Here is a 55,678-nt window from a genome sequence, read left to right on the forward strand (position 1 = left end):
CCTTGCCTCCCCCTTGTTCTATGGCAAACTTCTTCTTGAGGCCGTGCCAAACGCGTCTGACAAGGTTTTAGTTGTAGAGGGCGGTACGGGTTATCTTTCTGAACTCACTCGCCCGCTGGTATCTGAATTGACCGCTATATCTGCAGATGATGCAGCCAAGGGCAAAGGGATCGATGGATCCTATTCCTTGATCCTGATTGATGGAGCGATAGAGACTTTGCCTTCTGGCCTTGCGGACGCCTTGGAAGAGGAGGGGCGGGTTGTCTCTGGTCTGATTCTTCGCGGTGTGACCCGCCTTGCTTCGGGTCGCAAAGTCGTTGGCCACTTGTCGCTAGAGCCCGTCGAAGACATTGGCATTCCTGTATTGCATGCGTTTGACCAGCCCAAAGGATGGACATTTTCGTGAAAAAACTCCCCCGCCCCATGTTGGCAATCAAGGCTGTCACCTGCGCCAGCGTCGCAGCTTTAGCCCTTGGAGCGGGTAGCGCGCAGGCTGAGACCCTTCGAGAGGCATTGGCCGCCGTTTACAACAGCAATCCCACCCTCGAAGCGGCGCGCGCAAATCAACGCGCCAACGATGAAAATGTCCCAATCCAGCGGGCTCCAGGGCTGCCAAGCCTCAATGCGACCGCCACGCATATCGAGTTCGTGCGGCAATCGGCAAACCAATTTACAGCGCCAACGCGCAACCTTGGTGTGAATGCTCAGTTGCAAGTGCCACTTTATTCCGGCGGTGCGGTGCGCAACGGGGTGCGAGCAGCGCGCGAGCGGGTGTCGGCTGGACAGGCGGATCTGCGCGGCACTGAAAGCGAAATTTTCAACCGCACGGTTGCCGCTTATATGGACGTGCTTCGCACAGAGGCGCTGACACAGCTTGCTGCCAATCAAGTCGAAGTGCTCGAGGTAACATTCCAGTCAACCAGCGATCGGTTCGAGATCGGCGATCTTACACGCACTGATGTCGCCCAAGCAGGCTCGCGGCTGGCGGTCGCCCAAGGTGATCTGCGCACCGCTTACTCAAATCAGGTGGGTGCAAGGGAAACCTTCATAGAACTGGTGGGCCGCGCACCCATGAACCTTCAGGCACCGCCGCCTCTTCCCGGCCTTCCTGAAACAGTTGGCATGGCGGTGGTCACGGCGCTTGAGAGCAATCCCGACCTTATCGCTGCAAAGGAACGCGCTGAAGCTGCGGGCTATGATACCGAGGTCGCTGGCGCTGGGCGACTTCCCACTATTGGTGTGTTCGCAAACGGCGACTACAGCGATTTTTATGGCACTCTTGGCGGACCGGTCGCCGCGCAGTTTGCGCAAAGCGAGACCACAGCAAACGCCGGTGTTCGCTTGACCATCCCTATCTTCCAGGGCGGGTTGACCGCTGCTCGCCAACGCCAGGCAGGTGCACGCGAAACGGCGGCTCTGGAACAAGTAATCGCCGCAGAGCGCAGCGTTATCCAACAAACCCGCGCTGCATACGCCAGTTGGCAAGCCTCTAATGAGGTCATCAAGAGTTCGAAGGCCGCCGTTGAAGCTGCTGAAGTCAGCCTGGAAGGGGTGCGCGCGGAAAACTCTATCGGAAATCGTACGATCATCGATGTTCTAAACGCCGAACAGGAATTGCTCTCAGCCAGAGCAAACCTGGTGACTGCGCGTCGTAACGCCTATGTCGCGGGCTTTTCGTTGCTCGCGGCTATGGGCCGGGCAGAGGCGCGCGATTTGAACCTCGATACAGGCGGGCCGCTCTATGACCCTGAGGTCAATGCCAAGCGAGTGCGTGGCAAGATCTGGGACTGGGACCGCGATCCAGAACCCGAGCCAAAATCGACGAGAACCGTTGACATTGAAGCTGCCGAGGCTTTCATAGGACCAGTTTTGGACGCCAACGAAACGCCGTGATCGGTGATTCGTAATGGTTAACGGTTATTTGAGGAAAAACCTTGGGCAAAAGTGGCGAACCTTCGGTCGAAGAGATCCTTGAATCGATCAAGCACGTGATGGAACGCGATAGCCGTGCGTCTGCCGCTGGCGTAAAGCGTCGCAAGATGGCTGAGACGCAAGAGCTAGCCGCTGACACATCCAGATCTAAACTAAGCCAGTCTGAACTGGGCCAATCTGAGCTGGGCCAGTCTGACGAAAGCGACGTGCAGAATGAGGAAGTTCTTGATCTGGCTGATCTGGAACTCGCCGACGTGATCGAGAGCGAGGACGACGGATCGCTCATCACTGAAGAATCGCGCGGCGCCATGCAAGAGAACCTTGCCGCTCTCGCGATGCTTTCTGAACCCGGCGCCAAGCCGCAGATTGTGCGTTCTGGTGAAACCTCTCTTGAGGGTCTGACCCGCGAATTGATGCGCCCGATGCTTGCGCAATGGCTTGATAAGAACCTGCCGGGCATGGTTGAGAAGATGGTACAGGCTGAAATCGCCCGTATTGCAGGAAAGCGCGGGTAAGCCTTGCAGCTTAGGCCGGTTTCTCTGGAAAGCAGCCGATAACACCGTTAGTCATTGGTCCCATGGGACTCATTAAATGTGCGGGCGCTTTTGGCGCTGCTTCGCTTTTTGCAACCACACCTCTTTTTGCCGACGATCATACACCACCGGCAAACGACACCGCCATTGTCGGCTTGAAAAAGCCACCTATGACGGCGCACGACTTGATAACGATGCCGCGCCTTGGCTCGCCCGTGGCTACTCTCGATGGCCGTTATGCAATATATTCTGTTACTTACACCAATCCGGACACCCTTGAGAGAGCCCCAAAACACTATGTGTTGGACCTTAGTGCAAAAGGAAGTGCACCAGTAGAATTCGACCTTGGACTGGCAGGGCATTCAATCGTCTTTGGCCCTGACGGTTTCGTCTATTTCATCAGCAGCGAGCATCTGGACCCGGAGGAAGAACCGCGGTCGAGGGTTTGGCGGGCCGCCCTTGATAAAAATGGTAGTATGACCAGCCCGATAGCAGTGGCCGACATCCCGGGCTCTGACATAGCAGGGTTTAAGATCGCACCGTCCGGCGACAAAATCGCACTATGGGCAGACATCGGCCGAAATTGTCAGACTTTTGGCTGCGTTCCCGAAGACACACGGACCGGGTCAGGCCGCCTTTATGAAGGCGATGCTGGATTTTACCGCCACTGGGATCAATGGACCGAGCCTGACCTTTTAAGCCGTGTCTTCGTCTTTGAGCTTGAGGACGGCGAAGTGGCCGGTGATGGCGTTCCAGCCGACGGCGGTATCGGTATCGGTAACACACCCACCAGGCCGTTTGGTGGCGGTGAGGACATAGCTTGGGCACCCGATGGATCAGGCCTTTACTTCGTTGCCCGGCGCTCTGACGCGCACGAGCCAACTTCGACCAACCTCGACATTTTCTATTCTGATCTTTCTGGCAATGAGCCAGCAGGGTTGACCACCGCGAACTTGGCTCATGATTCCAGCCCAGCACCTTCGCCTGATGGAGCAACCCTCGCCTACCTTGCCATGGAACGCGCTGGTTATGAATCTGATCGCATGGTCGTGCATCTTCGCGATCTTGAAAGTGGCGAGACAAGGGCGCTTACCCAAACTACCGATCTGTCTTTTGGTGGCTTGATGTGGAGCGAGAACGGCAGTTACCTCCTTGCTACAGCAACCGACGTGTTGGATGTTCCTGCATTCCGCATTGACCCTGAAACCGGCGCGGTGAGTGAATTAAACCTTATCGCAGGCCATGAAGCTCATATTGGCGGCCTTGTATCATTGCCCGGCGACCGCCTCTTATTTACGCGCGATTCCATCGGCGCCGCCAAAGAACTGTTTCTCGCAGACGCCGGCGCTAAGGGCATGCCGCTTACAGATGTGGTAACCTCGCGCACCGGCGAATTGGCCTCAACCGTCACAACCCGGTTCACCTTCGAAGGCGCAGACGGCGATACCGTATGGGGACAGATTACCCGCTTAGAAGACCAAGAGGGGCCAATTCCCGCAATCCTCTATATCCACGGCGGACCACAAGGGTCATTCCTTGATGGCTGGTCCTCGCGTTGGAACCCTCGCGTTTTGGCATCACAGGGGTATGCAGTCATTTCTGTCGATTTCCACGGCAGCGCAGGATACGGGCAGGCCTTCAAGGACTCGATCAATCAGGATTGGGGCGGCAAGCCGTTAGAAGACCTACAAAAAGGCCTGGCCGCAGCGCTTGAGCTGGACACTCAGATTGACGGCACACGCGCTTGCGCAATGGGGGCTAGCTATGGTGGCTATATGGTCAATTGGATCGCGGGCAATTGGCCCGGCCGCTTTGATTGCTTGGTCCAACATGATGGCCTGTTTGACATGCGAAGCTTCTATTATTCAACCGAGGAACTGTGGTTCCCGCGCTGGGACTTCGGTGGCTCCTATGCCGAAGCTTCTGAAGTTTACGAGAAGTGGAACCCTGTAAACCATGTCGACAAATGGCAAACCCCGATGTTGGTGATCGCAGGCGAGAGGGACTTTCGTGTCCCGTACACTCAAGGCCTACAAAGCTTCACCGCTCTGCAAGAACGCGGCATTCCTTCACAATTGCTTGTCTATCCGGACGAAAACCATTGGGTGCTGGGCGCTGCCAATTCTTTGCAATGGCATGAGACGGTGTTTGCTTGGCTGGACTGGTGGCTGAAACAGCCTGAGCCAGCAGAAAACGACTAGTCCTCGTCTTTTGGTGACCAAAGCTCATCGCGACTGGGCAGTCGATTATCGACCGATTCGTCGTGACCCGTCCCGTTTGAGAGGAAGGCAAGGCCCATCAGAGCGCCGCCCAGCAGCATGGTGAAGCTGATACCAAGCGCAACAGCGATATAGAAATGAACTGAAATCGCACCATTATAAGCGTACAAAAGCCCAACCGCGATCAGCACTGTCGCAATCGTCACACAAAGCAAAAGCCGCATGATCTGCCGGTAGCGCGCCCAGGCGTGAGCTGCGTTTTCGGGATCATCTAATGGGGACTTCTTGACCATAAGGGGCTCCATGCGGTGCACTCCGTAACAATGCAATGGGCAAGTTACGTGAGGAGCAGGCAATAGGCTTAAACCCGTAGCAGACTCGCTATTTTGGGCAATTGATGGCACCTTCTGGATTGAGAGGAGTTGGCCATGACTATTGCGAAGATCATTGGAGATCGGAATTCGTCGGACATAATCTCTTGCGATGTGACGACCCCGGTTAATCAAGTCATTGGAATGCTTGCTGGAAAGCGGATTGGCGCGTTGCCAGTTCTGCGAGATGGCAGGGTTGCTGGCATCGTATCAGAGCGCGACATCATCTACAGGCTAGCAAGCGAAGGGCCCGGTTGTCTGGCGGGACCGGTGGAGGCGATCATGACCTCACCGGCGGTAACTGTTGAACCGACAACGCGCATTGATGATGCGCTTGCCCTGATGACGAAACGCCGTTTTCGCCATTTCCCGGTTGTAGAGGGAGAGGCCTTGGTTGCCTTTGTTTCAATCGGCGACCTGGTCAAAGACAAGATCGATGAGGTTGAACACGAAGCGGCGGCACTGCGTGATTACATCCAAACCGTCTGAGAGAATGTTTCTCACTCTTGAGGATTGGCTGAGCCAGACCTAAGTAGTGGATATGGCTGAGACCCTTACACTTACGCCCGCTGCTGCAAAGCGTATCGCGTGGATCGCTGAAAAGCAGACAAAGCCTGCAATCTTGCGGCTTTCGGTCGAAGGTGGGGGCTGTTCTGGATTTCAATACAAGTTTGATCTTGCAGAGGGCGCAGATGGCGAGGATTCTGTCAGTGAGACAGATGGCGTAAAGCTGGTCGTGGACCCGATCAGCCTCGACCTTGTTGGTGGGAGCGTGGTTGACTTCGTAGAGTCGCTTGGCGGCGCTGCGTTCAGAGTTGAAAACCCCAATGCGGCCGCTGGCTGCGGTTGCGGCTCGAGCTTCGGAATATAACCCTCTTCTGGCGATAGACGCGCGCAAGACTATCCTGCATGGATAGCCCCATGAAGATCGCCACTTACAACATCAATGGTGTCAAAGCGCGCCTGCCTCGTTTGAAGGAATGGCTCGAAGAAACACGGCCCAGCGTCGCATGCCTTCAGGAGATCAAAAGCCAGGACAAGGATTTCCCTGCGCACGAATTTGAGGCGCTAGGATACTCGCTCATCTGGCATGGACAAAAAAGCTTCAACGGGGTTGCGATCCTCGTCGATGAAAAGGCTGGATATCGTGTGAGTGAGATACAGCGCGGGCTTGGGATAGATGGACCCAAAGAGGGTGAGGGCGAGCAATCCCGATACCTTGAGGCAGATGTGATCAAGGACGGCCACGCAACCCGCATTGTGTGCATTTATCTTCCCAACGGAAACCCGCAGCCAGGACCCAAGTTCGACTATAAGATTGCTTGGATGGAGAAACTGCGCGCACGCATGGCGCAGATTTGGGCAGATGAGGTGCCTGCTGCGGTACTGGGTGACTATAATGTCATTCCCCATGATGACGATGTCTATGCTGTGAAAGCGATGGCGTCTGATGCCTTGATGCAGCCCGAAAGTCGGGCAGCCTATTCGCGTTTGCTGGCGGATGGTTGGACCGATGCTGTGCGCACCCTCAACCCAAGGGGCGGTGTCTGGACCTATTGGGATTATCAGGCTGGCGCGTGGCAGCGCGACCATGGGTTTCGGATCGATCATATCCTGCTTTCACCCGAATTGGCCGACCGGCTTGAGGCGGTGGGTGTTGATCGCGATCACCGCGGGCGTGAGAAGGCGAGCGACCACGCGCCAACCTGGGCAGTCTTACGCGATTAACGCAAAAGAACCCCGCCTTCGGGGGAGAAGGCGGGGTCTTAAGCCATCAGCTGAAGCCCGAAACGGGCTCAGCGATAGAAAACGTGGGTGTCGATGCGAGCGACGGGTGTTTTACGCCGGCTCCATTTTGGCCGAACATAGTTCGCATGAAAGTAGACAGCGTCACTTGCGTCTGACTTCCAAAGATTTTCATGGGCAATACGGGCGACCGCTTTCGCACGGCGCCAGGTTGCCTTTGATGTATTGATCGCAGGCATTTTACCGCCGCGTACAAACGAGAACTGGGCGCGCTGATAGACAACACCGCAATAACTCGCCGGCCAACGCGCATCCTGCGCGCGGTTGATCACAACCTCTGCGACTGCAAGCTGGCCATAAAGTGGCTCACCGCGCGCCTCGAAGTAAACAGCGCCTGCAAGGCAACGAAGCTGCTCACCCAGAGCAGCCTCTTGGTCAATATTCGACACAAGCTCACGCAAAGACGAAGCCTCGGCGACCTGCATCTCAGCGGGCTCAGGGAGAGGCTGAACCACTTCGTTTGAAACGAATGCGATGTCGGGTGAAGACGGCTCAAGAGGCATGATCTCCACAGCAGGTTCTTCGCTTTGTGAGGCTTGATCTGACTCGGCGCTGTCCTGAATGCCATTATCTTGAGCAATCAGGTCCTGTGCAAAGGCGGCAGCGCCATCGGCGCTGGAGAAACTCAATCCGGCAACTGCTGCAATTGCAGCTGCACTATATGAATAAGTCTTACGACTCATCGAAATCTACTTTTTGTGCGGTGAGCGAGCTCCGACGCAGGCATGAACCTTGAAGAGTGCGATTGTGTCGCGGGGTTTAGGGGTGGTTCAAAAAGCCTACCGGCTGCCCCCCGTCTGCGTGCCAGAAATCGAACCGTATTGTCCAATCCATGGCCTCCGCGTCTGGAAGCGAGGCCCAAATAGGCGTTCTTACGTTTGCGTCAAGTTAACGAGTGGCTCACTTGGGCAAAAGCGCGATGAACCGTTCCGGATCATCGATATCCACCTCCAACACCCATATATCAGGGTCCTGAGAGCGACGACGCAAGATATAATCATCAAATTTACGCGGTTTTTCAGTGTCTTGAGTTTTTGAAAGAACGAAAGGACGTGTTCCGTCCAGTTGCGGCATTCTTTCGTAAAGCTGTGTATCTTTCCCGCGAAACATAGTTACGATGAGGATCGTTCCGGCGTCGCGCTCACCTTTATGAAGGACCATGGCAAAGCCTCCGTTTGATTCGGCGAGGCGAATCAAACTGGAAGTTTCAACGTGTGCGGGGAGCCTTTCGCTCATCGCCAGGGCTAGCCTGAGTAACCCGGCAGGCTCGAAAGCGGGATGCGAGAGCGCATAAATGTGCCGGTGCCCCTGCCAATTTCTTCACCCTCGCTATCAACCAGCCGCGATTCAGCGACCATCACGCGCCTCTTGCCGCTCACCCATTTGCCTTCTGCAACCACTTCGCCTTCCTTCACGGGTTTTGTGAAGTGCAGGTTGAAACTGGTGGTCAATAAGAAGGTGTCAGTGGCAAGAGTGTTGGCTGCGTAGAAGGCGGCATCGTCCAACATTTTGAAATAGATCGTACCATGGGCAGCGCCCGCTGCGTGGTAGACATCTTGAGTGATATCAAATGTCAGCCGCGAGAGGCCTTCGCCGATAATTGCAAGTTTAGATTGGAACAGCGCGTTTACCGGCGCCGAGGCATAAAGCCTTTCAAGCGCGCGATAGTGCCCTTGCGCTCCGATTTGCTCAGGCGGCATCACGGCTTAAGAATTGATTGGTCAAAAGCGCATAGATCGCCTCTGCATCGGGCGCCTCTGTAAGCGCGTTGAGCATAGCCTCATCCCTCATCAGCCGTGAGATCGCTGCAAGGGCATGCAGATGCGTTGCGCCGGCATTCTCTGGTGAAACAAGTCCGAAGGCGATCCCGACAGGAACGGCATCCGCAGCTTTGAAGTCCACCGGTTGTTCGAGCTTAAGAACAGCCAAAGTGGGACGAACAACACCTGGCAAGCGGCAATGCGGGATTGCTGCACCCCGGCCAAAACCGGTGCTGCCCAGCGCTTCTCGCTGCTCGAGACCTTCGAGTACGTCACTGGCATCAACGCCGTAAACGGAGGCAAAAAGATCAGATAGCTGGCTTAAAACGTGTTGGCTCGAAGACGCGCGACCGATCGCGACCGCCTCGGGTAATACTGCAATGTTAACGTCCATGATAATCCCGAAATTTGAATCCCTCTCCCAAAGGAATGTCAGCGCAGGCCACTATCGAAAGAAAATGCCATAAATATGGCGCGGGGGTTTTTCTTTCATTTGAGGCTCGGATACGTCCCGGTTCAAAGCGCGGTTCCCTACCGCCTCCGGGTTTCCATCATCCTAATTTGGCTCAACCCATCCGATCGAACCATCAGGGCGCGCGTAGACCATATTATGGCGGCCAGTTCCAGCATTTTTGAAAAATAATGCCGTCGTGTTGCGAAGATCGAGCATCATGACGGCATCGGCAACACTGCATTCCGGAACATCAACGCTTGTTTCAGCGATAATCGGCGGAGCGTCGGCGACAACCTCCTCTTCTGGCTCTGGCGACGCAAAAATCGTGTAAGCTGCCTCTTCTTGTGCCCTTGCGTGCATCGCTTGTTCGTGATGATCTTTGAGCCGACGCTTGTATCGACGCAGCTGCTTTTCAATCTTCGTTGATGCCTCATCCAGCGCCTGATGCGCATCATGCGCCTGCCCTTGCGCCTTGAGGATCAGGCCCTGCATCACATGCATCACGATATCACAGGTGAATGAGCCCGCAGGACCCTTGCCAAGGGTGACATGCGATGAGAGGGCACGGTCAAAATGCTTCTCGACAATCGCGCCAAGCCGTTCAGACGCGTGTTCCTGAAGCGCGGCTCCAGTTTCGACCTGATGGCCGGAAATACGCATGTCCATTTTGCTAATTCTCCCTTTGAAGCGGGCTTAGGGTCATGAGAGAAATTCTATTTCACCCAGAGAGCCTCTTTGATCCCGCCGATGAATTCCTTGTGGGTCGCAAGTTCGGCGGCGCTAGCGCAATGGGGGCGCGGCTCCCTGCGTGTTTTTTGGGGCAGCGAAGGTTTGGTTTCCTGAGAATGGGTTGGCCTGGCGCTCGCTTTTCCAATTCCCTCATCGGTAAGTTCAAGACCAATCTGGCGCCCGCCTTTAAGCTCGACATAAACCTGTGCGAGCAATTCTGCATCGAGAAGCGCGCCGTGTTTAACCCTGTGACTGCGATCCACGCCGTAACGGGTGCACAGCGCATCGAGAGAGAGTTTTGCCCCGGGATGTTTCTTGCGGGCAATAGCAACCGTATCGATCATGCGATCCATCGAGATCGGCTCACGGCCAATGCGTTCGAGTTCTGCATTCAAAAACCCGAAATCGAACCCTGCATTGTGCGCGACCAAGGGGGCATCACCCAGAAACGCAAGAAGGTCATCGACTGTCTCTGCAAACAGCGGCTTTCCCGAAAGAAAGTCGGCAGAAAGACCGTGCACAGCCTCCGCTGCAGCGGGCATATCACGCTCTGGGTTGTAGTAAGCATGATAAGAATTGCCCGTTTCCACCCGGTCAATCATTTCAACACAGCCGATCTCGACCATCCGATCGCCTGTCTTAGGGTCTAAGCCGGTGGTCTCTGTATCGAATATCACTTCACGCATGGTCGGAGTATCAACCCATGTGCAGCCAAGCGCAAGAGGCTAAGCGGTGGCTCTTAGCGTCTCGATAAGTTCGCGAACTTTTTCTTCTGTTTCCTCAAGGGTTAGGCCTGTATCGATGACAAAATCGGCTTGCTTGCGCTTCTGAGCATCAGGGGTTTGAAGGCCAAGAATGTGCTCGAATTTCTCAGTTGTCATGCCCGGACGGGACAGCACGCGTGCGCGCTGAATGTTGGCCGGGGCAGAAACAACCACAATGTGATCCACCATCGCATGGCCGCCACCTTCGAAAAGCAATGGAATGTCGAACACAATCAAAGGCTGATCGGCGTTGTCTTCGAGAAACTTCGCGCGCTTGAGGCCCACCGCAGGGTGCACAATGCCCTCAAGCCGGGCGAGTTTTTCCTTGTCGGCAAAAACGAGCTTGCCAAGTTTATCGCGATCAACGCCGTCTCGACCGGTCGATCCAGGGAATGCTTCTTCGATAATTGGGACAAGTTCTGCGCCCGGACCCTGCATAGCGCGCACCTCGGCATCGGCGTCAAAAACGGGAATTCCGGCGCGTTCAAACATTTGTGCGACGGTTGATTTGCCCATGCCGATTGAACCGGTAAGGCCAATCACTTTTGCGCGTGTCATGAGATGAGAAGCTCCACCAATTCGTCATCAAATTCGCGGGGAGGGGGGCACCAAAAAAGCGTTCAAAGGCGCTCGCAGCTTGTCCGATTAACATGGCAAACCCGCCAATCGTATCGTGTCCTGCAGCACCGGCATTCTGGAGAAAAGCTGTGTCGATAGGGCTTGTCACAATGTCATAGGCAATAGCGCCAGGGGGCGCGTGGCTCCAATCAAAAGCAAGAGAAGGGTTGCCCTTCATGCCAAGCGGTGAGGCGTTGACGACCAGATCAAGACATCCTTCGCGGTCATCGAAAGCAAAATCAGTTGGCTGCGCAAAGTGATCGAGATGGATCGCATGATGCTCACCTTTGGGCGCAAGTTCTTCGAGCAAAGAGCGGGCCTTCTGCGGATTTCGGCCTGCGACCACCAGTGTAAAGCCATGGTTTGCAAGACCTGCGATGATAGCGCGGGCAGCACCGCCTGTTCCAAGAATGCGTGCCATCCGGAACAGGTGTTGCTGAGCCAATACGTCTTTGAGAGGTTCAAGAAACCCTTCAACATCAGTATTATAACCTTTGAGTGTGCCGTCATCTTGGCGAACGACGGTGTTTACTGCAGCCAATTTTTGAGCGAGCGGATCGAGTGTGTCGAGGAATGGAATGATGGCCTGCTTATGAGGCATGGTGACATTGCAACCGGCCCAACGGTCAATGCGTTTTGACTGTTCCAGATAATCAGACAGATTATCGCTCGTGACGTGCGCCTGCTCATAACTGCCCGCAAGGCCTGACTTTTCGAGCCAAAACCCGTGGATGACCGGCGACTTTGAATGGGCAATTGGATCGCCGATTACGTGAGCTAACCGGGTCATGACACGAGCACACCATGTTCACGCAGGGCCCCTAAAACCGGCAAAAGCGGCATGCCTAGAACGGTAAACTGGTCACCAGTAATGCGCTCGAATAACTGCACCCCCATAGCCTCGATACGAAAACAGCCCACGGTGTATCCAATTTCGGGCCATTCGGCTTCCAAATAATGCTCGATGAATTCGGGGGAAAGATCGCGCACTTTTAGCCGCGCACAATCCTGATGGCTCCATACACAGCCACCATCGCGAACCAGTGCAGCAGCGCTGTGTAATTCGATAGTTTTGCCAGAAAAATAGACCAAGTGCTCGCGAGCATTTTCTCGCGATGTCGGCTTATCAAAGCGCTTTCCATCAGCGACAACCAATGAATCGCTTCCTAAAACAAGCGAACCGGCGTGCAATCTGGCGATCTCGGCAGCTTTAGCAACGCTAAGTGCTTCGGCAATTTCACCGGGTTCGCTTCCACTTAAACTTGCCTCAATTGCACGCTCATCAACGTCGGCAGGCAACGCTTCGTAGATTACACCTGCTGCATCAAGCATGGTTCGGCGCGAGGCCGATTTGGAGGCGAGAATGAGTTTGGTCATATTGGTTTGCTGATTCCATCAACCTGACGATCTTTACGCTGCCTTTCTTGGGCGAGCCGTATAATCGCAGCGGCGCTTTCCTCGATAGACCGGCGCGTGACATCAATGACCGGCCAGCCATTGTCGGCAAACATACGCCGCGCGAATTGGATCTCGTCCTTCACCTTGTCATTATCGACATAAGAGGTCTCTGTGCCCTCGTTCAAAGATAAAAGCCGGTTGCGGCGGATCTGTATGAGGCGATCTGGTGCCGTGGTAAGCCCAACAACGAGCGGGCGGCGCAAGCCGAAAAGCGCTTTGGGGGAGGGCTTTCAGGCACCAGCGGTATATTCGCTGTCTTAAAGCCGCGGTTCGCCAAATATATGCTCGTTGGCGTCTTCGAGGTGCGCGACACTCCTGCAAGCACGATATCGGCTTCCTCCCAGTCAGCATGAGCAATGCCATCATCGTGAGCAATAGTGTATTGGATTGCATCCACGCGCTTGAAGTAGTCGTCATCCATGAGGTGCTGGCGACCGGGACGACCGTGGGCTTCTTGGCCAAGTTGCGCTTCGAGCGCTGCGGTTACTTGATCCAGGACCGGGACTGCCGGAAGGCCCAAATGTCGGCAATGATCCTCCAGCCGCGCCCGCGTTTCAGGATTGACGAGGGTGAAGAGCACAAGACCAGGGTTATCCGCCAAATCCGGTACAATTCGGTCAAGATGCTGACGCGAGCGAACCATAGGCCAAAAGTGGCGGCTCACATCTGGATCATCGAACTGAGCAAGCGCTGCCTTAGCGATCATTTCCAGTGTTTCGCCAGTGGAGTCAGAGACAAGATGCAGATTGAGGCGGTTCATTGATCGATTCGCGTAATGCTCTTTGATGCTTGTGGACAGACATGCGCATAAACCACGGGAGGAAAGCGTCGACAAGCATGGGAAGAAGTTTCCTACCCAATGCCAGCTTTTTCCTCTCAATTCTTCTCTACACGGGACAAGTGATGCCCACAGGCTGGGAACTTTGGGGATATCTTAGCCTTGACTCAGACCGCTTGCGGATTCGCATGGTGTAAATCTTGCTGGACCTTTACCTGCGTATAAGGGATATGACGGTAATTCCCGATATCCACAGGGCCAACAGACTCCATCAATCCTTTTATAATTATAATTTATTTGCTTAGAGGTACTCCATGCCTGGTCCATTGCTCGAAACCCTGAAGGGTAACCGTCAAGAAATCGCCCCTGTCTGGCTTATGCGTCAGGCCGGGCGTTATCTGCCTGAATATCGTGAGCTTCGCGCTGAAAAGGGGGGCTTTCTCGAGCTGGTCTATGATAGCGAAGCGGCAGCTGAAATAACGGTTCAGCCAATCAGGCGCTTTAGTTTCGATGGCGCGATCTTGTTCTCCGATATCCTTATTGTCCCGCACGCTATGGGACAGGGGTTAGAATTTTTGGCGGGCGAAGGGCCAAAGCTCTCTCCAACGCTTTTGGAGACAGAGCTTGAGAGTTTCACCTCAACTTTTGAACGCTTCGATCCGATTTATGAAACCGTCCGCCAGACTAGGGCGCAGATTTCTGATCAAGTGACGATGCTCGGCTTTGCAGGCTCCCCGTGGACAGTCGCGACCTACATGGTCGCAGGTGAGGGTTCGAAAGATCAGGGCAAGACCCGTCTTTTTGCCTATCAACATCCGGAAAAGTTTCAGGCGATCTGTGATGCAATCGCCTCTGTATCGATCACCTATCTTCGAGGGCAAATCGATGCTGGGGCCGAAGCGGTGCAACTGTTTGACAGCTGGGCAGGGACCCTTGCACCTGATGAGTTTGAGCGCTGGGTCATTGCTCCTAACGCCAAGATCACGGCAGCGATCAAAGAAAGTCACCCTGAGACGCCCGTGATCGGGTTTCCAAAAGGCGCAAACGAAAAGCTTCCTGCATATGCTCGCGAAACGGGTGTGGATGCAGTTGGCATCGACGAATCGCTCGATCCAAATTGGGCGCACGCACATTTGCCTGAAGGCATGCCAGTGCAAGGCAATCTCGATCCGCTTTTGGTTGAGGCAGGCGGTGATGCCTTACCAAAACGTGCGCAGTACATCCTCAAAGCGTTTGAAGATCGCCCGCACGTATTCAATCTGGGGCATGGGATTGGTCAGTTCACTCCAATTGAACATGTTGAGACCTTGTTAAAAGCGGTTCGGGGCTGACCAGGTAGGACTGATAGGGCAATGCAAGAGGTGCTTCTCACAATCTATCCGTGGCTCACCATTGGGCACGTGATATTTATGGTCTTCTGGCTCGCTGGCCTGTTCATGTTGCCGCGCCAGTGCATCTACATGCATGATGCCGCACCCGGTTCGCCGGAAGAAACCTTGTGGGCGCACCGTATGGGCCTTTTGCGCAAGATCATTTTGACGCCCAGCCTGATTATCGTTTGGGTGCTTGGTTTGACACAGGCCTACGCGATGGAGCTGTTCACGGCAGGGTGGTTGCATATCAAAATCACGCTGGTGTTACTCCTGTCGGGTTATCATGGGTGGCTTGTTGCACAGACTAAAAAGATGGCGCGCGGTGAACGTCCGCTAACTGAAAAGGCGCTGCGTCTAGCCGGTGAAATTCCAGGGATTTTGCTGATTTTGATTATCGTGGTGCTCTATCTTGGGCGGATTTACCTCGCCTGAAATCGCTCCATCGCTTCTTGGCGCGATTGGTGGATTGACCGCTAGGTTTTCAAACTCTATTTCGCTTACTTCTAAATCGATAGGCTATGCGCTCCGACGCGTTTGGCCAGTCTGCTTTCTCCAAGCCCCGCCTTTGTCTGTTCAGTCAGACAGGCACCTCTGCAACACAGAGGCACTGACAATCGGTTCCCCCTCGCGCCAGAATGACAGGCGCTGATTGAATGGAATATAATTTCACATGCATCTCAAAGATTTAAAAGAACGCACTCCGGCTGATCTTGTCGCGATGGCAGAGGAACTTGGTGTCGAGGGCGCGTCCACTATGCGCCGGCAAGACCTTATGTTCTCAATCCTTCGCGAGCTGGCGGAGGATGAGGAATATGAAGAGAAAATCATGGGCATCGGCACAATTGAAGTGCTGCAAGATGGCTTTGGTTTCTTGCGCTCGCCAGAAGCGAACTATCTTGCTGGACCCGACGATATCTATGTCTCGCCCAACCAGATCCGCAAATGGGGTCTTCGCACAGGCGATACAGTCGAGGGCGAGATCCGTGCACCCAAGGATGGTGAGCGCTATTTTGCGCTAACGAGTTTGAGCACTGTGAACTTCGAAGACCCTGACGCGGTTCGCATGCGGACCAACTTCGATAACCTTACCGCGCTCTATCCGACGGAAAAACTGAGTCTTGATACGCTTGATCCGACTGTCAAAGACAAATCGGCACGCGTCATCGACATCATCTCGCCGCAAGGTAAAGGCCAGCGTGCTCTTATCGTGGCCCCGCCGCGCACGGGTAAGACGGTTCTTCTCCAAAACATTGCGAAGGCCATCACCGACAATCACCCAGAGGTGTTTTTGCTGGTGCTTTTGGTCGATGAGCGTCCGGAGGAAGTCACCGATATGCAGCGCAGCGTGAAGGGTGAGGTGATCTCCTCAACCTTTGACGAACCTGCGACGCGCCACGTTCAAGTGGCTGAAATGGTTATTGAAAAAGCCAAACGCTTGGTCGAGCATAAGAACGATGTGGTCATCCTGCTCGATTCGATCACACGTCTTGGCCGTGCCTACAACACGGTTGTCCCATCCTCGGGTAAGGTTCTCACCGGCGGTGTGGACGCAAATGCGCTCCAACGACCCAAGCGGTTCTTTGGTGCGGCGCGCAATATTGAGGAGGGCGGCTCGCTCTCCATCATTGCAACCGCGCTGATCGACACCGGCAGCCGTATGGATGAGGTGATCTTTGAAGAGTTCAAAGGCACCGGCAACTCTGAAATCGTCCTTGATCGCAAGGTCTCTGACAAACGCATCTTCCCTGCGCTTGATGTGGGTAAATCAGGCACGCGCAAGGAAGAGCTCCTGGTTGAGAAGGATAAGCTTTCCAAGATGTGGGTCTTGCGCCGTATTCTCATGCAAATGGGCACGGTCGATGCAATGGAGTTCCTCCTTGATAAGATGAAGGATTCCAAGACAAATGAAGACTTCTTCGATACGATGAACCAATAACATGACCCTCAAAAGTCAGGTGGCCCAAGGAGGGGTCGAAGCTTGATTAGCCAGTATGTTTATATCAGCACCGCGCAGGGGCTTTCACGCGACGAGGTGGATAGGATCCTCACTACCTGTGCGCGCAATAATGACGCGCATAATGTGACCGGCCTTTTGCTTTATAACGGGCGCAACTTTCTTCAATTGCTCGAAGGGGAGGGGGCACGCTTGATCGCTTAATGGCGACAATCGAGTCTGATCCGCGTCATGCGGGCGTTGCCATATTGCACAAGGGTGATGTTCAAGAGCGGGTGTGTCCAGATTGGGCGATGAAACGCATCGCTATCGCTGAGGCGTTTGAGATGCGTCAACAGCGTTTGGAGGAGGAATTGCCGAGCGCGATCGATCCCGCTCTTCGCAAGATTGTCCTAAATTTCGCGATGTTGAATTAGGGGCCTTGTGATGCGGCTGAGGAGGCTCATGAGGGGCGTCGCTTGACCGATCTTGTGACAGTATCAATCGCTGTTTCACGTGCAGAAGCGGTGGTTGTTGCCTCTATGCTGCAGGGTTACGGCATCCCGGTGCACATCGGCGGTTATGCGCAAGGGACGACAGAGTATTGGTCGCATGCTCTTGGTGGGTACCGGCTTTGGATTTCCCAAGAAGATCACGAGGTCGCTTCTCAGATCATTCGTCAATCTGGCGCCTTGGAAGATATCACAGAACGCAAGGAGCCCACTAAAGCCCTCATCCGGTTTCTAGGGGCTTGGGCAGGATTAAAGGCGGCAATTGCAATCGCTGCCTCGATGGGAGCATTGACCCCTATGCCACCTCTTTATGTTGTAGGCTTCATCATATCAGAAAGCCTGACCGCACCGGTCAATCCACAAGGCAAGGCAGATTTCTTCCTCACAGACCCTTTTTGAGCTGGGCACCCATCATTTCCCAAACCTTGTTGACCGCCTGCAAGGGTCTTACCATAACCTTGAAATCGATGATTTTTCCATCCTGATCAAAAGTGATGATGTCCACTCCATTCACAAGGATACCATCCATCTCAGTCTTGAATTCAAGGATAGCAGTTTGGTCAGCCACAACTTCGCGCACATACTCAAAACTTCCATTGCCAAGAGTTTTGGCCGCTGCTGATAGATAAGCGGTTGTGATAGGACGCCCTTCTTGCGGCGTGTGGACCACTGGGGAGTGGAAAACGACGTTTTCATGAAGGATTTCGGTCAGGTCCTCGACCTTGCTGCCTGAAGAGCTCACCTTATGCCAATGCTCGACGCCGGCATGTGCGCTTGAAGTATTTCTCATGCTTCTCTTCCCTCACGCTGATTTGGGCAATACACAAACCTAGCGATTGTGGTGAGTGTGATGCAAACCTGAATTCACAAGAGTTGTGAGAGGAAGACGGCTATGAAGATAAATGTTGAGTTCGATTGCACACCGCAAGAAGCGCGCGAATTCCTAGGGCTGCCTGATGTGAGCGAGGCCAACAACCTCTATGTAGAGAATATCTCGAACGCGATGAAGGGTGTGCAAAACCCTGCGCAGCTCCAAGAATATGCCCAAGCGCTTGCACCGATGGGTCAGATGGGCCTCAAGATGTTCCAGAGCTTTGTGGAAGGCGGTATGCGAGCAGGCTCTTCTGGCAAGAAACCAAAGTCGCAAGATTAGGCCTTTTTTTGGGTTGGCTCGGTGATGCCTGGTTCAGATACCATATTTGCAGTTTCAAGCGGCTCCCCCCAGCAGCTATTGGGGTCATCAGGGTAACCGGCCCCAAAGCTGGTGATGCATTAACGGCGCTCGCAGGGCGGGCTGTGTCAGCCCGCAGAGCATCTCTTGCCCGGTTGCGCAAAGCTTGCGGCGAGCTCCTTGATGAAGCGCTGGTGCTTTGGTTTCCTGGACCTCAAACGGCGACCGGGGAAGATCTTGCCGAGTTTCATTGTCATGGCGGGCGCGCTGTTCTTGCCGCCGTTTGCAATGAGCTTGGCGTTATGGACGGTGTGCGCCCGGCTGAAGAGGGTGAATTTACTCGGCGCAGTTTTGCGAACGGCAGAATTGATTTGTCGCAGGCAGAGGGCTTGGCAGACCTTCTGGAAGCAGAAACAGAATTGCAGCGGTCGGCCGCAATTCGGAACGTAAGCGGCAAGCTTTCAGGCCTAGTCGAAGGCTGGCGCGACGATGTGCTTCGTCTTTCGGCAAAAGTGGAAGCGGCATTGGATTTCTCGGATGAGGATGACGTGGGTGAATTGCCACCGGGTCTGTCATCTGAACTTGGCACTCTCGCTGACACTTTGGCCGAATGGCTGGACCGCCCGCGGTCAGAGCGCCTTAAAGATGGCTTTAGGGTGGTTCTTGCGGGACCACCAAACGCGGGCAAATCGACCTTATTCAACGCGCTTGTTGAGAGTGAGGCCGCAATCACGTCCCCAATTGCAGGAACTACGCGCGACGTTATTGAGCGCAGCGTGGCAATTTTGGGCGTCCCGTTTGTCTTCGTTGATACGGCGGGGCTTCGCAAGGAGGGTGCTGAAGAAATAGAAGCGATTGGTATCGATCGTGCACATCAGCAGCTGGAGCGTGCAGACTGCGTGCTTTGGCTCGGAGGCGAGGGGGAAGGGCCCGATGGTGCTCTTGAAATCGCTGCACGAGAGGATGCGCCAGACTTTGTGCCAAAGCCGGGAGCAGCTCATACGCTATCTGCCGAAACCGGCGATGGTGTAAGTGAGCTTAAGAACGCGCTGGTGGCTCTGGCAAAAGAGGCGCTACCCAAGGCTGGGGAAGCGGTTTTAAATACGCGGCAGCACGACAGGGTGAGTGAAGCCCATACTGCTTTGGTATCGGCAATTGCGCTTGATGACCTCCTTTTGATCGGGGAAGAGCTACGACGGTCTCGGCTTGCTTTCGACAGGCTGATCGGACGTGCGACCACGGAAGATATGCTCGACGCTCTGTTCGGACGGTTTTGTATTGGTAAATAGTTGGCAGTGTTAAAGCCGTTTGAGTGTTTCACGTGAAACAGCTTTGACGAGGCGAGGGTGACCCCCTATCTGGCAGCGATGCAAACTTTCGACGTCTTGGTTATTGGTGGCGGTCATGCCGGTGTGGAAGCTGCGTGCGCATCTGCGCGCATGGGAGCAAACACGGCGCTCGTAAGCTTTGATCTTGAAGCTGTGGGTGCGATGAGTTGCAACCCTGCTATCGGCGGTCTTGGCAAAGGTCACCTGGTTTGTGAGGTCGATGCTCTCGATGGCGTGATCGGACGAGCAGCAGATGCTGGGGCGATCCATTATCGGATGCTTAATCGCTCAAAAGGAAGCGCGGTCTGGGGCCCAAGGGTTCAAGCTGATCGCAAATTGTTCAAAGCCGAAGTGCAGAGCATAGTCCGGGCTCAAGAGAACCTGACCCTTGTAGAAGGTGAGGCCGCAGCGTTAGAGTTGTCCGGCGGAAGAGTGAGCGGTCTGGAATTAGCAGATGGGACAAAGCTTTCGTGTGCGCATGTAATCTTGTGCACGGGCACATTCCTGGGTGGCATCCTCTTTCGCGGTGAAGAGCGATTTGAAGGTGGGCGCATAGGAGAAAATGCGGCCACGCGCTTAGCACAGCAGCTCAGGGCCGCAGATTTGCCGATGGCTCGCTTGAAAACCGGCACGCCTCCGCGTCTTGATGGTCGTACGATTGACTGGTCGCAGCTTGCCGAACAACACTCGGATGATGATGCGTGGACCATGTCCGCACTCACAAAGACTCGGCGCAATGCTCAAGTGTTTTGTGCAATCACACGCACCACCCCAGAGGCGCACGACATCATCCGAAAGAATCTAGACCGGTCGCCGCTCTTTTCAGGGGCAATCGGGGCTGCGGGCCCGCGCTATTGCCCCTCGATCGAGGATAAGATCCATCGGTTTGGCGATAGGGATGGGCACCAGATTTTCTTGGAGCCTGAAGGTCTAGACACACATCTTATCTATCCAAACGGGATCAGCACATCGCTCCCTGTGGATGTTCAGCACGATATGCTTCGGGTGATGCCGGGTTTGGAACGAGTGGAAATGGTCGTTCCAGGCTATGCCGTCGAATACGACCACATCGATCCGCGCGCCTTGACGCCGGACCTTCAACTGCGGGCAATTCCAGGCTTGTATTGCGCCGGGCAGATCAACGGCACAACCGGATATGAGGAGGCCGCGGCCCAGGGCTTGGTTGCAGGGCTCGAGGCGGCTGCGTCGGTTCTAGGAAAGTCTTCTCCAACGCTCGATAGAGCCAATTCCTACATCGCCGTTATGATTGATGACCTCACCTTGCAGGGTGTGAGCGAACCTTATCGGATGCTGACGTCGAGGGCGGAATATCGTCTCCGGTTGCGGGCAAACAACGCGTCCACGCGCTTAACACAGCTTGGCATCGACGCTGGTTGTATAGGCCAAGAGCGCAAGGCGTGGTTTGAGGAACGCAGCGTTTCACGTGAAACAGTGGGCGCGTTGTTCGCCAGGAAAGTGCATTCAAGAGAGCTTGACGATGCAGGGCTCAAGGTACGCCGAGATATCGGCGAAAAGAGCATCGCTGAGTGGTTGCAACATGGCAGTGTGACACTTGCTAGCTTGGCCCCTTGGTTGGATGGTCTGCGCGATGAAGACAGGCTTGTGGCTGACGAAATGGCTGAGGATGCCGCTTATGCGCCCTATCTGGCACGGCAGGAATCTGAACTGAGGGATTTGAGGGCGAGTGAGCAATTGTCGCTGCCGTCAGACTTCCCGTATAATCAGGTCCCAGGTCTTTCGAACGAAATGATTGAGCGTCTGTCAAAGGCTTCCCCAGCGAGCCTCGCTGCTGCAGGGCGTGTGCCCGGAATTACACCGGCTGCTCTTTCTGCCTTGCTTGTTCATGCGCGCCGCCAGCAGGCTCAGGCAGCTGCGTGACCGATCGCGCCCATCTTACTAACGAGGAACAGGCCAAGGCGTATGTCGAAAGGCTTTGCGATCGGCAGGCGTTTGATCGCATCAATGCGTTCAATGCCTTGTTGCTCGAAGAGAACCAACACCAGAACCTTATCAGCAGGCCGAGTGAAGAGCACCTTTGGGTGCGCCATATCGCTGACAGCGCTCAGCTAGTTGAACTGGTTGATGACGCCGTCCTTAAACAACCCATTGCTGCTCCATGGTTGGACCTTGGTAGTGGGCCGGGTCTTCCTGGACTGATCATATCTATCTTGTGCCCAAATATGCCCGTTGCACTTGTGGAGTCGCGAGCGCGGCGAGTTGAGTTCCTCGAACGCTGTGTCTCTGAGCTTGGCCTGACCAAATGCCGGGTTTTTGGTCAACGATTGGAGCTGGTTGAACCATTCCCAGCACGTGTCATTTCAGCACGGGCTTTTGCACCATTGGAAAAACTCCTCCGCTTATCCGCACCCTTCTCCACAAAGCAGACGCGCTACCTCTTGCCCAAGGGGCGGTCAGCGGCGCACGAATTGGACAACGCCAAACCATCGATTCGGAGCATGTTTCACGTGAAACACTCATTGACCGATGAAGATGCAGGGATCATCGTGAGCAAATAGACCGCGCCGCCAGTTTCTGGCTGTTTGGAAAAAGCGAGAAAGGGAGTTTCGGTGCTGACAATTGCCATAGCAAACCAGAAGGGCGGGGTGGGGAAAACCACAACAGCCATCAATATGGCCACCGCAATGGCGGCGACGGGGTGGCGCACATTGCTCATCGATCTTGATCCTCAGGGTAACGCATCGACAGGTCTGGGGGTTGAGGCCGCGACTCGCGAACTTTCAAGCTACGATCTGCTTGTTGAAGGGCTCACCATCGCAGAGGCTGCAGTTGAGACAAGCATTCCCGGCCTCGATATCGTCCCGGCCACCGTCGATTTAAGCGGGGCAGAGGTGGAACTGGTTTCGGTTAACGAGCGGACCGAGCGTTTGCGCGCAGCGCTTCATAATCATGTTGATCACGATATCTGCTTTATTGATTGCCCGCCATCGCTTGGTCTTTTGACGTTGAATGCGCTTTGTGCCGCCGATTCAATCCTTGTCCCACTGCAATGTGAATTCTTCGCGCTCGAAGGTCTGAGCCAGCTGCTTCAGACCGTCGAACAGGTACAACAGCGCTTTAATCCTACGCTCAATATTATCGGTGTGGCGCTCACCATGTATGATCGTCGCAATCGCTTGACTGATCAGGTTTCAGACGACGTGCGCGATTGCCTCGGGGATTTGGTGTTTGAGACCGTCATTCCTCGCAATGTACGTCTATCAGAGGCTCCCAGCCACGGGCTTCCGGCTTTGGTTTATGATCATAGCTGCGTGGGTAGCCGTGCCTATATTGGGCTTGCACGTGAACTTATTGGGCGTTTTCCTCCTGAAAGGCAGGCTGCAGCATGAGCGACAAAACAACAGACCCCATTCGCTTTTCCGTGCCGCAAAGGGCTCCTGGCGATCGAAAGAAGAAGCTGGGGAAGGGCCTTGGCGCTTTGCTTGGCGAAACCAAGCGAGAAGAGCCACTCGTTTCCAAGAAAACGTCTGATAATCATAATCTTACGCCTGAGCTGCACAAGGAATCGGTGGCGACTTCTGCTTCGTCTCTTAAATCTCTCCCGATTGCTACGATTGATCCCTTGCCCGGAAACCCGCGTAAGCATTTCGACGAGGCGGCCTTGGAAGAGCTCGCCGCCTCGATTGCTGCTCGCGGAGTTATTCAACCCATCATTGTTCGCCCTGCTGCGAAAGGACGCTATCAGCTTGTAGCTGGTGAGCGGCGCTGGCGGGCGGCTCAAAAGGCGCGACTTCACGAGATGCCCGCGCTTGTTCGCGATCTCAGTGAGCGTGAGGTGATGGCGCTTGCCCTTATCGAGAATCTTCAACGCGAGGATCTCAACCCCGTCGAAGAGGCGAGGGCGTATCAGCGTCTCTCTGATCAGGAAGGCATGACACAGGCCGAGATCGCCCGCATGGTTGAAAAGTCACGTAGCCATGTGGCCAATATTCAGCGTCTGCTGGGTCTTCCTGAGAAGGTCCTTGATCTGGTCGAGGGGGAAGCTCTCCATGGGCCACGCGAGAGCGCTTATCGGTCAGGAGGATGCCGCAGCGCTCGCCAAGAAGGCGGTAAACGATAATCTCTCGGTTCGAGAAATCGAAAAGCTTGTGCGCAAAGTTGCAAAAGCTGTGAAGGGTGAGGCACCGAGCGATAAGCCTGTAGCTGCACCAAGTGAGAACGCTGATATTGTCGCTGTTGAACGCCACCTTGAGGAGTTCCTGGGCTTGAAGGTGAAGATTCAAGCGGATGCCGATCCGAAATCCGGGGCCATCACGATCAAATATGGGTCACTTGATCAGCTTGATTTGGTCTGTCAGCGGCTAACGGGCGGCGATTTTTAAGAAGAAACATTGCGGGTGAGAATGCCGAAAAACCCACGTTTTCAGCCGCCTGCGCGGTCGCAAGCGTAATTCCTACCGCGCTGTTAACCACAACTAAAAACGAAAGCGGAACCTGCGTAGTTCTACCTATCAACGTCGAACGGGGGCGAAACCCGTTCGGTTAGGATGACTGGGTGCAGTGATTCGCGACGGGTTGCGAAAGTGCTTTTTTGGTCATCCTGACAATGGGAATACAAGACACTTTCGGAAGGACCAACCAATGACCAAGATTTTCCGCACAGCCGCAGCCGGTGTTGCACTCTTTGCCGCTGTAGGCATGGGCTCTGCTGCTCAAGCGCAGGTTTCAGACAACGCCGATGCAACGGCTGAGATCCTTGCAGCGCTTCAGCTCACCAATGATGAGGGCCTCGACTTCGGCTCACTCATCCTCAACGCCAACTCAACCGGTGGCACTGTGACTGTCGCAGCCAATGGCACGCGCAACTGTAACTCTGACGTGATCTGCGGCCCAGCTGGCACAGAGCAGCCAGCAGAATTCACTGTCACCGGCGCAGCAAACAGCAGCATCGACGTGACTGTTCAGGACCTTGTTGCAAACCCTGTTTCACTCACGCACACTGCAAACGCAGGGTCGACGCTTGCTGAGCACAACATTGAGCTCACCTCGCTCGACGATGGTTCACTTGGTGGCTTCACCACGTTCAGCGGCAACGAAACATTCAACATCGGCGGCGAAATCACTCTCGACGGCAGCGAAATCGCTGGCACATATCAAGGTGAGTTCACTGTGACTGTTTCTTATCAGTAAAACCTGAGCTGGCGGCGCGGACAATGTCGGTGCCGCCAAAATAAGAACCGCAAAAAGCCGTAGCCTTCGAAAAAGGCTGCGGCTTTTTACGTATAACTTGGCGTTATAAGCCTCACGCTTCTTTAGCCATTCTTAACCCTGTTTGCTTACCAAACCTAGGTGAAAACACTAGGAGGCCCAGATGCGACTGGGCAGATACGCCAGGGAGCGACCAGAACTATGTTCCGCAATTCATTGATAAAAACCATTAGGGCGGCTGCAACAATCGTTTCTGTCGGGGCCGCCGTTGTGGCCGCTCCGATTTATGCGCAGGGCGACCTTTTGGTCGCGCCGACCCGGGTTATCCTTGATGGGTCGCGTGGTACGCAAGTGATCTTGAGCAATATCGGCTCCGAAGAAGCAACGTATCGCATCGGGCTAGAGCTTCGCCGGATGACCGAGGACGGGCAGCTTGTACCGGTCGAGAAGGTTGATGCGAACAATGTCGAAGAAGCATCTCTTGGCATGATCCGTTACGCGCCGCGCCGTATTGCTTTACCTCCAGGGCAACCACAGGCGGTTCGGCTTGCCGCGCGTCCTGGTGCTGAGCTGCCTGACGGCGAATACCGTGTGCACATGTCTTTCAAAGCGATCCCGCGCCCGCGCGAGGTTACGCAAGAAGAAGCGCAGACCAATGAGGTGAAATTTAAGCTCGTCCCGATTTATGGCATCACGATCCCGATTATTGTGCGCCATGGCCGCGTCGAAGCACAGGTGGCATTGACCCAACCGAGCATCATCCAAGGCGAGGATGGACCAGAGCTTGCGATGACGATCGAGCGTTCAGGTGATAGCTCAACCTATGGGGCGCTTAGCGTCGTGAAGCCGGGTATGGAAAAGCCCATCCTGCTTGCAGGAGGCATCGCAGTTTATCCTGAGATCGGCACGCGCCAAGTGCGAGTGAAGCTGACCCCTGAACAGGCCGCGGTTATTCGTGGACCGGGGCGGATTGAATACCGCGACCTGCCTGAAAATGGCGGCGGGCTTATCGCATCCGTCGATGGAATGATCAGCTAAGGCTCAGCCTTTAGCAACCGGGTTCATGCCCGGGCATTATCCGATGACAATACGACGCAAACCAATTCTTAGCGCCGCTGCGGGTCTCGCAGTGGCGCTTAGTGCGTTTGCGCAGGCAGACGGGGTGGCGGCGCAAGATGCGAGTGGCAACCCTGGTGGTTGGCAAGCCAATGAGGACGATGCCCTCCTGCTCCAGCTCAACATTAAGAACTTCAAGCTTACCTATGATGTCCGCGGATATCAGACCGATCGCGGCGTTTGCCTTGATCTGGCTGATGTCGTGCAGTCACTTGACCTGCCGATCCGCATCGACAAAAAGTCGCGCCGCGCAACTGGCTGGCTCTTTGCAGAGGATCAGGAAATCACAATTGATCGCTCCTCAAATACAGTACAAAACGTGAACAATAAAGGGGGCGGCGCAGGTCCCGTGCCGCTCGCTAACGAAATTTACGACACGCCAGAGGGTTGGTGCGTTGATACCGATGCGCTTTCAACGTGGTTTGGCATCGACTTCAAGCCCGATCTATTCAACGCCAGCGTCAGGTTAGAGTCCGAGACAGACCTGCCCTTTATGGCCGCAATTGAACGCCGAAAGCGCGCAGAACGCATTCGTCCAAAGCGCGTAGGGTTTGACTTATCGCAATATCCCGAATCGAAGATGGAATATCGCACTTGGCGCACCCCTTCTGTGGATGTGGTTGCCGATGTAGAGGTCCGGGACAACTCCGGCTTGGGCGGGCGCATAGAGCTTTTTGCCGCCGGTGAGGCCCTTGGCGCGAGTTACACCGCGCGCGTTAGCACCGATAACAATCTCAACCCTCAAACTGTGCGCGTTCGTGCGTACCGCAGCGACGCTTCAGGGGGCCTTCTTGGCCCACTTGGCGCGACCGACGTGGCGATTGGCGATGTTGAGACGGTGCCGGGCCGGCTGGTCGGACAAACAGGTGTGGGACGTGGTGCATTCATCACCAATCGCCCGCTTAATCAAACATCTCGTTTCTCAACGACCGTCCTACGCGGGACCTTGCCTTCAGGCTGGGACGCAGAGCTTTATCGCAATGGCCAATTGCTGGCGTTTCAGGGTTCTCGCGATGACGGCCGATATGAGTTTATCGATGTCGATCTCTTCTTTGGCCGAAATGATTTTGAAGTCGTGCTTTATGGACCGCAGGGCCAAATAAGGCGCGAACGCTCATCCGTTCCTGTTGGAACCAGCCAGATTGAACCAGGCCAAACACTGTATTGGGCCGGGGTGGTTCAGGAAAACCGCGACCTTATCCAGTTGCGATCTCTTGGGAACCTGCCCAACCAGCAACCACGCGAATGGCGATGGGGCACTGGTGTTGAGCGTGGATTGAGTAAGCGCACCAGCGTTGGTCTGGGTGTTCACAATTTGTTCCGAAATGGATCGCGGCGCACCTACACAGAGGCGACGCTTACCCATTCCTTTTCCTTTGCCCAAGCTGAGATTGCGGCGGCCCATGAGTTTGGCGGCGGGGTGGTTGCCGACTTCAACACGCTTGGCCGCGTGGGCAAGGTGAATTTCGGCACCAATGCGAGAGTTTTCTTAGGCGAGTTTCGTGGAGAATTCTCGCAAAACGACATTGATTATCAAGGGTCGGTGAATTTCTCGACTGCGTTACAGATGGGCAGGCTTTCACTCCCAGTGCAGGGCGCAGTTAGCCATTCCAAGCGCCCAAATGGCGAATCTGTGAATGCTTTCAGCTTGATCACTTCGGTAAACGCGGGTCGGACGTCGATTTCTGCGCAAATTTTGCATGAGAAAGACAGTGGACGACCGCAAAACGACCGAACTGATGTGACGATCATTGCCAACAGACGCTGGCGCGACTTTCGGGTCAGGGGCAATGCTGTGTTTAGCGCGGCAGGACCCAATAAGGGCTTGGATTCTGCAACGGTCCGGGTCGAAGCCGACATTCAAGAAGAAGGAACTTTGCAGGGCGACCTTGATTACACCTCTGCCAATGATGAATTCCGCTTAACTGCTGGATACACTCATCGCTTCAAGGAGTTCTCTTTGCGCGGGGACGCATTTATCACCTCCAGCGGTGGGATCGGCGCAGGGATTCAGGCGGCCTTTAGCTTAGGACCTGATCCGACCTCTGGCGGAGTGCGTGTAACCCATTCAAAACTTGCAAAAAATGGTGCTGCAGCGGTTACTGTCTTTCGCGATGACAACGGCAATGCTCGCCGCGATGAAGGAGAAGCGGTGCTCAAAAATGTTCTTGTTGAGGCTGGGTTGCGCAGCACCGATGCCATAACCGGCGAGAATGGAACTGCGATTGTGGACGAACTTCGGCCCTTCCAGCCTGTGCTCGTCGGAATTGACGAAAGCACACTTGAAGATCCATTTCTTGCGCCAGCCTCAAAGGGGATTGTTGTAACCCCTCGCCCAGGCGTTGCCGCCCGGGTCGAACTGGCAGTTTCACCCACAGGCGAAGTTGAGGGGTCACTCCTGAGTGTGACAGGAACCCCGCAATCAGGGGTTCGGTTACAGTTGATCGACAAAAGAGGCGCAATCGCAGCTCAAACGATCAGCGAGTTTGATGGATTCTTCCTCTTCCAACGCGTTCCTTATGGTGAGTATCGCCTGCGGGTTTCTGATGAGGCAGTGAAAGCGCTCAACGTGCGTGCGGCCCTTCCGCTCAAAGATGGAGGGGATGTCTTCAGGATTGGTAGGGGTGAAGACATCATCCGCTTTGGCACTGTCAAACTCACCCATGCAAAAGACGAGGACCCGCCAGACTTACGCCCGGCAGGTCCCGTAATCGCTGCTGCTAGCGCTGATTAGCGCCAATACGTCTGCCCTCAAAAGTCTGGGCAGAAATCAATTGCCTTTGATGTAGCGCGGCTGCGTTTTGATTTGACGCGGTGCGGGCAGAGTTTTGATCGGTTGCGGCGCCGGCCGCGCAATGGGTTGCGGAGCTGGGCGCGGCGCAGGCACCGTCCGAGACGCGCCTGGCACTACCTCTTCGCGGACCGTTTCACGCACAATCACGCGCTGACGCTGCTGATACTCGACTGGAACATAGGTGATTTGTTGCGGTGGCTGGTAGTAATATTGCGGCGCTGCGTAGGTGTAGCTTGGTGCTGCGTAGACGGGCGCTGCGTGAACAGGCGCTGCATAAACGGGCGCGGGTGCAGGGATGGTGCGTGCAGCCACTCGGTGACCACCATGCACATACTGCGAAAGATACGCATCGAGTGCTGCTTTACAGTCATACTCACCGCGATCATTGCGACCACCGCCAATCAGGCTGCCAAGAAGCGCGCCGCCAAGACCGCCAACACCTGCGCCAAGCAGAGTGCCACCCAGGCGCTCGCTATCAAATGCACGGTTGCCGATGATCCCACCGGCGACAGCACCAAGCAGACCGCCGATGATGCCGCCTTTCTTGCGGCCGCGGTATCCATCGGTCCGGTTTTCACACTCTGCGATCCACTGTTCACGCTGAAAGACTTGCGCGCCTGGGGTGTATGCAGGTGCATAATGGCCAGCATAGCCCGGAGCATACCCTTGCGCATATCCATGGCCTGCATGCTGAGCGCCATTTGGAAGCGCCGGAAGTTGAACCTCGTACTCTTCCTCGGTCACATAACTCGCTGGGCCCTGAGCAACAGGAGTGCGGCGGGTGATGCGCCGGGTGCGTGTGATTGTCTCGACACCGTCTGGACCAATGGTTGTCTCACCGCGCGGTTGAACGCTTGTTGTGGCAACGCGCTCTGAAACGCGAGGCGCAGTTTGCAGTTCGGGTGGCAGATCACGCGCTTGCGCATCGCTAAGGACGCCTACCTCTGGAAGGTCGGGCATGAAATCTTGCGCAGCGGCAGCTGTCGGAAGAGCAAAGGCAGCGCCTGCAAGACCAATGCCTGCAAAAGCGGTGCGTGTAAGAGCGGTGCGTGTCATCTTAAATCCCCTTTTGCGCCCGAGAACTGCAGGGATTGAACCCCTGCGAATCGCGTTCAGCGCGTCAGAAAAATGCTTGCTAAATCATTAGCATCACGCTGGTCAGTGATCCAAACCGCCAGTCTCACCGTGTCTCGAAACGGGGCGAAAGCATGTGCAATGGTAATGACCTGTCTCGCACCGCGAGATGCGCGTTTAATCCGCGTCAGAACCGTGATGTGAGCATTTGCGCAAGGGCTTCGATGCCATCGATATCTTCTTGGGTGAACCGCGCTTTTTCCGGGCTATCGAGATCGATAACTGCCACGACTTTCGCATTCTTCATTACAGGGACAACCAGCTCTGAGCGACTGGCCGCATCACAGGCGATGTGTCCGGGAAAAGCATGAACATCTTCCACACATTGGGTTTTCGCGGTTTGCGCCGCAGTTCCGCAGACCCCTTGCCCAAGCGGGATGCGGATGCAGGCGGGTCGCCCGTTGAACGGTCCCAGCACCAGCTCTTCAGCCCCTGAAGCGTTTGGTCCCATACGGTAAAATCCCGCCCAATTGAGGCCTGGCACAAATTCCCAGATCAAAGCTGCTACGTTGGCCATATTGGCAACCGCGTCCTCCTCGCCGGTTGTCAAAGCGTCGGCCGCCTCGAGCAACTGCCTGTAAAGCTCAGGCTTTCCCATGGCCGGATCGGGTTTGAAATCAAACATAGTGCTTTGTCCTTAAAGACGCATCCGAGGTGAGATCACCACTTGCCTGTTGAGCATCGCTGCGCCCTGCCTTATCGGGCATCACATGGGTATTTTTCGAAAAGTCGCAATCGCTCTCCTCGTTTTTGTAGTCGTCGCAGGGGCAGGACTGTTCTATCTGTCGCTTGGCCAGACCGCTGAGCTAACCGTTGAAGAGGTCACCGGCACTGATCCGGTATTGGCAGAAGCCTCGCCCGAGAATTTTCCAACTGTTCAAATCGCTGAGCCTGTGGGTTGGGAAGAGGGGCAAGTGCCAACAGCTGCGCAGGGCTTTACGGTCAACCGCTTTGCTGAGGGGCTTGATCATCCAAGGGTTCTTTATGCGCTTCCCAATGGCGATGTTTTAGTGACATTGACCAGAGCGCCTTCACGCCCATCCGATGATGAGGGCCCGGGTTTCTTTGCGTCAATATACAATGCCATTGCGGACATGCTTTTTGCTAAAGCCGGCGCAGCGGGAGCGTCTGCGGATCAGGTGGTGCTCCTTCGCGATGCGGATGGCGACGGCGTGGCCGAAGTAAAAGACGTTCTGCTGAGTGCAGAGAATGGCCTCACATCTCCCTCTGGCATGAGTTGGCGTGATGGCACGCTTTATGTCGCCAATCACAACGCTGTTTTGGCATTCGATTATGAGCTTGGTGCAAAAAGCGTCAGCAGCGAGGCGCGTAAGCTCATGGACCTCCCGCCCGGTGGTGGGCACTGGATGCGGAACATCGAAATCCATCCCGATGGTGACAACCTCTACGTCGCAGTAGGCTCTGTCTCGAATATTGGCGAGCAAGGCATGGCTGTCGAAGAAGGACGCGCTATGATCTGGGAGCTCGACCTCGAAAAAGGCGGCGCGCGGCACTACGCAGTGGGTCTTCGCAACCCCAATGGCCTTGATTTCAGCCCTTGGTCTGGCGAACTTTGGACCACCGTGAATGAACGCGATATGCTCGGTTCAGATCTGGTGCCTGATTATCTGACAAATGCCCCTGTGGGAGCGAATTACGGTTGGCCTTGGGTTTACTACAAGAACAATGTCGACCGCCGCGTTGAAACCCGCATGCCTCGGTTCATGACGGAATACACCCGCTATCCTGAATTCGCCTTGGGCCCTCATGTGGCCGCCTTGGGTCTGGTCTTCACTGCAGAGGGCCACCGCATGGGAGACGAATTTGCCAGCGGAGCGTTCATCGCGCGGCACGGTTCTTGGAACCGTAAACCGGCTTCAGGTTACGATGTGGTCTATGTCGCTTTTGACGAGCTTGGCAATCCAACAGGCAAGCCAGTACCTCTGCTCACCGACTTCCTAAACGAAGACGGCACCACCAAAGGCAGGCCAACTTGGGTGGAGTGGGCGGGAGATGGATCTTTGCTCGTGTCGGACGATACTGCTGGCATTATTTGGCGCACTTTTGCACCTGAAAGTGAACCGGGCGCAGCTATCAAAGAGGTGACAGGTGAGCCCCTGCCTCCGGCGCGTGAATTGGTTGATCCGCGGGTGCAATTTGAAGAGGAATACCTCCGCCAGCAAGCCGCGGAAGCATCAGAGTAAGCAATCCTATGAGAGCTTAAGTCCCGCTCGTCCTGCAAGTTCACAGGCGAATTGAAAAGCTGTGCGTCCGGAGCGATTGCCCCGTGCAAGCGCCCAGCTTTGCGCCTCCACTTCATCAAGCGACAGGCCAAGCGGTTCGGTGTAAGAGCGCACAATCTCAATATAAGTCGTCTGATCACATGGGTGGAAGGCAAGCGTTAGTCCAAAACGGTCCGCCAAGGCGAGCGCATTGTCTCGCTCGTCGCGTTCGTGCAGATCACCCGGATTTTCTGCTTCTCGGTGTACGATGTTTCGCCGGTTCGAGGTCACAACAAGCTTGATGTTATCAGGGCGGCCTAACGCGCCTCCGTCTAACAAGCTGCGTAAAGCAAAATTGGCTTGGCTATTACCTTCGTCAAAACCAAGGTCATCGAGGAACAGCACAAAGGCACGAGGATTGTTTGCAAGGGCCCCTATGAGCTGCGGTATAGTGCTAAGGCCTGTTGGTGTAACTTGAACGAGGGCAATTGCCTCACCTGATTGCTGCAAATCGTGCACGCCTGCACGAACAAGCGCCGACTTACCCATCCCGCGCGCACCCCAGAGCAAGGTGTCGTGTGCAGCCGCTCCGGTTGCGAGCCTTCGAAGGTTCTCGCAAACCGCCGCTTTGTGCGCGTCGATCCCGCGAAGTCGCTCCAAGGGGAGGGCATCGAGCGCCTCAATACGAAGCGGTTCACCGCCATTCCAAAGATAGGCAGCATGCGCAGACCAATCCACCGGGGCAGGGGGCTCTGGTGCCAATCGCTCAAGTGCAGCAGCAATCCTATCCAAGGCCTGATCGCGCTGTGTCATGATCTGCGCTTAGCTCGCCAAGGCCTCTGGTGCGAGCGTGTAGAGGTCGGCCGCACCGGCAGTCGCGCTTGCTTTAAGGCCCATGGCCTCTGGCACAATCCGATCGAGGAAGAAGCGAGCCGTTACCGGTTTGGTCTTAGCCAAAGCTGGGCTTGCGCCGCCCGCCACAGCATTCGCCTGCTGCATCAATTGCCAACCTGCAACAGCGACAGCAAGCATCGTGCAGAATGGAACACTGCCAGCAAGTTTGTCATCGAGACTGGCCTCATCGCGCATCCAATGAGCGATATGCAGGCAATCCTTTGCAAGCGCTGAAAGGTTCGGCTCGCTATCAGCGAAGCGGATGATATCCTCGATCAACGTGGTCATCGCCTCGCCCCCATCGAGCCCAAGCTTGCGGGTCACAAGGTCAGCGGCCTGGATGCCGTTGGTGCCCTCATAAATCGGAGCAATTCGCGAATCGCGCCAGTGTTGGGCTGCGCCGGTTTCTTCGACAAAGCCCATGCCGCCGTGGATTTGAACGCCGATACCGGTGACCTCCACGCCAATGTCTGTGCCCCATGCTTTGAGCAGCGGCACCAGGATTTCAGCGCGGTTTGATGCATCCGCATCACCCAGTGTGCTGCGATCCACTTGTCCAGCGCAATAGTATAGAAGCGCGCGCGCGCCTTCGGTTAGAGCCTTCATACGAAGGATCATGCGGCGCACATCAGGGTGCTCAATAATAGCAACCGGGTTCTTGTCTGGCGAACCAGCGCGGGCGGACTGAACGCGGTCCATTGCGTAAGCAATTGCTTGCTGCGTTGCCCGCTCACCGATTTGTACGCCTTGGTTTCCGACATTGATCCGCGCATTGTTCATCATCGTGAACATGCAAGCCAGACCCTTGTTTTCTGCTCCCACCAGCTCGCCGATGCAATTGTCATTGTCGCCATAGGACATAACGCAAGTGGGCGAGGCGTTGATGCCAAGCTTGTGCTCTAGGCTCACCGGGCGGCAATCGTTGTGAGGCCCGAGGGAGCCATCCGCGTTCACATGGTACTTTGGCACCACAAACAGTGATATCCCGCGCGAGCCTTCTGGCGCACCAGGAAGGCGTGCAAGCACAAGGTGAATGATGTTATCCGCCAGAGTGTGATCACCCCAAGTGATATAAATCTTCTGGCCTTTGATCTTGTATTTGCCAGCATGTTCACCGTCTGTGATCAGCTCAGCGGTAGAGCGAAGCGCGCCCACATCGCTGCCTGCGGCAGGTTCGGTCAGGTTCATCGTGCCTGACCATTTCCCACTTACGAGATCGGGCAGGTAAAGCGATTTTTGCGCATCATTGCCGTGATGTTCCAACGCTTCAATCGCGCCAACCGAAAGCATCGGGAGCAGACAGAACGCCATGTTCGCTGCGCCCAAGTTTTCAAGCACATTGCAAGACAGCGTGAAGGGGAGACCCTGGCCCCCAAAGTCGGTTGAGCTGCCAATCGAATTCCAGCCCTGTTCGACATATCCTTCGTAAGCTTCTTTGAAGCCATCGGGCAGGCGCACTACGCCATTTTCGAGTTTTGCCCCTTCGAGATCACCGACACGATTGAGCGGTGCAAACTCACCGGCTGCAAACTGACCTACGCCTTCAACAATGGCCTCGACCAGATCGCTTTCGGCGTGGGCGAACTTTTCCGAGCCAGCGAGCTCTTCGATGCCCGCGTTCACACGGATGGCGAGCAATTGGTCCTGAGTGGGCGGTGTAAACGGGGTCACTGGGGTTGATCCTCTCAAACTGGGGCACAGCACGAGATCTGCGAAAGCGTGCTTGGCAATTTTGCCTATCAGATATAGCGCGAAGGCATGGCTCGCAAGAACGTTACGGAACAGCTGTTGCCCACGGATGATGGTTTGGCCCGTGCGGCTGATATTCTCGAAAGTGGGGGGCTTGTCGCTGTGCCGACGGAGACGGTCTATGGTCTTGCTGCGCGCGCTGATAGTGCTGATGCAGTGGCGGGGATTTACGCCGCCAAGGGTAGGGCCGAGTTTTAATCCTCTCATCGTTCACGTGAATAGTGTCGAGCAGGCAGAAACACTCGCCCATTTTGAAAACCGCGCCCGCGATTTGGTTGAACACTTCTGGCCTGGCCCTTTGACCCTTGTGCTACCGATCAAGGAAGATGCAGGGCTCGCCGCAGCCGTTAGCGCGGGCCTTCCAACGATAGCCCTTCGTCAGCCTGCTCATCCCACAATGCGCGCTCTGCTGAACAAGCTGGATTTCCCGCTAGCCGCTCCATCCGCCAATCGCAGCGAGGAAGTGAGCCCCACGCGGCCTGAGCATGTCATGGCGTCTTTGGGTGATGCCTGTCCGGCGGTGATCTGCGATGGTGCAACCGATGCGGGACTTGAGTCCACTATTGTGGCGCTTCGCGGCGATGGTGGTTGGAGCCTTTTACGCCCCGGTCCCATCACCAAGGAAGTGCTCGAGCGGATCCTCGGCCCTGAGGCATCACAGCAATTGGACAAAATCGAAGCGCCCGGACAAATGGCCCGTCATTATTCCCCCGGCAAACCCCTTAGGCTTGGTGCAAGGAAAGTTGCGCAAGACGAGTTCTGGATTGGCTTTGGAGAATTGGACGGGGATTGCAATTTATCGCCGTCCGAGGATCTCAACCAGGCTGCAGCAAATCTTTACGAGTGCCTGCACGTGGCCCGAGCTTCAGACAAGCCGCGCATCGCGGTCGCGCCTGTTCCGCAGGAAGGCGTTGGTCAAGCAATCAATGACCGCCTCAAAAGGGCGGCCAGCAAATAAGCTAGCGCGGTTCCAGCGGCACTTGAGGAAGAAGTTCCTCTATTTCTTCGCGCGTCTTTGCTGCGTCTTTGCACGCGCCGCGATCGCCATCAGCGCAATCCGCGCTTTCCTCTTCAAATTGCCGCTCCAGCTTAGCAAGGCGAGCTTCGCGACGGCGGATTTCGCGGCCACGGTTTTCGTCAGCCTCCGATTGGCTGGTAGTGGCAACATCAACGGCTTTGCTCGCAACGCGCACAGGCGCTGTCACCACATTGGCGGCGGTGCGGACGAGACATCCGGAAAGAGTGAGTGAGCACGTCGCCAAAGCGATTGCGAGGGTGGGGGTGATGCGCATGGGCAAGACTGTGCGTCTGAGCATAAAAGAAAGCAAGCTAGGGATTGCCCGTGCTGGCGTGTGGAGTGCTCAATTTATCCCGAACACACGAGCGAGCCTGACCCCATCGCGTTCTCGGTGCATTTGGCCGTTCCTTCGACGCGCACACTTCCGGAACCCATGATGCTTGCATTGACGCTTCCGTCAGATTGCAGACTTACGCTGCCTGAACCGCCAACAGAGATATCGGCCTCATCCGCTTTGAGGCGTGCCAAATTGGCCCCGCCTGATCCTGTAAGGCTAAGGTCGAGGCGATTGGCACTCCCCGCAGCCGATAAGCTGCCAGAACCGGTAAGCGCAAGATCGAGCGTGTTTGCGGTGATATTGCTGAACTTTGCGCTTCCTGAACCTGTGACGCTAACCTCAAGCGAATTCACCTCAGCCTCGCCCCCGGTAAAGCTCCCGGAACCTGTCAAAGACACTTCTGCACTTTCTGCCAAGGCATCGGCTTTCACACTTCCGCTTCCGGTAACTGCAATATCGCTTGGTGCGGGCATCGTGATGCGGATTGTTGCTGCATCTGAATAGTCCCAGCCATCTTGTTCGCGGGTGATCCCAAGAACGCCGTCTTCAAGGACAAATCGAATTGCTGCGACCGCTTCATCATCGCCTTCGATATCAATTGTCAGCGTGTCACCTTGCGTAAGCACTACGTTATCAGGCCCCTGTACGATCAACTCCAAGGGTGCAGATCCGCCCGTGTCGAGGTCAGCCAGAGGCACGCCGGTCTCCCCATTAATTGAGCCATCGAAGTTGAAACAACCCGAAAGCCCAAAGGTCAATGGGAGCGCTGCGAAAGCGTAGAGGGTTTTACGAGCGGTGAATGACATGGGGGAACTCCAAATTGCAAGTGCGTATTACAAAGGTAATACACCCAGCTCACATCCGCAAGGTATCTTGCCAGGGTGCAGTATCGACCAACGAAAAAGGGCCACCCGTACTGGGCAGCCCTTTTTTGTCGAACATAGATGAGGAGCCGCTCAGCTCTCTTCGGTGTTCTCGTAATATTGCGGAGCGTGCTCGCGAAGAACCTCAAGGATCTTCTCAAGCGCGGTCGCCTCATCGGTTTCTTCCATCGCACCCAATTCACGGGCAAGACGGCTGGAGGCTGCTTCGAAAATTTGACGCTCTGAATAGCTTTGCTCTGGCTGATCATCAGGGCGGAAGAGGTCGCGGGTGACTTCTGCGATTAGAACGATTTCGCCTGAGTTGATCTTCGCTTCATACTCTTGCGCACGGCGTGACCACATGGTGCGCTTCACTTTGGGCTTGCCTTTGAGCGTTTCCATCGCCTCTTTGAGCGTCTTGTCGCTGGAGAGCTTGCGCATCCCGATCGATTCAACTTTGTTGGTCGGCACGCGGAGCGTCATGCGCTCTTTTTCGAAACGCAGGACATACAGCTCAAGCTGCATTCCTGCGATTTCTTGATTTTCGAGTTCAATTACACGGCCAACGCCGTGCTTAGGGTAAACAACATAATCGCCAACAGTGAAGGCGGGCGCATTGCTTGCCATGCGAATTCCTTTCTAGTGGCCTCCAGCGATAAACCTAACCGACGAGGATTTGAGCCGAATTTCGCGCAAGGCCACCGCACTTCGAAGGTGAAGTGGGAACCGGGCGAAAACCCTTTTCAAATTGTCGTTGCTGGTACTTGGCCTTTCTGATTCTGACTGCCGCGGTTGGGACCAACCAACCCGGTTGATGTATTATATAGCACATCTGCAATAAAATTGCGAGTCGCAGTCACGTAAGTCCCAAAACGGGGCTCAATCCATCAGATTTGATTAGAGCTCTTAATCACCTTCACCCTAATCACCCTCACCGGGCGCCTCGGAGAAATACTTCTCAAACTTGCCCTCTTCGCCCTTGTGCTCATCAGCATCTTCGGGCGGGGCTTTCTGGCTTGTGATGTTGGGCCATTCGGCAGAGAACTTGGTGTTAAGTTCAAGCCATTTCTCAAGACCGTCCTCGGTATCGGGAAGGATCGCTTCTGCAGGACACTCTGGCTCGCACACACCGCAGTCGATGCACTCGGCTGGATTGATGACGAGCATGTTCTCGCCCTCATAGAAGCAATCCACGGGGCACACTTCTACGCAGTCGGTGTATTTACATTTGATGCAGTCATCTGTGACGACGTAGGTCATGCAAAAATGTCTTTCTTTGTGTCCAATGCAAGTGACGCAATTGACAGGAATCGCGAGTTCCGCGCTGCTAATGGCAAGAGGGGGTTATGGTCAAGTTAAACGGGGCCGCCGCCAGGCAATTGGGCCCGTCCTAACCGCCGCGATCATACTCCTCGTAAAACGTCTTGGCCAAAGCCGGCGATGCGCGCCGCTTGGGTAAGGCCACCAATTCGATGATCCTAACCTCGCCGCCCACTACCAGTGTCAGCACATCGCCAATAGCGATTGCCTCACTCGCGCGCTGCACATGCTTTCTATTGCGCCGCAAAGAACGCCCTTCAATCATCGCGCGGGCAGCAGAGCGGGTACGGGCAAAGCGCAGGTAAACCAAAAGCCTGTCTAGACGCAGAGTCTCAGGCCTTAAGTTTTCCTGCGCGCCGTCCGTCATCAGCGCCTCATGGCTTTAGCAGGTCTGCCAGTTGGTCGAAGGCCCCGCCAGCGCGTGCCGGGCCAAAGTCGGGCTTGGGCCGATTGGGTTTGCCGCCGCCACGCTTGGGCTTCCCGCGCTGATCTTTGCTGTCCTTATCACGGCCACCCTGCGGCTTGCCTTTGCCTTTGAAGTTCTTGCGGCCAGCTCCTTTTCCCTCGGGCTTGCCTCGGTGCCGGTTTTGCCCGCGGCGTGAATCCCTTCGGTCGTCACCAGCGCGCTTGGGTCGCCAAATCCAGCTGTCGGGAAGAACAGGCCCGTGCTCGCCTTCGGCCAATGCTTTGGGTCGTTGGACACGGAAGCCTGCGCTGCCAAGCAAGCGGCGGGCATTCTCCTCTTCGAGCCCGATTGAAATGGGAAGCGATAGATCGAGGTGAAATCTCGCGTTTCGAGGTTTCACCGGCTTCGATTTGGCTGGCTCTGGAGCAGATTTCGCCTCTCCCTCTGCCGCGCTAGCACCTGCATCGCTCACAGGCTTTTCTTCAGCAACCTTTGGTGCAGCTGGCGCAGGCTGTTCGCCCGCTTTAGCTCTTGTATCAAAAGCTGCCCGCAGGATTTTCTCTGCCAAGTCCACACGGATCACTTGCGAACCTGCCAAACGATAGCCTGCTGGGATTGTCTGGCTTTCGGAAATTACGGGCAGCATCGCATCCTGCAGCGGGCGTTCATCAAGGCCGAGCGCATGGAGCAGTTGCCGCGGTGCTGGCTTTAATAGGTCCCGCGCAAAGATATCGAGAGCGCCAAAGGTCACGCCAAGCTTGCGCAAAAACGGGCGCATTTCCTTCGGAAGGTGCTCAAGTCCCGCCTTCTCTCGAGCCACCACACCGCGCGCATCAATCAATGTCACAAGCATAGCGCGCGCTTGGCTTCCTGCATTGGGGTCTTGCGCCGCTTCGGAGAGTTTACGCAGTGGTTCAAGCGGGGCAAGTTTCTCGGCAAGCCATGCTTTGAGACCCGCCTCCAATTTCTCGCGTGCCGCGTCGGGTAGAGCGGAAATCTCGCGTGGGAATGTCAAGCGTGGCTCCCCAAAATCATCGGGGATCTCGATTTTCGCAAGCTCGCGGCCCAGCCAATGGATCGCGCCTTTCTCAAGTACCAAGTCTTCAAGGCCCGCGGCCAGCAATTGCTCTGCGCGCTGCGTTAGAATACCGGGGAGCGCCTTTTCGCCAGCGGCCAGCAGCATCTTGCGGTCAGCAACACCCGCATCGGCATCCACCGAAAAGCGGAAGCCGTCGAGCCGTCCAATGGTCTCGCCCTCGACGCTTACGCGGCCATCGGGTTCAAGTGTCACGGGGAGGCTTGCGCCGTCTTGCCCCAGAGATTTCATCAAAATTGTTGTCCTTCGATTCACAAATCGTTCTGTCAGCCGCGCATGTAGCGCATCCGATAGCCGCGCTTCCACCCCTCTTGCGCGCGCGGCCATTTCATCGCGGGCCAGCACCCAGTCGGGCCGCTGGCAAATATAGGCCCAGGACCGGATTGCGGCGATCCTGCCCTGAAGCGTGTCGATATCGCCCCCTGTGCGATCCAATTCCGCGATCCGAGCTGCCACAAAGTCTGCGCCCAAATACCCTTCGCGCAAGTCCTGCCATAACCTGGCAACAAATCGAGAATGCGGATCGACGCCAAGCTGGCGGAAATCGGGGAGGGAGCACGCCTCCCAAAAACGGCGCACGCTGCCATGGCCTTTGACGCTGTCCGCGATGGGTTCGCTCGCCAAACGCTTGAGAACAGCAAGGTCGATTGCTTCTGGTGCGGGTTTGAGAACCTCATTTTGCGGCTTGGACTCCAAGTCACCGATCAGCACTGCCAGCGTATCAAAACGCGGTTCCGCTTCGCGCCAGTAGAGTTTGGTCAGAGGCGCAAACTTGTGCTCTTCAATGGCGTAAATTTCTTCTTCCGAAAATTCGATTGGTGCACCCGTTCGGCTACCCCCTCCGGTAAGCACGCCAAACGTTCCATCGGTTTGGTGACGCCCCGCGCGCCCCGCGATCTGCGCCATTTCGGAAGGGGTGAGACGCCGCTTGCGCCTTCCGTCGAACTTTGTGACAGCAGCAAAGGCAACGTGGTGCAGGTCAAGGTTAAGCCCCATGCCAATCGCATCGGTTGCAACAATGTAATCTACCTCACCGCTTTGGAAGAGCTCGACCTGTTTGTTGCGCGTCTCAGGTGAGAGCGCCCCCATCACCACCGCCGCGCCGCCGCGAAATCGCTTCAATGCCTCCGCCATGGCGTAGACCTGCTCGGTTGAGAAAGCGACGATGGCGCTGCGAGGGGGAAGGCGTGAGAGTTTGCATTCGCCTGCGTGGCTGAGGGTGGAGAAGCGTGGCCGTTCAACCATCTCCGCGCCGGGGATGAGGCGCTTTACGATCGGCTCGAGCGTCGCTGAACCCAGGATCATGGTCTCTTCACGCCCGCGTGCGTGCATCAGGCGGTCGGTGAAAATGTGCCCGCGCTCAGGGTCTGCCCCAATTTGCGCCTCATCAATGGCAACAAACGCATGCGGGCCGTTTGCTCCCATACCCAGCCGGTCCATCGCCTCCATTGTACAGCAGAAATAACGCGCATCAGGCGGCTCAATTCGCTGCTCTCCGGTGATCAGCGCGACCGCCTTGTCACCCTTTATCGCGCGCACCCGGTCATAGACCTCTCGCGCCAAGAGCCTCAGCGGAAAACCCATCATGCCAGAGGAATGCGCGCACATCCGTTCAATCGCGAGATGTGTCTTGCCCGTGTTGGTGGGTCCGAGCACTGCGCGGACCCGGCTATCATTGGGTGATCTGTTGGGAATCTGAGAGGTCACGCGTAAAGCTGTGTCAAACACTCGCCTTAAGAGCAATCCTTCGAAGCGTCCCGCATGGGGATTTGCGCCCGACAAACTCTGGCGCGCGTAGGTAAAACACCTTATCGCACTGCTGACTCCTTTGGCCGCGTGTTAAGTTTACATTTACCATGTTTCGCCATGGAAGGAGTGCAAAGGTTTGACTTCTCTCGATAGAGGACAAACCCGGTGCAGTGGGAAGGCGAGAATTGGACCAATCAGGCGATATTCCCAAGAGCTCGTCAGCGGGCTCTGATGGTGAAGAGCCGGGCCTTGACGAGGCCCGCGCGCCTGATGCTGTGCTAGATTCTGCCTTAACTCCGACCGATAGCGCTGCAAAAGGCGGGATGGACGAAGAGACCGCCCGCAGTTTCGCCCCATACCTTGCCAATTCGATGAAAGCCGCGCCTCCCACAGGCTCGCGCAAAGTCAAACGCCAAGTCTTAGCCCGTGTCCAAGGTTGGGGCGCACGTTATGACGAATGGAAGCTGAGTGTTAGCAATTGGTTTGACCAATTCGACCTAGCGCCCGACCTTGCTGAAAACATTGGAAGCCGCCGCTGGTTTCGCGGATTGGCAACAATGGTGGTATTGGGCGCAGTGGCGCTCGCATTTTGGCCAAGTCTGACGCCGCTCCAAGCTCGCTCTGCCATTCCCGAGGGCGATGACATCCGTGATGAATTCCGCAGCCAGATGATTATGCCTCTGGCGCTCGGGGCAGACAGCGGACGCCGGATGGGTCCGACGGCAGCTGTAACCCCGCTTGAAAGCGCACCCGAGCGCCCGCAAATCGAACTTGTGGCGACCCTTGCAAAGGGTGATAGCTTCTCAACTATGCTGCGCCGCGCAGGAGTATCAGCGACCGATATTGGCCGAGTGAGCGCCTTGATCGGCGATGCCATGCCTCTCTCTGAAATCGAAGAGGGCACCAAGATGGATATAATCCTTGGCCGACGCGACGCTCAGAGCGAGAGCCGTCCGCTCGATGCGCTCGCATTTCGTGCACGCTTTGACCTCGAGCTGAAAATTGCGCGTGCTGGCGGTGACCTTGAGACAGGCGAACCAGGAACACTCTCGCTTGAGCGCAACGTAATCCGTGTCGATGATACACCCTTGCGCGTCCGTGGCCGCGTTGGCTCCAGCCTCTATCGCTCCATGCGAGCAGCAGGTGTTCCAGCAAGCGCTGCGCAAGACTATCTTCAAGCGCTCGATGACCATATCGAGCTTGACCGCGAGGTGCGCTCCACAGACGAGTTTGACATCATCATCGCTTACAGGCGCGCAGCTACGGGTGAACGCCAAGCGGGCAATTTGCTCTACGCCGGGATCGAGCGCGAGGGTAAGCCCAAAACTCAGCTTATGCGCTGGGGTGATCAGGGGCGTTTCTACGAAGCCTCAGGAGTTGGCGAACAACGCCGAGGCCTTGTTGCGCCCGTCCCAGGGCCCGTTTCCTCGCGCTTTGGTATGCGACGCCACCCAATTCTTGGCATTCGCAGATTGCATGCAGGGCTCGACTACCGCGCACGCCATGGTACGCCGATCGTGGCAGTGACTGATGGCACCGTGACTTCTGCAGGTCGTGCGGGTGGTTGCGGTATCACCGTGCGCCTTCGACACGGCTCAGGGCTCGACACGCGGTATTGCCATATGAGCCGCATGGCCGTGCGGCGCGGACAGCAGGTTAAGCGCGGCCAAGTCATAGGATATGTGGGATCAACAGGGCTCTCAACCGGGCCTCACCTCCACTATGAGATGTATCGCAATGGTCGCGCGATTAACCCGGCTAGTGTTGATTACGTCACCCGCGCGGTGCTTTCAGGGACAGAACTCCTCGATTTCCGTCGCCAACTCATAGAACTGCGCGAAGTCGAACCCGGCGCAGCGCTTGAGGATCTTGAACAACTTCCCAGCGAAGTGGATGAACCGACGCGCGAGATCGAAAAGATTGCGCCAGGCACAGCGTCTGATTGATCATTCTTGACAGCAACCATTGTCAACATGCGTTGATTGCGCTTTCAAATTCGGGCAGACCTTGCGCCCATGACAGCAAGCTATCCCAACACCCGCCTTCGCCGCACCCGAGCCTCGGCTTGGTCCCGTGCGCTCCACCGTGAGCACTTGATTACGCCCGCCGACCTCATTTGGCCGATGTTTGTGACTGAAGGTGACGGTGTTGAGGACCCCATCGGTTCGCTTCCCGGTGTCTCGCGCTGGTCGGTTGACGGAATTGTGAAGCAGGCCAAAGAAGCCGTGGCTCTGGGCATTCCCGTGATTGCATTGTTCCCCAACACTCAGCCAGACCGCCGGTCCGAAGACGGGGCCGAGGCGTATAACCCCGATAACCTTATGTGCCGCGCGATCCGCGCGGTCAAAGACGCCTGCGGCGATGATGTAGGCGTGCTGACGGACGTAGCGCTCGACCCTTACACCAGCCATGGGCAAGACGGTCTAATCGATGATGCAGGCTATGTCCTTAACGATGACACGGTTGCGGTGCTTGTCGATCAAGCGCTCAATCAGGCGGAGGCAGGCGCTGATATCATTGCCCCGTCCGACATGATGGATGGGCGCATTCACGCTATCCGCATGGCGCTTGAGATGAACAGTCACCCCAATGTTCAGATCATGAGCTACGCTGCCAAATACGCTTCAGCCTTTTATGGACCTTTCCGCGATGCCGTTGGCTCGGGCGGCCTCCTCAAAGGCGACAAAAAGACCTATCAAATGGACCCGGCAAACAGCGATGAAGCATTGCGAGAGGTGGGAATGGATATCGCCGAGGGCGCAGACAGCGTGATGGTGAAACCTGGGCTCGCCTATCTCGATATCATCTACCGTGTGCGCGAGCAGTTCAGCGTCCCCGTGTTCGCCTATCAGGTGAGCGGGGAATATGCGATGCTTGAAGCTGCACAATCGGTTGGCGCGGGCGACCGTGACGCGCTCCTCATGGAAAAGCTGCTTGCGTTCAAACGTGCTGGAGTGAGCGGTGTTCTGACCTATCACGCACCGCTGGCTGCGCGTCTCCTTAATGGCTGACCTTTTCTACCATGAGACCGAGCGGTTGATCCTGCGCGATTGGCGCGAGGAAGATTGGGCACCGTTTTGGGAAGGCACCAATACGCCTGCGGTCATGGAATGGCTTGGCGGGGTTTTGGATGAAGAGGGCAGAGCGGGTGCGCGGGCGAGGCTCGAGAAGTATCAAGCAGACCATGGCCACACATTCTGGCCGGTGATCCGCAAAAAGGACGGGGCCGTGCTTGGCTTTTGCGGCCTCAAGCGCTGCACTGATGAGAACGGCCCCTTTGGCATGATGGAGGCCGGCTGGCGGCTTCGCGAAGATGCTTGGGGGCGGGGCTACGCCAAGGAGGCAGCGACCGCGACATTCAACCTCGCCTTCGATCACTTTGGGGCAGATGAAACCATCGCGATGACGTTTGAGGGTAATACAGGCAGTTGGGGCCTCATGAAGCGATTTGGCATGACCCGGCGCCCTGATCTCGATTTTGCAGAAACCATGTGGTCGCAGGACTATGGCACTGTCATCGTCTATTCGATCACAAAGGATGAGTGGTTCGCGCGGGGTGACTGATATCATTCTGGAAACGCAGCGGTTGATCTTGCGCACTATCGACGAAGGTGACGCGCCGCTGCAAGACCGATACCTCAACACTGCTGCAGTTATGGAGCATTTGGGCGGGGTAAAAGAGCTCCACGAGATCGAGGCAAAACACGCCAAAGCCATGCAGCTTTATGCGCGCGAGGGTTTTTCCTTTCTGATGCTGGTTGAGAAGGCGACGGGCGATCTTGTCGGCCATGCCGGGATCAAGCGGGTCGATCATCCCAACGCTCCCAATCAAGGCGACCACGAAATTGGCTGGTTGATCCGCGAGGACCGCTGGCGGCGCGGCTATGCCTATGAGGCGATGCGCGCAGTGATCGATTGGGCATTTGGCCGCGTGGATGCACCGCATGTGGCCGCGATCACCAATGAGCCGAATATCGGTAGCTGGAAGCTGATGGAGAAGCTGGGCATGGAGCGGCGCAAGACCCTGGACTTTACCGATGATCAATCGGCGGGCACAAGCGAACTTCTCATCCAGTATTCACTCACAAAAGCCCAATGGGAACAAAGCCAATGACCACATCTGCTCCTTCATATCCGGGCGTGAACATTATCCCGATCAATGGGAAGTCTCCCAAGATCCACGAAACCGCGTTTATCGCGCCCGGTTGCACCATCATCGGTGATGTCGAAATCGGCGCGGAAAGCTCGATCTGGTACAATTGCGTCCTTCGCGCTGATGTATCGACGATCCGGATCGGAGAGCGTACCAATGTTCAAGACGGCAGCGTTCTTCACTGCGATGGACCAAAACCGGGCACTGAGGACGGCTGTCCTCTGATCATTGGTGACGATGTTCTGATCGGCCATATGGCGATGGTCCACGGCTGCACCATTCATGACCGCGGCTTTGTGGGGCTCGGCGCGATTGCCATGAACCAATCCGTCATCGCCTCAGACGCTATGCTGGGCGCGGGCGCGATGCTTACCGAACGCAAAGTTATGGGCGAGCGCGAGCTTTGGGCAGGCCGCCCTGCGAAATTGATGCGCGAGCTTCCTGAGCCTGCCATTGCCGGCATGCAAATGGGCGTTGCGCACTACACCGAAAACGCCAAACACCACGCCGAGGCTGTGGCGGCCGCGTTCAATGGGGCAATAGGTGATTGAGGAGCAAACGCGATGACACAGATGTATATCACGCTGGGGTCCAACGATCTGGAGCGCTCGCGCAAATACTATGACCCCGTGATGGAGGCGCTGGGAGCCAAATTCGCGTTTGAATATGAAGCGATGACCTTCGCTTACAAATTCCCCGATGGGTTTATGGTCTGGGTGACCAAGCCGCAAAATGGCGAAGCGGCCTCATGCGGCAATGGGCACACTGCCGGCCTTTTCGCCGCCACACCCGAGGCTGTCGATGCAGCGCATGCCGCCGCTCTTGCAAACGGCGGCAGCGACGAGGGCGCACCGGGTCCAAGGCCGCTTTACGGTCCTGACTTTTACGGTGCTTACGCCCGCGATCCCGAAGGCAACAAAATGGGCTTTGTCACCACGGTTAAGCAGGAAGACTAGGGCGCTTAGCTTGGCGCTTTGAAGTATTGCATCATGTGCGGGATGAAATCGGCCTTACCGATCTCCAGGCCCTGCATCCGCAAAATCGCATAGGCCATGGAGAGGTGGAAATAGAAGTTGGGGAGCGAGAACTCGCGCACATATTCCTCAGCGCTCATCTCAAAGTTGTACGCGCCATCGCCAAGCGAAAACTCCATGCGGCTGTCGGGTGAGGGCATATCCTCTGCGGAAATTCCATCAAGCATCTCAGATGTTTGCGCGATCAACGCCTTAGCTTCAGCAAAAGTGGCAGGCGGCTCCATGCTCCAGTCGTTTTCTGCAACACCGAGCCGTTTTGCTGTGTCACCCGGAATATTGGTCACGAACTTAATCTGGGTCGCCAAAGGGTGCATGTCGTCGGCAAGTTTCACCTGAAGCAGCGCCTCTCCAGCCTCGTGCGCTTCGGCTTTTGCGAGCATCGCGCTCAAAGTGCCCAAACGCGAGCGGTAGGTTGCAACGGATTGGTCGTAAAGGTTCATGGAAATTCTCTCCTTGAGACCATCCATAACGCCTTTGCGCGGGGTGCCAACCTAATCTCTGATCAGCGCCCTTAGTGCCTCAATCCGGTCCGCTTCATGCACCGGTTTGTCCCATCTGATGCGGTGAATGCGCGGGAAACGCATGGCGAGGCCTGACTTATGCCGTTTGGAGGAATGCACGCTGTCAAAGGCGACTTCGAACACCAAGGCTCGCTCCACCTCGCGGACCGGCCCAAAGCGGTTGAGCGTGGTCTGGCGCACCAGCTTGTCGAGTTTTTTGAGCTCTGCATCGGTGAAACCGGAATAGGCCTTGCCCACGGGAAGCAGCTCTGCGCCCGTATCGGGATCACCATCCCAGCAGCCGAAGGTGTAATCGGAATAGAAGCTCGACCGCCGCCCGCTCCCGCGCTGCGCATACATCAGCACACAGTCGATCAGAAGCGGATCGCGCTTCCATTTGTACCACAGGCCCACTTTGCGCCCCGCAATGTAAGGCGCGTCGCGGCGCTTGAGCATCAAACCCTCAATGGCGTCATCGCGCGCACCCTCGCGGATTTCGACAAGGTGCTCAAAATCGCGTGCTTCCACGAGCGCCGAGATATCAAAATGGGAGGAAGGCAGCTTTGGCATCAATGCCTCAAGCGATTTGCGACGCTCTTCCCAACCCTTTTCGCGCAGGTCTTCGCCCTCGACGATCAAAGCATCGTAAAGGCGTACAAAGGCCGGTGCCTCGGCGAGCATTTTCTTGGATACAGTCTTTCGCCCCAAACGCTGCTGGAGTGCGTTAAAACTCGCAGCACCACCCGCTTCCCCGCCCTGAGTGGCACCGCGCACCAAAAGCTCACCATCGAGCACTGCGTCGATCGGTAAGACATCGAGCAATTCCGGGAAAGTCGCCGAAATATCGTCGCCAGAGCGCGAATAGAGCCGCGTTTCGCCCGAAACCCGCACCAGTTGCACACGGATGCCATCCCATTTCCACTCAGCGGCGTAGTCCTTGAGATCGACTTGCATTTCCTCAAGCGGGTGCGCGAGCATAAAGGGGCGAAACATGGGGCGGCCCGACACGTCAGGGGGATCAGCTCCATGCGCCCCCCATGCAAATAGCTCTGAATAGGGCGGCTCCAATGCGTGCCAATATTCCTCGACCTCATCGACATTGACGTCAAAGGCTTGAGAAAATGCCGTCTTGGCAAGCCTTGCCGAGACGCCAATGCGCATACCCCCGGTCGCAAGCTTGATCAGTGCAAAGCGACCGTTGGCGTCAAGACGGTCGAGCAGTTTTGGTAATTCTTTCAACGCTGTATTGCGATTGAGCCCTGAGAGAAACTCTACAACTTCGCTGACGCTTGGTGGGTTTTCATCGGGAGAGACGTCTTGCGGCCACAACAAGCTTGCCGTTTCCGCTGTATCACCCACAAAGTCGCGGCTCAGGCTCCACAACAGCGGATCCACCCGGTCTTTCATGAGATTGCGGATCGTGGAGCTTTTGACGCCGGGAAAGTCCAGCTCTCCCGTCAGCGCGCCCAAGGCCCAACCACGGTCCGGGTCAGGTGTCTCACGCAAGTATTCTGCAATCAGCGCCAGCTTGCGATTGCGGCTGGTGGTGTAGACAAGCGTATCGAGAAGGGTGGCAAAGGCTTTCATCGGCCCAATGAGACCTCTTCATCGAAGGGACATGTGCAAGCCTTGAAGGAATGTGCCAAAGGAGCGCCAAGCGCCCATTCTAGGAGACTTATTCGATGAAAATGCTTCACGCCGCCGCTCTGGCTATTGCGCCTGTACTTACTCTTTATGCGACGCCAGCTCTCGCTGATGACCATGCGGAGGCTGCGGCCAAGCTCACGATCGACAGTCCAATTGAGGCGCTGATGGCCAACGCTGCGGCGAAAGCGGTCGTTGTGAAACATCTGGGTCCGCTCGATCAGCACCCTTTTTATGGCCAGTTCAAAACCATGACCTTGCCGCAGGTCCAACCCATGTCGAACGGTGCAATTACGACTGACACTCTCGATAAGATCAAAGCGGACCTTGCCGCTCTTTGATGCATCCTTTGGTTGGGAGGGGGTGACCTAGTCATCCTCTTCCTCTCTGCCGATAAGAGCCAGCGCCCGCGCGCGGCGCTGGTTTAGTTCGCACCATCTCAATAGTGCCTCTTCGCGGCCGTGGGTGATCCACGTCTGCGCTGGGTTCACCTCCTTGATTGTCTCGGTGAGCTCGTTCCAATCGGCATGATCGGAAATGATCAGCGGCAATTCGACGCCCCTTTGGCGCGCGCGCCCGCGCACCCGCATCCAACCAGATGCCATGGCCGTGATGGGTGAAGGGAGGCGCCGCGACCACCTGTCATTAAGAGCAGAGGGCGGGGCAATGATAATCGCACCTTCCATCTCCTCTTTGGTGTGATCAGCGACAAGGTGCAGCTCACCCAAATCCACGCCGTGCTCTTCATAAAGGCGGCACATCTTCTCCATCGCGCCGTGGAGATAGATGGGGGCATGATGCCCTGCTGCACGAAGCTCCGCGATCACCCGCTGTGCCTTACCAAGCGCGTAGGCGCCTACGAGAACGGAGCCTTCTGGATTTCCCTCCAGCGCGGCTAGCAGTTTCGCCATCTCGTCCGCAATCGGAGGGTGAGTGAAGACGGGAAGACCAAAAGTCGCCTCAGTGATAAAGACATCGCAAGGCGTGACTTCGAAGGGCGCGCAGGAGGGGTCAGGTGTGCGCTTATAATCGCCAGTGATGACCACCCGCTCACCAGCGTGCTCCAACAATATCTGCGCCGAGCCCAACACATGACCTGCTGGCACATAGGTCGCATCGACACCGCCGGGAAGGCGAATGGTTTCACCATACTCCACTGGAACCGCCTGATGCGGAATTTGGCCAGCATCATCGGCTGCGCCAGTGCGATATCGCAATTCCATAATCGCAAGCGTTTCAGGGGTCGCAATCGTCTCCCCATGCCCGCCACGCGCGTGGTCGGCGTGGCCATGGGTCACAAGCGCTTTATCAACCGCGCGCGAGGGGTCGATGAAAGCGCCCGCAGGGACGACTTCCACGCCCCATGGGTGAGGCTTGATCCAGGAAAAGGCGCGTTCATCGGTTGAGAAACCCATCAGCGCGCCCTTGAGTTCCGATCACTCTTCGCTTTCGCCCCCGTCGCGGTACTTATCAAACCACGCGATTACGCTCGCGGTGCGCGCGGCCTGTTGGCTAGGGCTTTGCGAGAGGTTGTTGTGGCTGGAATCGGGCGTCACGACGAGCGCTGTGTCCACACCCACCAGTTTAAGCGCTGCATAAAACTGCTCGGCCTCACTGCGCGGTGTGCGGTAATCCTCGGCGCCCACCAAAACCAGCGTCGGCGTGGTGACATTGGCCATATTGCTCAAAGGACCGCGCTCCCAATATTCCTCTGGCTTCTCCCAAGGAAGACCGCCGAGCCAATAGCGCGGGATCAGAGTGGGAAGGTCTGACATCAGCCCTTGGCTCACCCAGTTGATGACGGGCTTGTGGGCCGCTGCCGCTTTAAACCGGTCCGTTTTTCCGACCACATAAGCGGTGAGGATGCCGCCGCCCGAACCGCCTGTTACAAACAGGTTCTCCTCATCCGAGAAGCCTTGCGCAATCGCTGCATCAACCACGGCCATGAGCTCGGGGATATTGCTGATCGGGTAATTGTCCTCGATCCGGTCGGCAAATTCCTCGCCATAGCCGGTTGAGCCGCCGGGGTTGGAGAACACCACCGCATATCCGGCCGCGCCGTAAAGCTGATAGTCGACCGAGAATTCCGGGCCATAGGCCGCATAAGGCCCGCCGTGCATCTCAAGGATGGTGGGGACCTTTTCTCCCGCCTTGTAACCGGGGGGCAGCATGATCCACGCAGGGATGACCGTGCCATCTTCCATGGTGACGCTAAGCTCGCGCGTCTGCCCCATTTCCTTGCCGCTAAGGCTGACCGCGTTCAGCGATGTAAGGGTGCGAATACCGCGACGCGTTTGAACGCCCACATCAGGCGGTGCAACAGAGCTTTGTGTGGTGAAGGCGAGGTTGCCATTGTCGCTCACCGACCATTGGCCGCCTGTGTAGGGCAGGGCGTAATAGCCGCTGCCAACACGGGCCTCTAATGGGCTGGGCGCGCTGGCATTGAGCCCGATGCGGGCAACGCGGTGTTCGCCGTCATCCTCGTAACTCGCAAACAGGCCAGCATCGGTCCATTCGAGACCGTCAAAGCTCCGGTCAAATCCGGCAACCAGTTGGCGCGAGCCCGAACCATCGGCGTTCATGACATACAGATTTGTCTGATCAAACGCATTGCCTTGATCATCGAAGCCAAGATAGGCGATCCTTGAGCCATCGGGCGACACCTTTGGGCTTCCATCCGGGCCCTCGCGCGAGGTCAGTGCTGATATCTCCCCGCTTCCCACATCAAGCGCGTATATCTCGCTTCCAAAAATCTGAAGCTCCCAGTCTTCACGGCGATTGGCAGAGAAATAGAGCTTCGATCCATCGGGCGACCACTCGACCGATCCGCCATTGCTATATTCGCCAAAGGTGAGCTGACGCGGTGCTCCTCCCGTTGCGCTCACAACGAAAAGCTGCGTGGTGCCAGGCTTTACATAAGACCCACCATCGCGGCGGTAGACGAGCCGATCGATCACTTGGAGCGGCTTGCCCCATTCAGCGCCCTCGGGCTTTGCCGGCGTTTTGCCAAGCGTGAGGCCTTTGCCAGCAACGCGGGCGGTGTACGCTATCTGTGTGCCATCAGGGGACCACTCGATCCCACCAGGACCTTCGGCAAGAGCGGTGATATTGGCGCTTTGCCCGCTATCCATCCAGCGCACATGCAATTCCGGCCCGCCGCCGCTTTGGGTGGAGATATAAGCCAGCCGATCGCCATCAGGGGACCAGCGCGGCGACACATGCGAACCGGCCCCTGTCACAAGCGGTGTCTCATCACCGCTGGCCACATTGATGAGCCAGATCGAGGAAACCGCACGGTCGGTCATAATGTCGTTGGTGCGCCGGACATAAGCGATTTGTGAGCCATCAGGGCTTATCTGTGGGTCTGCTGCGACGGAAAGCCCGAAGATATCGTCACCGGTGAAGTGTTTTTCGGGGCCGGCCGCCTCTTTTGCGTGGTCATCAGCGGACAATGGCGCTGCGAGGGGCATCGTAAGAGCAAAGGCGCTCACTGCGCAAAGGGCTTTGAGAGCGAATTTGGTTGGGGTCATTGTAGGCTCCAGATCGAATGTCTTCAGGCGATCAATGCCAGTTTCTGCGTCCAAGTCCAGCCTGCAGCAGAGATCAGCGCCTCAACACAACGTTAGGTCCTTGACGTTAATCTAACAAAATGCGTAAATTCGAAACTCAACAGGGAGTAGTGGCATGAATTCAGCGACTCAAACTGATGGGCAAGTTTTCGTCACGCCGCACGAAATCCTTAAGCGTGAGATCGAGACGCGCGGTTTAAAGATACAAGAGGCAGCAGACCTCTTGGGCGTAAATCCTCCCGTGCTCTATAATCTCACGAGCGCAAACCCGCGCAAAATCCCATCGACATTGGCAAACAGACTGTCCCTTCTTTTTGGCGGCACTTTCGACTTTTGGCGGTCTGATAAGGTGCTCAAAGATACCGCGCTCTCCCCCGCGACCGCTGCGGGATCGATCCAGGAGAAAAATGGGCGAAATGCTTTTGCGAGCCCTTTTGGCATTGGTGTTCTTAGTGAAGAGGATCTGCGCACCGTTTTGGGATCAAGCGATGGGGCAACGAAGCTTATTCCGTTTGATCCCAATGCCATACAACTTGCCTCGGTGGATTACCCGTGTGGCTGGTTCGTTAAAGACGGCTTTGGTGAGTTGACCCGTGACGACTGGTGCAAGTTCATCATGGCCAAGATAGACACCGGGTTGCTTGACCAACAAGATATCGATCATGCTGAGTTGTTGTCGAACATGTACGTTTTTGGCGAAGAAAACACATGCGACATCATCCTTTCAAGGCAATGCACACTCGAGCCTGGTGACTGTGTTTATGTCATTGGAAAACAGATACTTGAACTCGACTTGGACTGTATAGTCCGGATCGGCCAGAGGACACAAAACGCGCTGCGCGGACTTCAGGTTTTGCATGGGTTTCAAGGGGACCCCGGCTTTCGCGGACCCCTCATGGCCATGATCATAAATTCTGGGCGTGAGACGGTTGAACTTGAATATGGCGATCCGATGCTGAGCTTGGAGTTTACGCGATTGGCAAGCCCTGTAACGCGCTCTTACCTCTCGCGATATGAGGGTCCAGTGACCAACATCGCCCTTTCATTCCAAGATGCTGTGCGTGATACGTTTACCAGGGATAGGGATCTCGACCGCGAAGTGGTCGCTGCAAGGCTAGGCAGTAGAAAAGAGGGATTAGTCGTCGAACCCCACGAAGGGGGATCAGTCGATGACCTTTTGATCGAGCGCTTTCAACAAAGCTTGGCTGATGTAAGCGGTCCGCAAGCTGGTCTCGTCGATGATGCGGTAAAATGCGCGATGGAGGCTGTTCAAATGAAAGAGGATGCAGCTCTCGCTCTGGCGGCTTACCTGCGCAAAGAGCCTGAGCTTAAATCCAGCAAGTCTGCTTTGTTTGGTGCTGAGGGGTTACCCAGCCTTTTCGATGTGGTGGAGCGGCTTGAGGCCAATCGCCGAGCGGTGGCCTCGACGCTTTTGAGTTTTGGGGCGGAAGCCGCGCCGTAAAACTAACAAATCGTGAGGTATGGCCTGTATCTCACGTAATCTTACATTTCGTTTGACAACGGGGCGACCACCGGTTAGTCCTCACACATCAGGTATGTATGTCACGAAACCTTGCTCCGACCTGATGGGGTTTGGCCAAGAAGGGGAATCTGGATAATGACATCTAGAGGACGTTACGAGTTGGCTCTGAAGATGAGCGACCCAGTCAATGCTGGAAGTGGCCGGCAGAACTATTTGGATGAAATCAAACGGCGCGGCCTGCCTCGGCCATATTTCGATTGATATCATCCCCTGCGCCTCACGGGGCGAAAGAGGATATCTCTTCAACTAAGAAAACGCGGATTGGCAGCCACCAATCCGCGTTTTTCTTTGTCCGATCAACCGTTTGCGTCTGAGCCTGATGCCTCTGGCTTGGGATCATCCTTTTGGGGATCATCCTTTTTTGGCGCCGCTTTCTTCGCCGCAGGCTTGCGCCTTGGCTTCGGCTTGGGTTTCGCCTTGGGCGCTGCTGGACTGAGTTCAAAGGCGGGTTTTCCGTCCTTCATCGTCACCGACACCTCGCCGCCATCGGCAAGCTTACCAAACAAAAGCTCTTCAGCGAGCGGCTGTTTGATCTTGTCTTGGATAAGGCGGCCCATTGGGCGCGCACCATAAAGACGGTCATAGCCTTTATCCGCAAGCCAACCGCGTGCATCGCTATCGAATTGGATGTGAACGTTTTGTTCGGCCAACTGAAGCTCAAGCTCGAGGATGAATTTGTCGACGACGCGGGCGACGGTCTCTTTACCAAGGTAGGCAAACGGCACAATCGCGTCCAAACGGTTGCGGAATTCAGGCGTGAACATTTTGTTCACGGCCTCAGTGCCCGCATCCTCTTTGGATACATCGCCGAAGCCAATGCCGCTTTTCGCCATATCGGCAGCGCCTGCATTGGTGGTCATGATGAGCACGACATTGCGGAAATCAACCGTCTTACCGTGGTGATCGGTGAGGCGGCCATTGTCCATAACCTGGAGCAGGATGTTGAACAGATCCGGGTGCGCTTTCTCAATCTCGTCGAGAAGCAGCACACAGTGCGGGTTTTGATCAACGGCGTCAGTCAACAGACCGCCCTGATCATAACCAACATAGCCCGGAGGCGCACCGATCAAGCGACTGACCGAGTGACGCTCCATATATTCGGACATGTCGAAGCGTTTAAGCTCAATCCCCATGATCGAGGAAAGCTGACGTGCGACTTCCGTTTTACCGACACCGGTTGGACCTGAGAACAGGAAGGAGCCGATGGGCTTATCCGGATCACGAAGGCCAGCGCGCGACAGCTTCATCGCGGTCGCAAGGCGCGTAATCGCTTCATCCTGACCAAAGACAACGTGCTTCAAGTCGCGGTCGAGGTTTTCGAGCGCTTTCTTATCGTCCTTGCTGACCGATTTTGGCGGGATGCGCGCCATGGTCGCGATGACTTGCTCAATCTCCCGCGCGGTGATTTTCTTCTTCCGGCGGCTGGGCGGCACCAGCATTTGCATCGCGCCCACCTCGTCGATCACGTCAATCGCCTTATCCGGCAATTTGCGGTCGTTGATGTAGCGCGAGGACAGCTCCACGGCTGTTTTCAGCGCATCGGGCGTGTATTTCACCTTGTGGTGATCTTCGAAGGCACTGCGCAGACCTTTGAGGATTTTGATCGTGTCC

At 56.0% G+C, this 55,678-nt stretch carries 57 protein-coding genes and 4 pseudogenes (2 of these 61 cut by a window edge); 32 read left to right on the forward strand and 29 right to left on the reverse strand.

Annotated elements, in window-relative coordinates; translation table 11 throughout:
• The 4 genes from AC0V61_RS06895 to AC0V61_RS06910 form a co-directional block, all read left to right on the forward strand.
• Positions 1–406, forward strand: partial view of a protein-L-isoaspartate O-methyltransferase family protein gene (locus AC0V61_RS06895; RefSeq protein WP_486156526.1) — the 3' portion only. Its footprint begins 224 nt before the window's first position; 406 of the gene's 630 nt are visible here — the last part of the coding sequence; the start codon falls outside the window, past its left edge; the stop codon is at positions 404–406.
• 17 nt (positions 407–423) lie between these two features.
• Positions 424–1,893, forward strand: coding sequence for a TolC family outer membrane protein (locus tag AC0V61_RS06900; RefSeq protein WP_486159475.1), 1,470 nt, complete (start codon positions 424–426; stop codon positions 1,891–1,893).
• A 41-nt stretch (positions 1,894–1,934) separates the two neighbouring features.
• Complete coding sequence (locus AC0V61_RS06905; RefSeq protein WP_486156527.1) at positions 1,935–2,447, forward strand: DUF2497 domain-containing protein; 513 nt, start codon at positions 1,935–1,937, stop codon at positions 2,445–2,447.
• 62 nt (positions 2,448–2,509) lie between these two features.
• Entirely contained in the window at positions 2,510–4,666 is a 2,157-nt protein-coding gene (locus AC0V61_RS06910; protein ID WP_486156528.1) for a dipeptidyl-peptidase 5, read from the forward strand.
• Here the strand turns inward: AC0V61_RS06910 and AC0V61_RS06915 are convergent.
• On the reverse strand, positions 4,663–4,977 hold the full coding sequence (locus tag AC0V61_RS06915) for a hypothetical protein (RefSeq protein ID WP_486156529.1): 315 nt from the start codon (positions 4,975–4,977) through the stop codon (positions 4,663–4,665). The two genes, AC0V61_RS06910 and AC0V61_RS06915, sit on opposite strands and share 4 nt — an antisense overlap.
• Before the next feature lie 135 nt (positions 4,978–5,112).
• Here AC0V61_RS06915 and AC0V61_RS06920 point away from each other — a divergent pair, with 135 nt between their 5' ends.
• Genes AC0V61_RS06920 through xth form a run of 3 tightly spaced genes read left to right on the forward strand, consistent with a single transcriptional unit; the run spans position 5,113 to position 6,783 of the window.
• Positions 5,113–5,544, forward strand: coding sequence for a CBS domain-containing protein (locus tag AC0V61_RS06920; RefSeq protein ID WP_486156530.1), 432 nt, complete (start codon positions 5,113–5,115; stop codon positions 5,542–5,544).
• Positions 5,545–5,596: 52 nt separating this feature from the next.
• A complete protein-coding gene (locus AC0V61_RS06925) occupies positions 5,597–5,926 on the forward strand; it encodes a HesB/IscA family protein (RefSeq protein WP_486156531.1) in 330 nt (109 codons plus the stop codon).
• Positions 5,927–5,976: 50 nt separating this feature from the next.
• Positions 5,977–6,783: an exodeoxyribonuclease III gene (xth, locus tag AC0V61_RS06930; RefSeq protein ID WP_486156532.1), complete on the forward strand. Its 807-nt coding sequence runs from the start codon at positions 5,977–5,979 to the stop codon at positions 6,781–6,783.
• 68 nt (positions 6,784–6,851) lie between these two features.
• Here the strand turns inward: xth and AC0V61_RS06935 are convergent, their stop codons facing one another.
• From AC0V61_RS06935 to AC0V61_RS06980, 10 genes and pseudogenes are all read right to left on the reverse strand, one after another.
• Positions 6,852–7,544: a cell wall hydrolase gene (locus AC0V61_RS06935; RefSeq protein ID WP_486156533.1), complete on the reverse strand. Its 693-nt coding sequence runs from the start codon at positions 7,542–7,544 to the stop codon at positions 6,852–6,854.
• Positions 7,545–7,761: 217 nt separating this feature from the next.
• Positions 7,762–8,097 (reverse strand): DUF1491 family protein, encoded by a 336-nt coding sequence (locus AC0V61_RS06940; RefSeq protein ID WP_486156534.1) that lies wholly within the window; start codon positions 8,095–8,097, stop codon positions 7,762–7,764.
• An 8-nt stretch (positions 8,098–8,105) separates the two neighbouring features.
• Positions 8,106–8,561 carry a PaaI family thioesterase gene (locus AC0V61_RS06945; RefSeq protein ID WP_486156535.1) on the reverse strand — a complete coding sequence of 152 codons (456 nt, stop codon included), beginning with the start codon at positions 8,559–8,561 and terminating at the stop codon, positions 8,106–8,108.
• On the reverse strand, positions 8,551–9,015 hold the full coding sequence (locus tag AC0V61_RS06950; RefSeq protein ID WP_486156536.1) for a PTS sugar transporter subunit IIA: 465 nt from the start codon (positions 9,013–9,015) through the stop codon (positions 8,551–8,553). The genes AC0V61_RS06945 and AC0V61_RS06950 overlap by 11 nt, the downstream gene beginning before the upstream one ends.
• Positions 9,016–9,177: 162 nt before the next feature.
• Entirely contained in the window at positions 9,178–9,741 is a 564-nt protein-coding gene (hpf, locus tag AC0V61_RS06955) for a ribosome hibernation-promoting factor, HPF/YfiA family (protein WP_486156537.1), read from the reverse strand.
• Positions 9,742–9,788: 47 nt separating this feature from the next.
• Positions 9,789–10,490 (reverse strand): DNA polymerase III subunit epsilon, encoded by a 702-nt coding sequence (dnaQ, locus tag AC0V61_RS06960; RefSeq protein ID WP_486156538.1) that lies wholly within the window; start codon positions 10,488–10,490, stop codon positions 9,789–9,791.
• Positions 10,491–10,529: 39 nt separating this feature from the next.
• The gene (gene coaE / locus AC0V61_RS06965) at positions 10,530–11,126 is read right to left on the reverse strand and encodes a dephospho-CoA kinase (protein WP_486156539.1); all 597 of its coding nucleotides are present in this window, start codon (positions 11,124–11,126) and stop codon (positions 10,530–10,532) included.
• On the reverse strand, positions 11,053–11,976 hold the full coding sequence (locus AC0V61_RS06970; RefSeq protein WP_486156540.1) for a shikimate dehydrogenase family protein: 924 nt from the start codon (positions 11,974–11,976) through the stop codon (positions 11,053–11,055). The genes coaE and AC0V61_RS06970 overlap by 74 nt, the downstream gene beginning before the upstream one ends.
• On the reverse strand, positions 11,973–12,563 hold the full coding sequence (locus AC0V61_RS06975) for a Maf family protein (RefSeq protein ID WP_486156541.1): 591 nt from the start codon (positions 12,561–12,563) through the stop codon (positions 11,973–11,975). The genes AC0V61_RS06970 and AC0V61_RS06975 overlap by 4 nt, the downstream gene beginning before the upstream one ends.
• A pseudogene (locus AC0V61_RS06980) lies at positions 12,560–13,404 on the reverse strand (pyruvate, water dikinase regulatory protein). The gene AC0V61_RS06975 and the pseudogene AC0V61_RS06980 overlap by 4 nt, the downstream one beginning before the upstream one ends.
• Positions 13,405–13,736: 332 nt before the next feature.
• Between AC0V61_RS06980 and hemE the strand changes: the two are divergent.
• The 6 genes from hemE to AC0V61_RS07010 all read left to right on the forward strand — a co-directional run bounded on the left by hemE (position 13,737) and on the right by AC0V61_RS07010 (position 17,639).
• Positions 13,737–14,753 carry a uroporphyrinogen decarboxylase gene (hemE, locus tag AC0V61_RS06985; protein ID WP_486156542.1) on the forward strand — a complete coding sequence of 339 codons (1,017 nt, stop codon included), beginning with the start codon at positions 13,737–13,739 and terminating at the stop codon, positions 14,751–14,753.
• Positions 14,754–14,774: 21 nt separating this feature from the next.
• Positions 14,775–15,227, forward strand: coding sequence for a CopD family protein (locus tag AC0V61_RS06990; RefSeq protein WP_486156543.1), 453 nt, complete (start codon positions 14,775–14,777; stop codon positions 15,225–15,227).
• 238 nt (positions 15,228–15,465) lie between these two features.
• On the forward strand, positions 15,466–16,731 hold the full coding sequence (gene rho / locus AC0V61_RS06995; protein ID WP_486156544.1) for a transcription termination factor Rho: 1,266 nt from the start codon (positions 15,466–15,468) through the stop codon (positions 16,729–16,731).
• A 42-nt stretch (positions 16,732–16,773) separates the two neighbouring features.
• Positions 16,774–16,953 carry a BLUF domain-containing protein gene (locus tag AC0V61_RS07000; RefSeq protein ID WP_486156545.1) on the forward strand — a complete coding sequence of 60 codons (180 nt, stop codon included), beginning with the start codon at positions 16,774–16,776 and terminating at the stop codon, positions 16,951–16,953.
• The gene (locus AC0V61_RS07005; RefSeq protein ID WP_486156546.1) at positions 16,953–17,165 is read left to right on the forward strand and encodes a BLUF domain-containing protein; all 213 of its coding nucleotides are present in this window, start codon (positions 16,953–16,955) and stop codon (positions 17,163–17,165) included. The genes AC0V61_RS07000 and AC0V61_RS07005 overlap by 1 nt, the downstream gene beginning before the upstream one ends.
• 42 nt (positions 17,166–17,207) lie before the next feature.
• The gene (locus AC0V61_RS07010; RefSeq protein WP_486156547.1) at positions 17,208–17,639 is read left to right on the forward strand and encodes a hypothetical protein; all 432 of its coding nucleotides are present in this window, start codon (positions 17,208–17,210) and stop codon (positions 17,637–17,639) included.
• Here the strand turns inward: AC0V61_RS07010 and AC0V61_RS07015 are convergent.
• On the reverse strand, positions 17,623–18,030 hold the full coding sequence (locus tag AC0V61_RS07015; protein WP_486156548.1) for a nuclear transport factor 2 family protein: 408 nt from the start codon (positions 18,028–18,030) through the stop codon (positions 17,623–17,625). The genes AC0V61_RS07010 and AC0V61_RS07015 overlap by 17 nt on opposite strands.
• A 102-nt stretch (positions 18,031–18,132) precedes the next feature.
• Between AC0V61_RS07015 and AC0V61_RS07020 the strand changes: the two genes are divergently transcribed.
• From AC0V61_RS07020 to mnmG, 3 genes and pseudogenes are all read left to right on the forward strand, one after another.
• Positions 18,133–18,393 (forward strand): DUF6489 family protein, encoded by a 261-nt coding sequence (locus tag AC0V61_RS07020; protein ID WP_486156549.1) that lies wholly within the window; start codon positions 18,133–18,135, stop codon positions 18,391–18,393.
• Between the two features lie 24 nt (positions 18,394–18,417).
• Positions 18,418–19,700: pseudogene (mnmE, locus tag AC0V61_RS07025) on the forward strand (tRNA uridine-5-carboxymethylaminomethyl(34) synthesis GTPase MnmE).
• 78 nt (positions 19,701–19,778) lie between these two features.
• Positions 19,779–21,638 (forward strand): tRNA uridine-5-carboxymethylaminomethyl(34) synthesis enzyme MnmG, encoded by a 1,860-nt coding sequence (gene mnmG / locus AC0V61_RS07030; protein ID WP_486159477.1) that lies wholly within the window; start codon positions 19,779–19,781, stop codon positions 21,636–21,638.
• Here mnmG and AC0V61_RS07035 read toward each other — a convergent pair.
• On the reverse strand, positions 21,623–21,808 hold the full coding sequence (locus AC0V61_RS07035; RefSeq protein WP_486159616.1) for a hypothetical protein: 186 nt from the start codon (positions 21,806–21,808) through the stop codon (positions 21,623–21,625). The genes mnmG and AC0V61_RS07035 overlap by 16 nt on opposite strands.
• Here AC0V61_RS07035 and rsmG point away from each other — a divergent pair.
• The gene (gene rsmG / locus AC0V61_RS07040; protein WP_486159479.1) at positions 21,740–22,276 is read left to right on the forward strand and encodes a 16S rRNA (guanine(527)-N(7))-methyltransferase RsmG; all 537 of its coding nucleotides are present in this window, start codon (positions 21,740–21,742) and stop codon (positions 22,274–22,276) included. The genes AC0V61_RS07035 and rsmG overlap by 69 nt on opposite strands.
• Here rsmG and AC0V61_RS07045 read toward each other — a convergent pair.
• The gene (locus tag AC0V61_RS07045) at positions 22,222–22,386 is read right to left on the reverse strand and encodes a hypothetical protein (protein WP_486159618.1); all 165 of its coding nucleotides are present in this window, start codon (positions 22,384–22,386) and stop codon (positions 22,222–22,224) included. The two genes, rsmG and AC0V61_RS07045, sit on opposite strands and share 55 nt — an antisense overlap.
• On the opposite strand from AC0V61_RS07045, the gene AC0V61_RS07050 reads away from it, so the two are divergent.
• From AC0V61_RS07050 to AC0V61_RS07070, 5 genes and pseudogenes are all read left to right on the forward strand, one after another.
• The gene (locus tag AC0V61_RS07050; RefSeq protein WP_486156550.1) at positions 22,328–23,107 is read left to right on the forward strand and encodes a ParA family protein; all 780 of its coding nucleotides are present in this window, start codon (positions 22,328–22,330) and stop codon (positions 23,105–23,107) included. The two genes, AC0V61_RS07045 and AC0V61_RS07050, sit on opposite strands and share 59 nt — an antisense overlap.
• Positions 23,104–24,100: pseudogene (locus tag AC0V61_RS07055) on the forward strand (ParB/RepB/Spo0J family partition protein). The gene AC0V61_RS07050 and the pseudogene AC0V61_RS07055 overlap by 4 nt, the downstream one beginning before the upstream one ends.
• 259 nt (positions 24,101–24,359) lie before the next feature.
• Complete coding sequence (locus AC0V61_RS07060; protein ID WP_486156551.1) at positions 24,360–24,908, forward strand: DUF4402 domain-containing protein; 549 nt, start codon at positions 24,360–24,362, stop codon at positions 24,906–24,908.
• Between the two features lie 219 nt (positions 24,909–25,127).
• Entirely contained in the window at positions 25,128–25,964 is an 837-nt protein-coding gene (locus AC0V61_RS07065) for a fimbrial biogenesis chaperone (RefSeq protein WP_486156552.1), read from the forward strand.
• Positions 25,965–26,007: 43 nt separating this feature from the next.
• Entirely contained in the window at positions 26,008–28,776 is a 2,769-nt protein-coding gene (locus tag AC0V61_RS07070) for a carboxypeptidase-like regulatory domain-containing protein (protein WP_486156553.1), read from the forward strand.
• Positions 28,777–28,812: 36 nt separating this feature from the next.
• Here the strand turns inward: AC0V61_RS07070 and AC0V61_RS07075 are convergent, their stop codons facing one another.
• Complete coding sequence (locus AC0V61_RS07075; RefSeq protein WP_486156554.1) at positions 28,813–29,892, reverse strand: hypothetical protein; 1,080 nt, start codon at positions 29,890–29,892, stop codon at positions 28,813–28,815.
• Between the two features lie 205 nt (positions 29,893–30,097).
• Positions 30,098–30,595 (reverse strand): GAF domain-containing protein, encoded by a 498-nt coding sequence (locus AC0V61_RS07080; RefSeq protein ID WP_486156555.1) that lies wholly within the window; start codon positions 30,593–30,595, stop codon positions 30,098–30,100.
• A gap of 85 nt (positions 30,596–30,680) precedes the next feature.
• Between AC0V61_RS07080 and AC0V61_RS07085 the strand changes: the two genes are divergently transcribed.
• Entirely contained in the window at positions 30,681–32,174 is a 1,494-nt protein-coding gene (locus tag AC0V61_RS07085) for a PQQ-dependent sugar dehydrogenase (protein ID WP_486156556.1), read from the forward strand.
• Positions 32,175–32,180: 6 nt separating this feature from the next.
• On the opposite strand, the gene AC0V61_RS07090 is transcribed toward AC0V61_RS07085, so the two are convergent.
• Positions 32,181–33,005 carry a DUF815 domain-containing protein gene (locus AC0V61_RS07090; RefSeq protein ID WP_486156557.1) on the reverse strand — a complete coding sequence of 275 codons (825 nt, stop codon included), beginning with the start codon at positions 33,003–33,005 and terminating at the stop codon, positions 32,181–32,183.
• A gap of 9 nt (positions 33,006–33,014) precedes the next feature.
• Positions 33,015–34,757, reverse strand: a complete 1,743-nt coding sequence (locus AC0V61_RS07095) for an acyl-CoA dehydrogenase family protein (RefSeq protein ID WP_486156558.1) — start codon at positions 34,755–34,757, stop codon at positions 33,015–33,017.
• 87 nt (positions 34,758–34,844) lie between these two features.
• Between AC0V61_RS07095 and AC0V61_RS07100 the strand changes: the two are divergent.
• A pseudogene (locus tag AC0V61_RS07100) lies at positions 34,845–35,793 on the forward strand (L-threonylcarbamoyladenylate synthase).
• 1 nt (position 35,794) lies between these two features.
• Here the strand turns inward: AC0V61_RS07100 and AC0V61_RS07105 are convergent.
• The 6 genes from AC0V61_RS07105 to AC0V61_RS07130 all read right to left on the reverse strand — a co-directional run bounded on the left by AC0V61_RS07105 (position 35,795) and on the right by AC0V61_RS07130 (position 41,483).
• Positions 35,795–36,127 carry a hypothetical protein gene (locus AC0V61_RS07105; protein WP_486156559.1) on the reverse strand — a complete coding sequence of 111 codons (333 nt, stop codon included), beginning with the start codon at positions 36,125–36,127 and terminating at the stop codon, positions 35,795–35,797.
• A gap of 74 nt (positions 36,128–36,201) precedes the next feature.
• Entirely contained in the window at positions 36,202–36,996 is a 795-nt protein-coding gene (locus AC0V61_RS07110) for a head GIN domain-containing protein (RefSeq protein WP_486156560.1), read from the reverse strand.
• A 150-nt stretch (positions 36,997–37,146) separates the two neighbouring features.
• Positions 37,147–37,680 (reverse strand): CarD family transcriptional regulator, encoded by a 534-nt coding sequence (locus AC0V61_RS07115; protein ID WP_486156561.1) that lies wholly within the window; start codon positions 37,678–37,680, stop codon positions 37,147–37,149.
• A gap of 294 nt (positions 37,681–37,974) precedes the next feature.
• Positions 37,975–38,313 (reverse strand): ferredoxin FdxA, encoded by a 339-nt coding sequence (fdxA, locus tag AC0V61_RS07120; protein ID WP_486156562.1) that lies wholly within the window; start codon positions 38,311–38,313, stop codon positions 37,975–37,977.
• Positions 38,314–38,443: 130 nt separating this feature from the next.
• The gene (locus tag AC0V61_RS07125; protein ID WP_486156563.1) at positions 38,444–38,740 is read right to left on the reverse strand and encodes a S4 domain-containing protein; all 297 of its coding nucleotides are present in this window, start codon (positions 38,738–38,740) and stop codon (positions 38,444–38,446) included.
• Positions 38,741–38,747: 7 nt separating this feature from the next.
• Positions 38,748–41,483, reverse strand: a complete 2,736-nt coding sequence (locus AC0V61_RS07130; RefSeq protein ID WP_486159481.1) for a helicase-related protein — start codon at positions 41,481–41,483, stop codon at positions 38,748–38,750.
• Positions 41,484–41,809: 326 nt separating this feature from the next.
• On the opposite strand from AC0V61_RS07130, the gene AC0V61_RS07135 reads away from it, so the two are divergent.
• The 6 genes from AC0V61_RS07135 (at position 41,810) to AC0V61_RS07160 (ending at position 46,733) form a co-directional block, all read left to right on the forward strand.
• Positions 41,810–43,570: a peptidoglycan DD-metalloendopeptidase family protein gene (locus AC0V61_RS07135; RefSeq protein ID WP_486156564.1), complete on the forward strand. Its 1,761-nt coding sequence runs from the start codon at positions 41,810–41,812 to the stop codon at positions 43,568–43,570.
• Positions 43,571–43,639: 69 nt separating this feature from the next.
• On the forward strand, positions 43,640–44,635 hold the full coding sequence (gene hemB / locus AC0V61_RS07140) for a porphobilinogen synthase (RefSeq protein ID WP_486156565.1): 996 nt from the start codon (positions 43,640–43,642) through the stop codon (positions 44,633–44,635).
• Positions 44,628–45,188, forward strand: a complete 561-nt coding sequence (locus AC0V61_RS07145) for a GNAT family N-acetyltransferase (RefSeq protein ID WP_486156566.1) — start codon at positions 44,628–44,630, stop codon at positions 45,186–45,188. Before hemB ends, AC0V61_RS07145 begins: the two co-directional genes overlap by 8 nt.
• A complete protein-coding gene (locus AC0V61_RS07150) occupies positions 45,163–45,738 on the forward strand; it encodes a GNAT family N-acetyltransferase (protein WP_486156567.1) in 576 nt (191 codons plus the stop codon). The genes AC0V61_RS07145 and AC0V61_RS07150 overlap by 26 nt, the downstream gene beginning before the upstream one ends.
• Positions 45,735–46,328 (forward strand): gamma carbonic anhydrase family protein, encoded by a 594-nt coding sequence (locus AC0V61_RS07155; protein ID WP_486156568.1) that lies wholly within the window; start codon positions 45,735–45,737, stop codon positions 46,326–46,328. The genes AC0V61_RS07150 and AC0V61_RS07155 overlap by 4 nt, the downstream gene beginning before the upstream one ends.
• A 12-nt stretch (positions 46,329–46,340) precedes the next feature.
• A complete protein-coding gene (locus AC0V61_RS07160; RefSeq protein ID WP_486156569.1) occupies positions 46,341–46,733 on the forward strand; it encodes a VOC family protein in 393 nt (130 codons plus the stop codon).
• A 5-nt stretch (positions 46,734–46,738) separates the two neighbouring features.
• On the opposite strand, the gene AC0V61_RS07165 is transcribed toward AC0V61_RS07160, so the two are convergent.
• On the reverse strand, positions 46,739–47,251 hold the full coding sequence (locus AC0V61_RS07165; protein ID WP_486156570.1) for a DUF1993 family protein: 513 nt from the start codon (positions 47,249–47,251) through the stop codon (positions 46,739–46,741).
• Between the two features lie 51 nt (positions 47,252–47,302).
• Positions 47,303–48,898 (reverse strand): cisplatin damage response ATP-dependent DNA ligase, encoded by a 1,596-nt coding sequence (locus AC0V61_RS07170; protein WP_486156571.1) that lies wholly within the window; start codon positions 48,896–48,898, stop codon positions 47,303–47,305.
• Positions 48,899–48,993: 95 nt separating this feature from the next.
• Here AC0V61_RS07170 and AC0V61_RS07175 point away from each other — a divergent pair, with 95 nt between their 5' ends.
• Entirely contained in the window at positions 48,994–49,296 is a 303-nt protein-coding gene (locus AC0V61_RS07175) for a hypothetical protein (protein WP_486156572.1), read from the forward strand.
• A 27-nt stretch (positions 49,297–49,323) separates the two neighbouring features.
• On the opposite strand, the gene AC0V61_RS07180 is transcribed toward AC0V61_RS07175, so the two are convergent.
• Together AC0V61_RS07180 and AC0V61_RS07185 are read right to left on the reverse strand one after the other, a co-directional pair.
• The gene (locus AC0V61_RS07180; RefSeq protein WP_486156573.1) at positions 49,324–50,370 is read right to left on the reverse strand and encodes a ligase-associated DNA damage response exonuclease; all 1,047 of its coding nucleotides are present in this window, start codon (positions 50,368–50,370) and stop codon (positions 49,324–49,326) included.
• 21 nt (positions 50,371–50,391) lie between these two features.
• On the reverse strand, positions 50,392–52,485 hold the full coding sequence (locus AC0V61_RS07185) for a prolyl oligopeptidase family serine peptidase (RefSeq protein ID WP_486156574.1): 2,094 nt from the start codon (positions 52,483–52,485) through the stop codon (positions 50,392–50,394).
• A gap of 154 nt (positions 52,486–52,639) precedes the next feature.
• Here AC0V61_RS07185 and AC0V61_RS07190 point away from each other — a divergent pair, with 154 nt between their 5' ends.
• Entirely contained in the window at positions 52,640–53,986 is a 1,347-nt protein-coding gene (locus AC0V61_RS07190; RefSeq protein ID WP_486156575.1) for a hypothetical protein, read from the forward strand.
• 377 nt (positions 53,987–54,363) lie between these two features.
• Here the strand turns inward: AC0V61_RS07190 and clpA are convergent, their stop codons facing one another.
• Positions 54,364–55,678: the 3' portion of an ATP-dependent Clp protease ATP-binding subunit ClpA gene (gene clpA / locus AC0V61_RS07195; protein WP_486156576.1), read on the reverse strand. The gene runs 1,088 nt beyond the window's last position; only the last 1,315 of its 2,403 coding nucleotides appear in the window; the start codon falls outside the window, past its right edge; its stop codon occupies positions 54,364–54,366.

It is taken from the genome of Erythrobacter sp. JB1-4, from assembly GCF_057365025.1.

Coding starts and splice junctions, on each gene's coding strand:
- AC0V61_RS06900 (WP_486159475.1), top strand. CDS start 424: ATGTTGGCAATCAAGGCTGTCACCTGCGCCAGCGTCGCAGCTTTAGCC.
- AC0V61_RS06910 (WP_486156528.1), top strand. CDS start 2,510: ATGGGACTCATTAAATGTGCGGGCGCTTTTGGCGCTGCTTCGCTTTTT.
- AC0V61_RS06915 (WP_486156529.1), bottom strand. CDS start 4,977: ATGGTCAAGAAGTCCCCATTAGATGATCCCGAAAACGCAGCTCACGCC.
- AC0V61_RS06920 (WP_486156530.1), top strand. CDS start 5,113: ATGACTATTGCGAAGATCATTGGAGATCGGAATTCGTCGGACATAATC.
- AC0V61_RS06925 (WP_486156531.1), top strand. CDS start 5,597: ATGGCTGAGACCCTTACACTTACGCCCGCTGCTGCAAAGCGTATCGCG.
- xth (WP_486156532.1), top strand. CDS start 5,977: ATGAAGATCGCCACTTACAACATCAATGGTGTCAAAGCGCGCCTGCCT.
- AC0V61_RS06935 (WP_486156533.1), bottom strand. CDS start 7,544: ATGAGTCGTAAGACTTATTCATATAGTGCAGCTGCAATTGCAGCAGTT.
- AC0V61_RS06940 (WP_486156534.1), bottom strand. CDS start 8,097: ATGAGCGAAAGGCTCCCCGCACACGTTGAAACTTCCAGTTTGATTCGC.
- AC0V61_RS06945 (WP_486156535.1), bottom strand. CDS start 8,561: ATGCCGCCTGAGCAAATCGGAGCGCAAGGGCACTATCGCGCGCTTGAA.
- AC0V61_RS06950 (WP_486156536.1), bottom strand. CDS start 9,015: ATGGACGTTAACATTGCAGTATTACCCGAGGCGGTCGCGATCGGTCGC.
- hpf (WP_486156537.1), bottom strand. CDS start 9,741: ATGGACATGCGTATTTCCGGCCATCAGGTCGAAACTGGAGCCGCGCTT.
- dnaQ (WP_486156538.1), bottom strand. CDS start 10,490: ATGCGTGAAGTGATATTCGATACAGAGACCACCGGCTTAGACCCTAAG.
- coaE (WP_486156539.1), bottom strand. CDS start 11,126: ATGACACGCGCAAAAGTGATTGGCCTTACCGGTTCAATCGGCATGGGC.
- AC0V61_RS06970 (WP_486156540.1), bottom strand. CDS start 11,976: ATGACCCGGTTAGCTCACGTAATCGGCGATCCAATTGCCCATTCAAAG.
- AC0V61_RS06975 (WP_486156541.1), bottom strand. CDS start 12,563: ATGACCAAACTCATTCTCGCCTCCAAATCGGCCTCGCGCCGAACCATG.
- hemE (WP_486156542.1), top strand. CDS start 13,737: ATGCCTGGTCCATTGCTCGAAACCCTGAAGGGTAACCGTCAAGAAATC.
- AC0V61_RS06990 (WP_486156543.1), top strand. CDS start 14,775: ATGCAAGAGGTGCTTCTCACAATCTATCCGTGGCTCACCATTGGGCAC.
- rho (WP_486156544.1), top strand. CDS start 15,466: ATGCATCTCAAAGATTTAAAAGAACGCACTCCGGCTGATCTTGTCGCG.
- AC0V61_RS07005 (WP_486156546.1), top strand. CDS start 16,953: ATGGCGACAATCGAGTCTGATCCGCGTCATGCGGGCGTTGCCATATTG.
- AC0V61_RS07015 (WP_486156548.1), bottom strand. CDS start 18,030: ATGAGAAATACTTCAAGCGCACATGCCGGCGTCGAGCATTGGCATAAG.
- AC0V61_RS07020 (WP_486156549.1), top strand. CDS start 18,133: ATGAAGATAAATGTTGAGTTCGATTGCACACCGCAAGAAGCGCGCGAA.
- mnmG (WP_486159477.1), top strand. CDS start 19,779: ATGCAAACTTTCGACGTCTTGGTTATTGGTGGCGGTCATGCCGGTGTG.
- AC0V61_RS07035 (WP_486159616.1), bottom strand. CDS start 21,808: ATGGCGCACCCAAAGGTGCTCTTCACTCGGCCTGCTGATAAGGTTCTG.
- AC0V61_RS07045 (WP_486159618.1), bottom strand. CDS start 22,386: ATGGCTGTTGTGGTTTTCCCCACCCCGCCCTTCTGGTTTGCTATGGCA.
- AC0V61_RS07060 (WP_486156551.1), top strand. CDS start 24,360: ATGACCAAGATTTTCCGCACAGCCGCAGCCGGTGTTGCACTCTTTGCC.
- AC0V61_RS07065 (WP_486156552.1), top strand. CDS start 25,128: ATGTTCCGCAATTCATTGATAAAAACCATTAGGGCGGCTGCAACAATC.
- AC0V61_RS07070 (WP_486156553.1), top strand. CDS start 26,008: ATGACAATACGACGCAAACCAATTCTTAGCGCCGCTGCGGGTCTCGCA.
- AC0V61_RS07075 (WP_486156554.1), bottom strand. CDS start 29,892: ATGACACGCACCGCTCTTACACGCACCGCTTTTGCAGGCATTGGTCTT.
- AC0V61_RS07080 (WP_486156555.1), bottom strand. CDS start 30,595: ATGTTTGATTTCAAACCCGATCCGGCCATGGGAAAGCCTGAGCTTTAC.
- AC0V61_RS07085 (WP_486156556.1), top strand. CDS start 30,681: ATGGGTATTTTTCGAAAAGTCGCAATCGCTCTCCTCGTTTTTGTAGTC.
- AC0V61_RS07090 (WP_486156557.1), bottom strand. CDS start 33,005: ATGACACAGCGCGATCAGGCCTTGGATAGGATTGCTGCTGCACTTGAG.
- AC0V61_RS07105 (WP_486156559.1), bottom strand. CDS start 36,127: ATGCGCATCACCCCCACCCTCGCAATCGCTTTGGCGACGTGCTCACTC.
- AC0V61_RS07110 (WP_486156560.1), bottom strand. CDS start 36,996: ATGTCATTCACCGCTCGTAAAACCCTCTACGCTTTCGCAGCGCTCCCA.
- AC0V61_RS07115 (WP_486156561.1), bottom strand. CDS start 37,680: ATGGCAAGCAATGCGCCCGCCTTCACTGTTGGCGATTATGTTGTTTAC.
- fdxA (WP_486156562.1), bottom strand. CDS start 38,313: ATGACCTACGTCGTCACAGATGACTGCATCAAATGTAAATACACCGAC.
- AC0V61_RS07125 (WP_486156563.1), bottom strand. CDS start 38,740: ATGACGGACGGCGCGCAGGAAAACTTAAGGCCTGAGACTCTGCGTCTA.
- AC0V61_RS07130 (WP_486159481.1), bottom strand. CDS start 41,483: ATGTGCGCGCATTCCTCTGGCATGATGGGTTTTCCGCTGAGGCTCTTG.
- hemB (WP_486156565.1), top strand. CDS start 43,640: ATGACAGCAAGCTATCCCAACACCCGCCTTCGCCGCACCCGAGCCTCG.
- AC0V61_RS07145 (WP_486156566.1), top strand. CDS start 44,628: ATGGCTGACCTTTTCTACCATGAGACCGAGCGGTTGATCCTGCGCGAT.
- AC0V61_RS07150 (WP_486156567.1), top strand. CDS start 45,163: ATGAGTGGTTCGCGCGGGGTGACTGATATCATTCTGGAAACGCAGCGG.
- AC0V61_RS07155 (WP_486156568.1), top strand. CDS start 45,735: ATGACCACATCTGCTCCTTCATATCCGGGCGTGAACATTATCCCGATC.
- AC0V61_RS07160 (WP_486156569.1), top strand. CDS start 46,341: ATGACACAGATGTATATCACGCTGGGGTCCAACGATCTGGAGCGCTCG.
- AC0V61_RS07165 (WP_486156570.1), bottom strand. CDS start 47,251: ATGAACCTTTACGACCAATCCGTTGCAACCTACCGCTCGCGTTTGGGC.
- AC0V61_RS07170 (WP_486156571.1), bottom strand. CDS start 48,898: ATGAAAGCCTTTGCCACCCTTCTCGATACGCTTGTCTACACCACCAGC.
- AC0V61_RS07175 (WP_486156572.1), top strand. CDS start 48,994: ATGAAAATGCTTCACGCCGCCGCTCTGGCTATTGCGCCTGTACTTACT.
- AC0V61_RS07180 (WP_486156573.1), bottom strand. CDS start 50,370: ATGGGTTTCTCAACCGATGAACGCGCCTTTTCCTGGATCAAGCCTCAC.
- AC0V61_RS07185 (WP_486156574.1), bottom strand. CDS start 52,485: ATGACCCCAACCAAATTCGCTCTCAAAGCCCTTTGCGCAGTGAGCGCC.
- AC0V61_RS07190 (WP_486156575.1), top strand. CDS start 52,640: ATGAATTCAGCGACTCAAACTGATGGGCAAGTTTTCGTCACGCCGCAC.